Below are 52,967 nucleotides of genomic sequence, written 5' to 3' on the forward strand. Positions count from 1 at the left end.
GAGCGCGGGTCTATTCGTAGGCGACTTCCCAGCGTTTGATGCCGTTGAGCCAGCCGGATCGCAAATGCTCGGGTTCGGCGAGTTGGCGGAGGTTGGGCATGGTGTCGGCGATGGCGTTGAAGATGAGGTCGATCACCAGGCGGGCCAGGTTCGCGCCGAGGCAGTAGTGCGTGCCCGCGCCGCCGAAACCGACGTGTGGGTTGGGGTTGCGCAGGATATCGAAGGTGAAGGGGTCGGTGAAGGCGTCCTCGTCGAAATTGGCCGAGCCGTAGAACATTGCGACGCGCTGACCCTTTTTGATCAGCTGACCGCCGAGTTCGACATCCCGGGTTGTCGTGCGCTGGAAAACCGTGACCGGGGTGGCCCAGCGGACGATCTCGTCGGGTGCGGTGTTGGGGCGTTGAGCCTTGTACAACTCCCATTGCTGGGGGTGGTCGACGAAGGCCTTCATGCCGTGGGTGATGGAATTGCGGGTGGTTTCGTTGCCCGCGACCGAGAGCAGGATGACGAAGAACGCGAACTCTTCGGAGCCGAGGTGCTCGCCGTCGATATCGGCGTGCACCAGTTGGGTGACGATGTCATCGGCGGGGCAGCTACGCCGCTCCTCGGCCAATTTCCAGGCGTAGCCGCTCAACTCCAGTCGTGCGGTCACCGATTCGGCGGCGAAGTCGGGATCGTCGGAGCCGATCATCGAATTGGACCAGTGAAAGATCTTCTTGCGGTCCTGCTGCGGCACGCCGAGCAGTTCGGCGATCGCCTGCAGCGGCAGCTCCGCGGCGACCTGCTCGACGAAGTCGCCGCGTCCGGACTTCTTCGCCTCGTGCACGATTCGCTCGGCCCGCTCGGTCAGTGCGCCGCGCAGGCTTTCGATGGCGCGCGGGGTGAATCCCTTCGAGACGATGCGCCGGTTCTTCGTGTGCGCCGGCGGATCCATATTGAGCATGATGATTTTCTGCATGTCGAGCTGTTCGCGAGTGGTCTCCGCGGTGTAGCGGACGATCGCGGAGTTCTCGGCGGAGGAGAAGGTCTCCGGGTGTCGCGAGATCTCCTTGATGTCTTCGAGTTTCGTGACGGCCCAGTAGCCGCCGTCATGGAATCCGCTGCCCCGCTGTTCGCACCACCAGACCGGTGCGACGCGGCGGAGCTCCGCGAATTCCTCGGTCGGCCTGCGGTGCGCCCACAGGTCGGGATCGGTGAAATCGAACCCGGCGGGTATCGACGGTGTGGCCATGGCTATCTCCCACTGGTCGCGCTCGGCGCCGACGGCAAGGCGTGATCTGAAACACGTTCTATGGTCGATTGAAGCACCGAAGCCGCCGTCGGACACAAGGAACAGCACAGCGAGGGCGATGTCTCGGTGTGGCTAACCGGAGATGCCGGGACCGGTGCAATGCTGGCACGATGGCGATTCTGCTGGCGGTGTTGTCGATGTGCATGACGCTGGTCGGTGGCTTGGTGGCAGTGCGCATCGGGGAGCGCAAACGTCTGGTGCTCGGGCTCGCTGCCGGCGTCATGCTCGGCGTGGTGGCCTTCGACCTGATGCCGGAAGCGCTCGAACAGGAGCGGCACGAGGCGCTCGGTGTGCCGGTGCCGCTGTTGGCCGCGGTGGTCGGTTTCCTGACCGTGCACATCATGGAGCGCACAGTCGCCCTCCACACCGGGTACGAGGACGAATTCGGTTCCCACCACCACGGATTCGAATCGGTGGGCCTACTGGCCGCCTCCGGACTGGTCTTCCACAGCATGCTCGACGGACTCAGCATCGGCTTCGGCTTCCAGGCCGGTGCGGAAGTGGGTGTCGCGGTGGCCATCGCGGTCATCTGCCACGATTTCGCCGATGGTTTCAACACTTTCACCATTGCCACCCTGTACGGCAACCAGCGGCGGCGGGGCTACATCCTGCTCGGCCTCGACGCCATCGCACCCGTAGTGGGCGCGATTATCGGCACACTGGTGAAGGTGCCCGCCGAACTGGTCGGCCTCTACCTCGGCTATTTCGCGGGCTTCCTGCTCTACCTCGCGACGGCCGACATCCTGCCCGAGGCGCACGCCGGCAAACCGTCCAAGGCCCCGCTGTTCTGCACGCTCGCGGGCGTGGCCTGCATGCTCGGGGTAGCGGCACTGAGCCACTGATATCGGCTCGATCAACCGAGTCCCGCGGCCCGCTTCGCGGTGTCCTCCAACTTGTCTCGATAGCGCTGCCACCAATCCGGGTCATCGGTGGGCATCTTGTCACTGGCCGGGAGCAGGCCTGCGGCGCCGTCGATAAGTTCACGGATGATGTCGGCATGCCCGGCGTGCCGGTTGGTTTCAGCGGTCACGTGCACCAGGATCTGGTGCAGAGTGACGACTCGGCGGTCCGCCTCCCACCACGGAACTGCCCCTGCGGCACCGAGATCGAGACTGTCGATCGTGGCGTCGGAATGCGCCCAGGCCCGCCGGTAGAAGCCGATGATCTCCGCGCGCGATTCCTCGGCGGTGGCCCACATGTCGGCAGTCGGATCGGCGACGAAATCCTGTTGGTTGATGGGTTCGTCGTTGGGCCGCCCGAAGGTGTCACCGAAGTACCCGAACTCCACCGAGCCGAGATGCTTGACGAGACCGAGCAGGTTCGTACCGGTAGGTGTCATGGGCCGACGAATGTCGTACTCGGACAAGCCCTCCAGCTTCCACAACATCGCCTCCCGGGCGGACCGCAGATAGCGGTGCAGGACCGATTTCGGGTCAGAGCCAGTCATTCGAGCATTCTCGCAGTGCCCTTCGAGGTTCCCGCAGGATTTTTGGAATGGCATGATCTGCCTGCCATCGCCCGGCAGCGGTACCAGGCCTGGGGAATATTTTTCCAATACCGGGTGGGACCACTCGCTCGATAGTGGTCCCGTGACCAATACATTTGATCCCGAGAAACTACAGACCGCGCTGGACACCGTTAATCGCGCGGGCATGCCCGGTCTTTTCGCCGAGGTGCGTGACAGCGGCGAAATCTGGCGCGGCGCAGCCGGATTCGCAGATGTCGCTACCGGCCGCCCCGTAACGGCCGAGATGCGGCACCGCGTCGGCAGCGTCACCAAGACGTTCACCGCGGCCGCTGTGCTGTATCAGGTCGACGCGGGCGCGATAGACCTCGACGCACCCGTCGGCGATTATCTGCCGCAGCTGGTTCCCGGGGAACGAGGTGCGGCGATCACGGTCCGCATGCTGATCAACCACACCAGCGGCCTCGCCGACTACCTCCGGTATGCCTACCCGTCCCTGGCGGGTTTTCCGGACCCGGCGAAAATGACACCGGAGAGCCTGGAGGACAACCGGTTCACCCGTTTTCACCCGGCTCGGCTCATTGAGCTGGGGGTCGCAGCGCCCGCTGCCGGAACCCCGGGTGGATTGCCGGGTGCGTATTCGAACACCAATTACCTACTCATGTGCCAACTTCTGGAGTTGGTCAGCGGTATCTCGGCGGAGAAATGCATCACCCGCGACATCATCGAGCGGGCCGGGTTGCGCGACACCGAGCTCCCGCTCGGACCGGACCTGCACGGACCGCACTCGCTGCACTACGAGGCGTGGTTCGGCAAGCTCGACCCGCCGCGCGACTACAGCGTTTTCGACATGTCGTATGCCGGGCCGTCGGCTTCGCTGATCTCGACTGTCGCGGACCTGAACCGCTTCTTCGGCCTGCTGCTGGCCGGTGACGTCATCAGCGAATCGGCGCTGGCGCAGATGCAGCGCACCGTCCCTGTCATCGCGTTCGATGGCAAGACGCTCGACTACGGTCTCGGTCTGCAGAAGATGACGGTGCCCGGCCATGGAACCTACTGGGGCCATGAGGGTTCCGTCTGGGGCGGCGGCGCGATGTCCATGATCAGCGCCGACGGCGAGCGGCAAATGTCCATGATGGTCAACCTGCAACGGTGGAACCGGCTCGACTCCGCGGGCAAGCCGCAGCCCCATCCGATCGACGAGGCCCTGCAAGCTTTCATCCAGCTGGCGCTCGGGTAGCGGACTTCGCCCTCAGTCGGTGGGATCGGTCCAGCCGGTGATCTTCCGGACCTCGGCGATCATCCTGGCGATCAGTGGCTGGCGCGTGTGGTCGGTCCAGACGAGTGCGAGTTCGGAAGTGGGCGCGTCTTTTACAGGCCGCCACTGGATGGTCGATGCCGGGATCCAGTTGCTCAGCGGCTCGGGCGCCAGCCACACGCCCTTGCCGCGGGCGACGGCCATCAGGGCGTCCTCGACCGTGGCCAGCACCGGGCCGCGTAAGGCGGGTGTGCCGTCGGGCCGGGGATCGGCGATCCAGTGGCACAGATTCTCTTCGGACAGAAAGATATCCGGGCGAAGGACCGGCTCGCCGGCCAGATCAGCGAGGGTTACCGCCTCCTGTCCGGCCAGCCGGTGCCCCGCCGGCAGAGCCACCGCACGCCGGTCGCCGCGCACGGCGGCATGCTGGAAACGGTTGTCGCCCAATGGAAGCCACATGAAAGCGGCGTCGACCTCGCCCGACAGCAACAGCGCGCGCTCCTCGGGCGGGGTTCGCACCGTGGTCAATTCGACTTCGAGCCCGGGCACCGCGGCTTCCATCGCGTCGGCCACCTCGGTGGCGAACAGGGCAGTGGCATAGGGACAGCAGGCAATTCGCAACATGCCGAGGCGGCCGCGGTCGGCGGCCCGCACTCGTTCGGTGAGTTCGCCGATGTCGGAGACCACCGCGCTGCCGCCGCGTTCGAGTTCATCGCCGGCGGGGGTGAGCAGCACCCCGCGGGAGGTCCGGACCAGCAGCGTCACGCCCATCGCGCGTTCGAGCTGCTGGATTTGGGTGGACAGCGTCTGCTGACTGAGGTGCAGCCGGGCCGAGGCACGGGTGATGTTGAGTTCCTGGGCTACCACCAGGAACGACTGTAGCTGGCGAATATCCAGGTCGATCACGCGAACACCGTAGCCGAGGCGCGGTCGCGCACGGCAACCGAGAACGCCGGTGGCAGGTACCGGAATCTTCTGTTTCCGCTCGCGTGGCCCGCCCAGCAGGCTGGAGGCATGACTTCCACACTCTCGGCACGCGATCTGGAGGGCAAGGTCGCGTTGGTGGTCGGTGGCAGCCGCAATCAGGGCGCGGCCTGCGCCGAACTGCTGGCGGCGCGGGGCGCGACCACGGTCATCAGTTACTCCCACGGCGAGCATGCCGCGGCAGCGACCTTGGCCGCCCTGGATCGGCACGGTGTCACCGCGGAGGCCATCCGCTCCGACGCCACCCGGTCGGCCGATGTGAACACTTTGTTCGCCGGTGTCCTCGCCCGGCACGGACGGCTCGACATCGTGGTCCACACTGTGGGCGCGGCGCTGGGAAAACCGTTGGTGGACAACACCGACGCGGATTTCGACCGGCTCATCGACCGCAATACCCGCAGTGCGTTCAACACGCTGCGCGCCGCCGCTCGTCATCTGGCCGATCACGGTCACTATGTGGCGCTGACCAGTGCACTGGCCGCTGGTGCGCCCGAGGGGCTGGGGTTGTATTCGGCGGCCAAGGCCGCTGTCGAGCGGCTGGTGCTCGCCGCCGCGCACGAGCTGGCGGCGCGGGACATCACCGTCAACGCGGTCGCGCCGGGGCTGGTTACCGATTCCTTCTGTCCCGGTGTGGATTCCGCGAGCCTGATACCCCGTTCTCCGCGCGGACGCCTGGGTCAGCCGGAGTACACCGCGCGTGTGGTCATGTGGCTCACCAGCTCTGCCGCGGACTGGGTTTCCGGCCAGGTCATCCGCGTCGACGGCGGACTCAACTGATCTGCACGCTCATCTCTCATCGTCAACCAAGGAGTATTCGCATGTCTCTCGCTGTCCCCGTCACCGTCGATCCCGCTGCGGAACGAGTTCCGCTGCGGCGCTGGTTCGCCGTCGGGGCGGTCGCGCTGGGCACGTTCGCGGTGGTCACCTCCGAACAGCTGCCCGTCGGTGTGTTGCCTTCGGTCAGCGGTGCGCTGCACGTGTCCGAGGGCGTGGCTGGTCTGATGGTGACCGTGCCGGGTCTGGTCGCCTCCGCCACCGCGCCGCTGCTGCCGGTAGCGATCGGACGGCTGGATCGGCGCATCGTGCTGCTCGGCCTCATCACCCTGATGGTGGTGGCGAATCTGTTGTCCGCCTTCGCCCCCAGCTTCGCGATCCTGCTCGCCGCACGCTTCCTGGTCGGGATCGCCATCGGCGGATTCTGGGCGCTGGCCGCCGGGATCGCGGTGCGGATGGTGCCCGCGAAGTATGTGCCGCAAGCGACCGCCATCGCGTTCGGCGGCGCCACCGCCGCGAACGTGCTCGGCATCCCGGCCGGCACACTGATCGGCGAACTCGCCGATTGGCGCGTCGCTTTCGGGGTTCTCGGCGGGCTGGGCCTGCTGGTGGTTGTCGCGTTGCTGCTGTTGTTGCCGACTATGCCCGCCACCGAACCGGTCCGGCTGCGCACCCTGGGGGAGCAGTTCGGCAATCCGGTCGTCCGGGCCGGAGTCCTGGTCACGTTCCTACTGGTGAGTGGGCATTTCGCCGCGTTCACGTTCGTGAGCCCGATCCTGGTCTCCCACACCGGAATCGATAAGCAGCTGATCGGCGCGGCGCTGCTGGCATTCGGAGTCGCGGGCATCATCGGCAACTTCGTCACCGGTGCGATCGGTGGCCGCGATATCCGCGTCACCCTGATCGTCATCAGCATTCTGCTCGCGTCGGTGCTGGCGGTGGTCGCACTCGCGGGCGGCACTCCGATCACCGGTGTGGTCCTGCTGCTCGCCTGGGGTCTTGCATTCGGCGGCATTCCGGTCGGTGTGCAGACCTGGATCCTGCGCGCCGCACCGGATTCCACCGAGGCGGCCACCGCGTTGAACACCGCCATGTTCAACCTGGCGATCGCGCTGGGTGCGTTGTTCGGTGGTCTCCTCGCCGACAATGTCGCGCTCACCGCGGTGCTGTGGTTCGGTGCCGCGCTCAGTGGCCTTGCGGCCCTGGCGGTTTGGCGCACCCCCGCCCGCTCCTGACCAGCGAAACGGGCGGGCACCTACGAGGTGCCCGCCCGTTGCTTCTTCTAACTGGATACCAAGGCGACGATGTCCTCGATCCGCACGATCTCACCGCGCGCTCCCCAGTTGCCTTCCGGAATCTCGTTGATGTGCACCCAGGCGGAGCCGGCCTCGGTGAAACGCGCCGGGTCGTCGTCGGCGTCCGCGAGCACCCGGGTGACGCGGCGCACGATGTCACTGCGTTTCTCGTCGTTCATCGAGCCGGCCGGAACCCCGACTCGCACCACGTATTTCGGCTTCTCTCCGGCGGGGAGCCGGCGCCCGCCGACGAACCAGGCGTCGATCTCGTTGACCACGAGCCAGGAGATGGATCGGGCCGCCTCGGTGTCCGGCGCGCCCTCGGCGAGCATCACCTCCGACACCAGCTGTTCGCCGATCTTCTCGCGTTGTTCGGGGTCGAGGGAGTCCTTGGGAACGAACAATTCCACGAACGGCATTAGTCAGTCCTTTCATTGAACTCGGTGCAGGTCCACCGTATACCTGCTGAGTTCAATCAATCAACCCTCTATGCTGAAGGCATGCAACGGACCAGCTTCGCGGAGATGCACTGCTCGATCGGGCAGTCCCTGGAACGGGTCGGGGAATGGTGGACGCCGCTGATCGTGCGAGACATCTACCTCGGCCTGCACCGGTTCGACGACATCGCCGAGAACCTCGGCATCTCCCGCAATCTGCTCACCCGCCGGCTCGAGGCGCTGGTCACCGACGAGATCGTGGAGCGGCAGGCGTATCAGGAACGGCCGCTGCGGCACGAATACCACCTCACGGCCGCTGGACGCGAGCTCGTTCCGGTCCTGATGGCGCTGATGGCGTGGGGCGACAAGTGGGCTACGCCGGTGGGCGGGCCGCCGGTGCGGCTGGTGCACAACGACTGCGGGGAACACTTCACGCCGCAGGTCTGCTGCTCGGCGTGTGGGAAACCGGCAACCGCGGACAACGTGACAGCGCTGGCCGGCCCCGGGGCGGCATCAGGGCCCGGCACCAAGGTGCTCGCGCGCCGCGGCGACCTGCGGCCTCAGGGCAAGTCGGAAAAGCGCACGTCGTGAGCGACGGCGGTGACGTGCAGGCCGTCGTTGCCCGGCGTGATGGCGGTCAGGCGGGCGCCGAGCGGCAACTGTTCCAATGGCACGGTGAAGGCGAGGGATCGGCGCAGCAGGGCCAAAGGAATCGTCGGCCCGCCCGCCGCGGCCTGCACCGAGACCGGGGTGACCTCGAAGCCGCCCTCGGCCGGTGCGACGGTGACGACGAGCGTCGCGGGCACCGGGATCCCCTCCACCGAGAAGGTCCCGGTGACGCGCAGCCCCTCCGGGCTGTTGGAGATCGTCTCCGTGCCCGACGGCGCGAAGTCCCGCACGGTGTCGTAGGGGACCAGCGCCGTCGCTGTCGCCGTGGCCGCGACAATGTTGGAGGTGCGACCGCCGAGCAGGTCGTTGAGCTGCGCGGACACATCGGTCAGCGTGACATCGAGGTTGCGCACGGAGATCTTTTCCTGGCTCCAGTCGCCCACCTGGATATCGACGTCGTGATAGCGACCGTCGAGGGCCTGGGTCAGAAACGGGAAACCTTTGATCGCGACGCCCGGTTGCCGGGGCAGTTGGTACTCGGCGGCGATCTTGCGCCCGATCTCGTTCTGCGCCATCGCAACCGCGACCCGGTCACCCGCGACCAGCGCGACCGCCAGCAAGACGATCGTTATCAGCAACCCGCGCATGTGCTCTCCTGCTCAGCCATCCCACCATCATGCTGTGGATCGCGGCCGGCGGCCGATCGAACCGCGACTCTGGATCAGGCCAATTCGGCGATGGCGTCGGTGATGACGGCGGTCACCTCGTCGGGATGGGTCTGCATCACGAGGTGAGGTGCGTCGAGTTCGACGACCGTGCGCAGCCCCGCTCGCCGGTAACCGAACCGTTCGACCTCGGGATTGATGGTGCGGTCCGCGCTCGACACAATTCCCCAGCCCGGCTTGGTTTTCCAGGCGGCCGCGGTGGCGGGCTCACCGAACGCGAACGCCGACAGCGGCCGCTGGGACACCGCGAGCACCTGCGCTCGCGCCTGGTCGAGGCCCGCCGCGAAGACCTCGGGGAAGGCCGAGATGTCGACCGACACGTCGGTGCCCGGCTCGCCGTCGCCGTTCGGGTAGGGCGCGTAGACGAGGTTGGCGGCGAGGTCGGAGTCCGGGAACCCACCCTGCAATTGGCCGAGGCTCTCGCCGACCTCCAGGACATAGCCCGAGACGAAGACGAGACCGACAACGTTGTCGGCGACCCCGGCGACGGTGATTACGGCGCCGCCGTAGGAGTGTCCGGCCAGCAGCACCGGTCCATCGATCTGCTCGACGAAAGACCTGATGTACGCCGCGTCCTCGGACAGGCTGCGGTTGAAGACGGGCGGTGCCACCACCCTGTGGCCCTTGGCAAGCAGTCGCTCGGCTACGGGTGCCCAGCTGGCGGCATCGGCGAAGGCGCCGTGCACTAGAACAATGGTTGTCGCGGAAGACATGAGGTCCCTCTCCTGATCACTCGGATGGCGTTGCGCCGCACCCAGTTTCCGCTGAGCAACCCACCCGGCGCCCCTCCATACCGGCCGCAAATGCCCCCGATCAGGACAGGTCTCCGCCTAGTCCGCGTTCATCTCGCGCTTGAGCTTTCGCCAGCCGCCCGCGCGATTGTTCGCGATGATCTGCTTGAACATCGCGGTAAGGGCGCGGGCGTTGATCGTCTCGCCCTCGCGAAAGGCCACGGTCCGGGCGGTTTTGTTGTCGTGGCCCGCGGTGATGATCCCCTCGGGGTCGGGCACGATCGCTCCGTCGTAGAGGAACACGTTGACGTGAGTTTTCGCCGCGAGCAGCGCGCAGACATTGCCGTCGAGGACGAAATACGGCTGCCTCGTGCGTTTGATGGTCTCGACGACCTCGGGGTCGGCGGCGTGAACGAGAGCGCGGACCTCATGGCAGATGGCCTGCTGCCACTCGGGGAGTGCGTCGATGTAGGCGTCGACGCGGGGATCGGTGAGGTAGGTCATCGGCGACCATCTTATTCAGCCGCGCACTCTCGTGCTCGGTTCTTGTCGGTTCTGTCCAAGACGGCGGCGCCTGGCGTCCATAGGCTGTGACCAGCGGTGGGTCGAGGTGGTACCCGGGCGGTCTGCACCGGTACTGTCCGCATTCGGATCTGAGGAGGAAAAGTTGACACGGGAATTGGTCTACACAGGCTTCATGTCGCTGGACGGTGTGGTGGACTCGCCGGGCGGCACGGCGGAGGGGCACCGCAGCGGCGGTTGGGTCATGGAGACCGAGTTCGTGCCCGAGGCCTTCGCGCTCAAGGGCGAAGAACTGGCCGACACGACGGCGTTGATGTTCGGGCGGCGCAGCTATGAGGTGTTCGCCCCGATCTGGCGTGACTCGGCGGATCACGCCGCGTACAAAGCCCTTCCGAAGTACGTCGTTTCGACCGAGCTCGCCGAGGACGACCTGATCGAGGGCTGGGGTCCGATCGAGATCCTGCGGTCCACCGAGGACATCGCCGCGCTGAAGCAGGGCGACGGCGGCGCGATCTTCATTCACGGCAGCGCTGAGCTGGCTCGTCGGCTGGGGGAGGCCGATCTGATCGACCGGTACAACCTGCTGGTGTTCCCGGTGTTGCTGGGCGCGGGCAAGAGCCTGTTCAGCCGGGCCGATCAGGACAAGCAGCAACTGCGTCTGCGGGAGTCGGCCACCTACTCCAACGGTGTGGCCAAGCTGGTATACGACGTCGTGCGCTGAGCGGGATCGAGCGCGATCACACCGGCGTTGCTCTCGCGGAGCGGGCGCGCCCGCTCCGCCGGACAGCGCCTCGAGTGAGGCCCGTCGCGGCCCGGAAGCGCCGCTCGATCCTATGCCGCCCTGGACGTAGAGCTCAACGAAGTCGCTAGCGGCGCAAGAGGTCTACGACACCCGTGGTGGACTCGTTCGCACCGCCCTCGGCGACCCGCCGCTCCATCAGTGCCATGAACGGCGTGAGAAGTTCGGGACTGACGCCCTGCTCGGCGGCGGTGCGCAGCAGCGTCCGGTTGGTCGTGACCATCATCGCCAGGTTCGACTCGACACCCTCGGCATAATCGCCGCGCGCCAGTTGTGCGGCAGTGCCGTAGGCGTACCCGGCCATCGCCTGCTGGTAGCCGACCATGAGGGGCGCGAAATCGACCGGCGAGATGTCCTCGGCGCCGATCAACGCGAAAGCGTGTGCGGCGCCGGCGAACATGCCCCACATCGCGCTGAGCAGGGCGATGTCGTAGAGGGCCGCGAATCCGGCGTCCTTACCCACGTAGTTGACCCCGGCGGGCACGGCCAGGGCTTCGGCATTGTCCTGATGCAGGTCGGCCGAACCGCTGTAGAAGACGTACGCGCCGGAGTCGGCGACACCGATCATCGACGGGACCGCCATGATCCCGCCGTCCAGGAAACGTCCGCCGCGCAAGGCGATCCAGTCGGACAGCGCGCGGGCCTCGGCCGGGGTGCTGGTGGTCAGGTTGACGATGTCGTGGCCGGTCAGGTCGATGCCGTCCAGTGTCGCGCGCACCGACGCGTCGTCGAGCAGGCACACGACCACCAGTGGGTTCGCGGCGACGGCTTCGGCTGCGGTGGCCGCGGGGATCGCGCCCTCGGGCGCGGGGCGGGCACTGCGGTTCCAGACTGTGACGGCGTACCCGGCGGCGAGCCAGGAACGGACCAGGGCGGAGCCCATATCGCCGAGGCCGAGGACGGTGAGCGACTTCTTCGAGTGATCGGACATGAGCAATACTTTTGGCGAGGCACCCGGGTTGTTCAAGTACGCACAAGGAAGTGGGTACGTACTTCCGGGTAAGGAAACAGGCTGGTGGAAGGGTTATTTCGTGCCGATCACACGCAGGCCGGGCGCTTACACGTGCGGGCTCGACGCCACCCTGTCGGTCCTGAACGGCAAGTGGAAGATGATGATCCTGTGGCCGCTGAGCGAACGCCCGCACCGCTTCGGTGAATTGCGCCGCGAGGTGCCCGGTGTGTCCGAGAAGGTCCTCACGACGCAACTGCGGGAGCTGGAGGCCGACGGAATCGTGCGCCGCGAGGTCTTCGACGAGGTGGTCCCGCGCGTCGAGTACTCGCTGACTCCGCTGGGTGAACTGCTCAACAACGCTCTGCTCCCGCTGGAAGCCTGGGGCCGTGAACATCTCATGGATGCCTCGCCGTCCCCTCGGCCCACGCTATGAGCGTGCGGCAATCCCCTTGATGCGCTGCAACACCCGCCGGGCCCGTGCCCGGATGCTGGCGTCTTCCGTTGGCGCAGCAGCGCTTTCGGCCTCCGCCGCAGCCGTGGTCGCCTGCGCGAATCGGACGTGCAATTGCTCACGGACCTGCTCCGGGGTGTACGCCCGCCGCCTGCGCTCGGCCCGCACGACGACCACCCCGGTCGCGACCACACCGGCCGCACCCGCCAATCCCACTGCCTTCCACCACCTCATAACGCATAGGCTACTTCCATGACGGGGACGAGCATCAGTCTCGATCGAGCGCTCGAGCTCACCAGGACGGGTGACATCTGGCTGTTTCGCGGCAATTCGGCGGCCGATCGGGCGATTCGGATGACCACGAACAGTCCGGTGAACCATGTCGGCATGTCGGTCGTGCTCGACGATCTGCCGGCGCTGATCTGGCATGCGGAGCTCGGCCGATCACTGCCGGACATGTGGTCGGGGACGGCGCATCGCGGGGTGCAGTTACACAATCTGCGCGATGCCGTGCTGGTGTGGGCGCACCGCTACGGTCAGCGGGCTTGGTTGCGCCAATTGAACCGTCCGGCAAGCCAAGAGATGGAAGACGCCATGCTGCGCACCATCGCCCGGCTCGACGGCACACCCTTCCCGTCGACGGCCGGTCTCGCCGGACGGTGGTTGCGCGGCCGGGCCCGCCTGCCGCGCCGCCGACCGGACGCCCACGAGCTGGAAAGCGCGTATTGCGCGGAGATCGTGGCCGCGACCTACCAGTCGATGGGTCTGCTGCCGCAGCACCGCAGCCCGAACTGGTACGACCCCGGCCGATTCTGGAGCGGGGACGAACTCCGGCTGGGCGGTGGCTACGAACTCGGTGGCGAAATCGCCGTGCAGACACCGCCCGCGCCGCCTACGTCAGGCGATAGGTGAGCATCGCGAACTGACCGAACCGCCCGATGTCCGTGAGCCGCAGGCGCGCGGCCAGGATGCGGCGCGGCAGCAGCGGCGCGCCGCTGCCCAAGGTCACCGGCGCGACGGACGCGATGATCTCGTCCAGCAACCCGGCGTCGGCGAATTGCCCGACGAGCTCGCCCCCACCGAGCAGCCAAATGTTCTTGGCCCCAGCGGCTTCGGTCATCTCCCGGTGCACCGGCTCGACAGCGCCGGACACGAAGCGCAGATTCGCGCCGGGGATTGCGGGCAGATCGCGGTGGGTGAACACCCAGCACGGTGTATCGCCGTACCATTTCGCCCACGAGTCCGGTTCGTCGTTCGCCAGCACCCATTCATAGGTTGTCGCGCCCATGCACATGGCGCCGACGCCGTCGCGGAACGACGAGGTGATGTTCTCGGTCTGCCCGTCGTCCTCCACCTCGAAAAGCCAGTCCAGTGAGTTGTTCGAATCTGCCAGGAAGCCGTCGAGGCTGGTCGCGGTGTAGTACTGAGTCGTCATGAGCGCCATCGTGCCAGCGATAACTTGACATCTATTGTCAACGTTTCGAGTGCAATCTCGACGCGATGCGGTCCGAAGGTCCCGTCGATTCGGGACCTTCGGACCGGTGCCGCGCAGTTGCCCGGTGGGCACCCTGGAAGGGTCAATCCGACTCGAAAGGATGAGTGCTCTCCGATGTACTGCGTCTACCCAGGTTTCGAGACGATCAGAGCAGCGGTCGGACTGGCCCAGCGGGCACCCTCGGTGCACAATTCGCAGCCCTGGCGCTGGCAGCTGATGAACGACCATCTGCACCTCTATGCCGACACTTCCCGGCATCTGACCGCGACCGATCCGCAGCAGCGGGCGCTGACTCTCAGCTGCGGCGCGGTCCTGCATCACGCGCGGGTAGCGCTGTGCGCGCTCGGCTGGAGCAGCGAGGTCGAGTATGTCCCGAATCCCGATGTGCCGGAACATCTTGCCGTGCTGCACCTCGCACCGCATCGGCCCTCCGCGACCGACATCCACATGGCGGCCGCCATGGCGCACCGCCGCAGCGACCGCCGCCGATATGGGTGGGGTCAGGTGCCGGAAACCTATGTGAAGGCCGCCATGCAACACGCCACCCGCTTCGGCGCGGCAGTGACGACCGTGACGCGCGACGACCATCCCGCGTTGAGCAAACTGATGCGCCGGGCCGCGGAACACCATGAGAACGACGCGCTCTATCAGATCGAACTCGCCGCCTGGAGTGGCCGGCGTGGTACCCGCGAAGGCGTCCCCGCGCGTAACGCCACCGCGATTCACGCCGAGGACGAACTACCTGGCCGGGCGTTCATGGACCCCGTCCTGATCGACCCCAAACCCACTCCCGACGCGGCGACCTGGCTGATGATCTCCACCGATCGTGACGATCGTTTGGCGCAGCTGCGGGCGGGTGAGTCGCTCAGCGCGCTCCTGCTCGCGGCTACCGACCTGGGGTTGGCCACCTGTATCCAGACCGAACCCCTCGGCCTGCCCGAGCTGCGTGAGGACATCCGCTTCTCGCTGTGCGAGGGCGCGCATCCCCAGGTGATGGTGCGCACCGGTCTCGTCACGCACGCGGGCCCGCTGCCGGAGACTCCGCGCCGTCTGTCCGACGACGTGCTCGCGCATTCATTGGTCTAGTCCAGCGCATCCAGGGCAATCCGCGCGCCGCCGCTCCCGGAATTCGACGAACCTGCCTATTGTCCGTGGCCGACGTCGTCGTCGCAGCTCGTCGCGTTATCGGTACGTTTCGATCTTCTCGATCGAGGTATTCGCCGACCGATGCGACTCTTACGTGCGCCGGGCGTATACCGCCCGCAAACAGACACCTGGCTGCTGGCCCGGGCGGCGGCCGATGCCACCTTGCCCGCCGATCCGCGGGTCCTCGATCCGTGTACGGGGACCGGGGCGCTCGCCCTGTTCGCCGCACGCGCGGGCGCGGCGGAGGTGGTCGCCGTGGATGTCTCGCGGCGCGCGATCATGACCGCCTGGGCGAACAGTCGAATGCATGGTTTGCCGATCGAATTGATCCATGGCGACTTCACCCAGGTACTCGGTGACCGCACCTTCGACGTGGTGCTGGCCAACCCGCCCTATGTGCCGAGTCCGGAACCGGTGCCCGCCCACGGCGCGGCCCGGGCCTGGGACGCGGGCGGGGATGGGCGGGTGATCCTGGACAGGCTGTGCGCGCAGCTGCCGACGTTGTTGGCGCCCGGCGGGGTCGCGCTGATTGTGCAGTCGGAGCTGTGTGGATCCGAGCAGACGATGAAGTTGCTCCGTGACAACACGCTGAAGGCCGCGATCGTCGCCAGACAGACGATCGACTTCGGGCCGGTATTGCACAAGCGCGCACCGTGGCTGGAAGCCGCCGGACTCATACCGCCCGGTTGCCGTTACGAGGAATTGGTGGTGATCCGTGCCGACCGCATCGAACGCTGAAGCGACCGAGGATCGGCGGCGGGTAACTCTCGTCGCAGGTGGCCCCGCACTGATCGAAGGACCGGTCGAGGTGGTCACCGAGGACGGAACTGTCTTCACCTCCGATAGATTCCTCGTGGCCCTGTGTATGTGCAGGCGCAGCAAGAACTTTCCGTTCTGCGACACCAGTCACCGCAAGCGGGCCCGCCGCACAACCGGCGAATAGCCTTCAGTCGGAGGCGATCTCGCGCCGCAGTGACGTGCGTCCCTGCCGCCAATGCTGTTCCAGCACATGGTCGGCGAAGCGGTCCGCGACCCAGTTCGTCGCTTGGATCCCGAAGACCACCGATTCGGTCAGGCCCGGTTCCTCGGCCAGAAGGGTGCCGATCACGTCGCGGCGCAGCACCTGCTCGTGGACGGCATCGGCCTCCACATGTTCGCTGTAGAACCGGACGCACGCGGGATCCGCGCCGAAGCGTTCCAGCGCGTCGACCATGCGGCGGGACCCGGTCGGCGAGGTGATCTCCACTTCGGCGAATTGCCCCACCAGGGCGCCGCGCAATTCCCGGTGCAGCCCGAACAGCGACATCATGTTGACCTCGACCAGCATCGGCGCCGGTACGACGTCCAGATAATGCAGATAACCGCGATCCAGCCCCGCTCCGGCCAGCAGGTCCGCGAACAACTGCGCGTGCACCCGTTCGCCGCGGCCACCGCCGAACTCGTCGAATTCGACCGCGACCAGCGACGCCTTGGCCTGCCCACGCAATCGCGGGATCACCCACGCCTGCGGATCCGCCTCTTTGTGGTGATAGATCGAACGGTGCACGAAGTACTCACGCACCTGCCACCATTCGCCTTCATCGAGCAGATAGTGGCTGATTCCCGTCGACTCGACCGGTTCCACCAGCAGTTGGTCGAGCTCCGCGTCGATATCGCTGCCCCCCGCTACCTCGTCCCGCAGCGCGGCGAGGAACGGCTTTTCCAGAGTGGCCCGGAAGCGCAGCAGGTCGGGATTCCACTCCCATCCCGCCGCAACCGTCTCGAATCCGCGATAGTGCAGCTCATAGCAGGTGTGCAGGGCCAACTGCAGGTCTTCGCCGAACGGGTCAGCGGCCGCATCGACCGGTAGGTTCACGGGGCTGTCCTGCGGCCGGCGCAGCAGCTCCACCACCGCTTCGGACATTTCGCCGCGCGGTTCGGGGAGAAACGACAGGGCAGTATCGCGCACGCTGGTCATGATCACCGGTTACCCGTTCGCACGCCGTTAATCGGCGGTCCGGGGCCGAGTACGTCACTCCAGCGCCGACACGCTGCCAGGTTCGGGTATCAAGCCCGTGACCAGCGCTAACGTTCAGATCATGCCTTTCCTGCCGAGTCGCCGGGCAGTCCTGGCCGTGGCCGCCGCAGGAACCGTGGGCGCTGTCCTGCCAGCCCGTGCCACCGACCGGCCGACCGACGCCGTCGTCGCACAAGAACTCCGTGACGAGTTCGTACACGGCTGGGCGGGGTACAAGGCGGCCGCCTGGGGTTACGACGAGGTGCGGCCGATCAGCGCCGGGCACAACGACTTCTTTGCCAGTGGCCACACATTCGGCTTGTCCATCGTCGAGGCGCTGGACACCCTGTGGCTGATGGAACTAGACGACGAGGTCCGGGTGGCGGCGGACTGGATCGAGCAGCACTTCGACCCGGCCGTCGACGCCGATGTCCAAGTCTTCGAGGTGATCATCCGGCTGGTCGGTGGATTGCTGGCCGGTTATCTGTGTACCGGACGGCCTGTGCTGCTGACCCGCTGCCGGGAACTGGCCGACCGGGTGCTGCCGGCGTTCACCGATTCGCCGACCGGACTGCCCTACCGTTACGTCAACCTGCGCACCGGTGCGGTTTCCGGTACGCACAGCCCGCTCGCTGAGATCGGGAGCAACATCCTGGAGTTCGGACTGCTGTCGCAGCTGACCGGTGACCAGAAATATTGGGACGCGGCCAAGCGGGCATACCGCGCGGTGCTGGACCGCCGCTCCGCGCTCGGGTTGCTCGGCACCTGGCTCGATGTGGAGACGGGAAGCTGGACCGACGCCACCTCCCGGGCGCCGAATCCGCCGGTGGATTCCTTCTATGAGTACCTGTGGGCCGGTGCCGAGATGTTCGGTGATCGCGAGCTGCGGGACGGGTACAAGTTGCTGACCGGCGCCGTCCTCGAGCACCAGTGGGAGGAGTACGGCGGACGCGCGTGGTTCCGGCAGGTCGACTATGCGAACGGAAATGTGGTCGGCCGGGCGGCATCCGCGCTCGGCGCGTTCTACCCGGGATTGCTCGCCAAGAGCGGAAACTTGCTCGCCGCCAAAGACTTTCATCGAACATGGTCGCTGCTGCTGGACGAGTATCCGGTGCTGCCCGAGGTCATCGACTACAGCGGGCCGACCGTGCGCGATCCTCGCAACGATTTACGTCCGGAGTATGTCAACTCCGCCTTCGACCTATGGCGGGTCACCGGCGATGCGGCCCACCAGGATTCGGCATACCGGTACTTCCAGGGATTGCGGACGCACCTGCGGGTTCCCGGCGGTTACACGGTCGCCGAAGATGTCACGACGCGGCCGATGCGACTGGGGGACCTGACGCCCGGATACTGGTTCGCGGAGAACCTGAAATACCTGTACCTGATGTTCGCGGCGGCCCCGCGTTTCGACTACCGCTCCGGCCTGCTCTCGACCGAGGGGAAGCTGCTGCGCGGCGCCCGCCGAGTCGGAGTATGAGATTATTGCGACCCATTGGTGAAGGCCCCGTCGACCAAAACGGGTACGGCCTTGCTGGTTTCGAGTTCGATCGCGACGGCGACATCATCGCCGAAGCCGATCGCCGCTAGTTCCTGTCCGGAGGCGCAGTGCCGAATCATCGCACGAACATCGCCGATTCCGCGGTGAACCTGGTCGCCGGCAACGCTCTGCGCAGTTGCGCCATGCTGCTGTTGCCGCGGACAACCATATCCTCGCCCGTCTCCACGGACGCCCGGGAAATTCGGATGACAGTGGCCGGGGCGGGCGATAACTTCGCTGAGTGAATCGGCAATGGATCCTCGTCGAACGACCGGCTGCCCTGGTCGGGGACAGTAACTTCGAGCTCAGGCACGGCGCTGTCCCGGAGCCCGGTCCGGACGAGGCGCTGGTCAAGGTGGTGTGGCTGGCTTTCGATCCGACGCAGCGCGGCTGGCTCAACGAGGGCCCGAACTATATGGATCCGGTGCCGGTCGGTGCGGTGATGCGGGGTGGGGGCGTCGGGCAGGTGGTGGCATCGCGTAGCGCCGAATACGCGGTGGGAGACTGGGTTTGCGGGATGGTCGGGTGGCAGGACTATGCGATCGCCTCGGGTCAGGGGCTGCTGGGGTTGAATGTCGTGCCGCCGGGTGTCGACCCGAAGGCGATGCTCAGCATTTTCGGCGCGACCGGGCTGACCGCCTACTTCGGCATGATCGATATCGGGCGGCCTGCGGCCGGGGAGACCGTGCTGGTGTCGGGAGCCGCCGGTGCGACCGGCTCGATCGCGGGTCAGATCGCGAAAGCGCTGGGGTGCAGGGTGATCGGGATCGCAGGTGGTTCCGCCAAGTGCGCCTGGGTCACCGAGGTCGCCGGTCTCGACGCGTGCATCGATTACAAGTCCGACAACGTCGAGGCGGAACTGCGGGCGTTGGCTCCCGAGGGTATCGACGTGTTCTTCGACAATGTCGGTGGCGCTGTCCTGGACGCCGGGCTGGCGAATATCGCCGAGCGGGCCCGAATCGTGGTCTGCGGCGGCATTTCCTCCGGTTACGCGCCGGGCGAACCGCCCCCCGGGCCGCGCAACTACATGCAGATCGGACTCAAGCGGGCGCGGATGGAGGGGTTCATCTTTCTGGACTACCTCGACCGATTCCCGGAAGCGTTCGGCCGCCTGCACGAATGGCTGACCCAGGGCCGGATCGTGTATGCCGAAGACGTTCAGGAAGGTCTCGAACTCGCCCCGTCCATGCTGCGTGGGCTTTTCGAAGGCCGCAACCTCGGTAAACAATTGCTCCGCATCGCTTCTGATCCGATGGTGAAGGTGTAGCCCGTGCGGTCGGCGGTCGTATTGGTAACCGGCTCTTCCGGTTTGGTCGGTGCTGCGGTCGCGCAAGAGATGCGCGCGGCCGGTTGGCAGGTTCGTGGCTGGGATGTGCGGCCCGGCCCGTGGACCACGCATCTCGGCGATCTGCGTGACGGGAAACTTCGAGCGCGTGCCGTTGCCGGGTCGGACATTGTCGTGCACACGGCCGCCCTGCACGCTCCGCACGTCGGACGGATGCCCGACGACGAGTTTCGCGCCGTCAACGTGGAAGCAACCGCCGCGCTGCTCGAGCAGGCGGCCGAGAACGGTGTCCGGCGAGTGGTTTACACCAGCAGCACCTCGGTCTACGGGCACGCCCTGGTGCCCGAAGATCGCGCGGTTTGGGTCGACGAAGCACTGGAGCCACGTCCGCGTGACGTCTACGACGAAACCAAACTCGAAGCGGAAACCCTTGTCGCCGACGTGGATCCGCCGCTCGCGACGATCGTGCTGCGCATCGCTCGCTGTTTCCCCGAAGCGCCCGCCATCCAGGCCGCACACCGCCTCTATCGCGGGGTCGATGTCCGCGATGTCGCCCACGCGCACCGGCTGGCGGCGGAAAACGATCGGGTCACCGGCACATTCAACGTCGCGGGCCCAATGCTGTTCCATCCCAGCGATGTACAGCATCTATGGCGGGATGTGCCCGCGCTGCTCGAACAACGCGCACCCGAGCTCGTCGCCTTGTTCGGGCGACAAGGCTGGCCGCTGCCGCCCACTATCGACCGCGTCTACGATTCCGGCAAAGCCCGCCGGGAGCTCGGCTACCGACCCGTCTACGACGCCGCCGCGCTCAGCCACGGTCCGGCTTCTTGAACATCTCGTAGACGGAGAAGTAGTTCTCCGCGCCGTGGCCCGCGGCGATCGCGCGTTCGGCGATCTCCTGCATCAGCCGCGGCTGCGCCGAGTGAACGCCCTGCTCCTCGCTGGTGCGGGTGATGTGGTGCAGCGCATTGAGATTCATCTGCAGCGTGCCCAGGGTGCCCGGGTAGTCCGCGGCATCCAGGGACGCGGCCCGCGGCGCCAGGGCAGCGGGATCGAGCACGGCCGGCATGAACCAGCCCAGCGCCAGCTCGGCGAACTCGGCGGCCGGTATGTTCGCGGAATCGGCCAGGGCGGTGGCATGCAGCCAGCCGTTGAGGGTCGCGTACATCATTTCGAGCAGCGCGGTGTTGTAGAGCACCGCCAATCCGGCATCCGTGCCGAGATAGCGGGGGTCGCCCAGGCTCGACAAGGCCGGGCTGTGCTGGTCGAAAAGGTTGCGGTCGCCGCTGTAGAGGAAGACCGCGCCGGGTTCGCCGACCAGCGGCGGCGGCACCATGATGGCGCCGTCGAGGTAGCCGATGCCGTGCTCGCTCGCCCATTCGAGCGCGGCGCGCGCCTCGTTCGGCGTCCCGGAGTTGAGGTTGATCAGCACGCGCCCTGCCAGCGCGGTGGTGGCGGAGTCGCAGACCCGGTACATGGTGTCGTAGTCGTTGAGGCACATGATCGTGATCGGACTGGCGCTGACCGCCTCGGCCACGGTGCGAGCGCGCCGCGCGCCGAGGGCGACGAGGCCGTCGGCTTTTCCGGAGTGCGGTTCCAGACCGTGAGCGTGTGGCCTTTCCGCACCAATGCCTCGCCCAGTGCCACCCCCATGGGTCCTATCCCTACGAGGGTGATGTCGTTGTCCTGCTGGTTGATTGATTGCTGAGCTGTCATGCGACCCAAGCTAAAGTCTGACATCGATGTGAGAGTCAACTCGAAGCTCTGTGGGGAGCCGCACATGCGTATCGGAGACCTGTCCACCCGTACCGGCGTCAGCGTGCGGATGTTGCGCTACTACGAGGAGCAAGGCCTGCTCCAGCCTGCGCGTCTGCCCAGCGGCTACCGCGAGTATTGCGATGACGATGTCCACACGGTGCGCAACATTCGCACCCTCCTGGCCGCGGGCCTGAACACCCAGACCATCGCCGCGGTACTGCCCTGCATGGTCGACGCCGACGGAACGCTGGCGCCGGCCTGTCCGGATCTGCTGCCGGGCCTGCAACGCGAACGGGACCGGATCGACCAGGCGGTCGCCGATCTGCTAGCCGCCCGCGCGGCCCTGGACACCATCATGGGCGCTGCGCCGTCGCCAGGCGCGGGCGACCCCGATGCCTGCCAGGCCGCCTGAACTGTCTTGCCGGTCAGCGCAGAACAGTCTTGGTCCGCATCAGGAACTCGCCGAGATACCCGTCGTGCGGGAGGCCCGGCGCCATCCACGGCGTCGGATGGTCACCGAGGTAGACGTTGGCGATGGTCGGCTCGGCGACCAGCTGGTCGATCAGCTCGGCGTCGGTGGTGACGGCGGTGAGCACGAGAGTGTCGCGCAGCGGCGGGATTCCGGCCGCGCGGTCCCACGGCGCGACCCACGCGCAGGGGAAGCCCAGTTCGAGGCCGAGCTGTTCGGCGAAGGGACTGTCGAGCTGATGGACGGCCGGCCGGAGGACAGCGCTGCCATCGCCGAGGTCGTCGACGATTCCGTCACCGCCGAGCCATGCCTTGGTCCCCGCGGCCCGCTGCCGTAGATGCTGGTCCCAGCGCCGGGCCAGGCCGATCGGCGCTACCGGCAGGACCGCGCGTTCGTCGGCCGCGGGCAGGCTGGGCAGGGCGGCGAGACGTTCGGCGAGCGCGGCAGCGACGGGGGAGGGGTCGCCTTCGACGAGGATGCCGGTGGCGTTGACGCAGCCGACACCGCCCCCGCCGCTGACTGACTCCACGAGGGTGTCGAGGATTGGCTCCCAGGCGGTTTCGGCGGTGAGCAGGATCTTGGAGCGTCCGGGGCCCTGCGGCAGGACGCGCCGGTCGCCCGCGTATTTGCGCACGACATCGTCACCGCCGTACACCATTCCGAGGTCGGCGTGCCGGAGGATGTCGCCGGCCACCGTGTGATCGGTGGGCAGCAACAAGATTCGATCGCCGAACCCGGCCTCGCGCAGAGCGGTGATCAGCCGGTGCGGTGTGAACGGCTCACGCCGGGACGGACGCACCGCGACCCGATAGCCGAGCGCGAGGGCATCGAGCCAACCCTGATGCACCGCAGGATGATTGCCCGCGGCGTGCACGGCGAACACCTCACCGCGCCGCGTCCACACCGCCTCGCCGCCCAGAGTCAACGGATCGCGCCACGAACCGACAGCCCCGGCGGGGCGGGCCTTCCGCACGCTGTCCTGGATCCGCTCGACCGCCCGCGCGATCTCATCGGTTGCGTTGCGCACCACCGTGATCGGAATGCCGGTGACAGCGCTGACGGTGTGCTGATATTCCGCCGGAGTCAGGCCCGCGACCGGCTGGGTGGCGAAGGCCCGGCCCGCCTCCGCGAATGCCGCGATCCGCGCGTCGAGGGGCAGCTCCGGTGCCCGATGCAGTGCCTGCATCGCGCGGACCACATAGAGCGAAGGCGCGAGACTCAGAGTGGCGACCGGGTTCCCGGTGAGGTCCTGGATCGTCTCCAAGCGGCGGGAACGATAGGGGCCGCCGGGGCCCAGCACATCCAGGGACAACATCAGTACACGCCCTCGATCACCGCGGCGCCGCTGAAGGACGCCACCGGGGCGACGTCCGCGACGGAATCACCGAAACCGCCGCCTACCGGGGCGATCCGGGTCGCGAAGTCCCGCTCGATGTTGTTGACCAGCAACGCTGTTCGGCTCAGGTGGTGCACGACCACCTGTCCACGCTCGCCGTAGGGAACGACGCGGCCGGTGTCGGCGTCGATCACCCGGAACGTCGTGTACGGAGCGAACGAGTCGAACACGCACGGCTCATCGTCTCCGAGTCCGGGGCGCTCCACCGAGGTCCCCAGCATCATCGTGCTGCCGTACCCGCCGACCAGCTTGGTATTCGGAAACACCTCGTCGCGCAACAGATCTCGGGTGTCGGCGTCCAGATGGGTACCGCCCCAGATGATCGTGCGGATCTTCCGGTTCACCAGCTCGACCAGGTCGTCGTGCTGGGCCAGGCGCTCCAGCAGCGGCGGGGTGGCGAAGAGTACGCCCACATCCTGGCCGGTCAGGATATAGCCGATCTGCTCGATCAGATGGTCGGTGTAGCGGCCGGCCATGTCCATCCGGCCGTCCGCTATCAGCTTCTTCACCCAGCGCGGGTCCAGGTCGATGCCGAAATGCAGCCCGCCGCGGGCGGCAGCGGTATCGACCGCCATCGCTCCGACATTGTGCGGTCCGCTCGGAACCGCGCTGAGCCAGTCCACATTTCGCGGCACCCCATGCGCGTCCAGGCGTTCGCTGAACCAGGCGACGCTGCGCCGCTGCCACTCGGCGGTGAACATCACCCGCTTGGGTTCGCCCGTGGTGCCGCCGCTTTCGTAGACGCTGGCCCGGTGCTCCGCGCCGTAGCCCTGCGGAATCAGCTCGCGGACACCGACATCGCGCAGCTCGTCCACCACATTGGGAAACAGGGCGAGATCGTCGAAATCCCGGATATCGGTGAGCGGATCGAAGTCGAGCGTCTCGGCCCGCTTCAACCAGAACGGAGATCCGGTCTCCGGGCTGAAATGCCACCGCATCATCTCCCGCACGAATTCCGCGCCGTTGTGCTCGGTCATGAACGGTCCTCTCGAAACGCGTTGCCATTCAAAGATGTTCAAGATCAGTTCACTGACTGAAGACGAAACCGAGTATGGCCCAATGCAATACGACTGTGCCGTTATAGGTGTCTACGAAATGCCCGGCACGCCGCGGGACCGTTTTCGTGCCTTCCATCCCTGGCCGCCGGCACCCGATCGGCTGTGTACTCGCTCCGGCAGGTTGAGACGTAGCAAGGGAATTCCCTTGCTGGACAAGGAGTTCGCGTGGCGATACAGCGGAAGCACACGATGTACGACTCGACGATCATCGACGCCGATCCGGACACCGTGTGGACCGTTGTCCGCGATGCCCTGCAGGTGGTGTCGATCGTGTCCGGACCGGCGGCCGAGGACGTGCACTGGGTCGGAGACGGTTCGCCCGAACGGGTTCCGTCGCTCTACAACTTCACGCTGGCCTTCAGCGGCGGCCTGGTCCAGCAGGAGGTCTGCGGGCGCAACGAGGTCGAGCGTTCCCAGTCCTACCGTTCCATCGAGCCGACGATGGGCGTGCAGCGCTACCTCGCCACCATTCGCGTCCGGCAGATCACCAACGATCCGTACCGCTGCTTCTTCGATTGGACCCGGGAGCTGACGATCGCCGAGGACGCCGACACCGAAGTCGTCGAGACGATCATCGCCATGATGGCCAAGCAAACCGACGCCATCCGGGACTTCTTCGCACAGCAGTGGTAGCCGCAACCTCCCCTCGAACGAAGGAGACAACCTTGACCGAGACGTCGCAGAGCCGGCAACTCGAGATCGCCTGGCCCGAACTGGGTCTCACCGTGACCGCCGAACTCGACGGTCGCAACCCCGAACTGGCCGACGCGCTGTGGGAGGCGTTGCCCTACCAGAGTCTGCAGGGCCACGCGCTGGTAGCCGGACAGCATCTGTATCACGTCGCGCCGATCCCGTCGCTGCTGCATCTGCCCGCCTCCACCCGCATCCCGGATCGGCGCGAAGCCCCCGATGGCACCGTATTCTGTTCCGCTCTACAGCATCTGGGCATCAAATACGGGACGCTGACCGAACCGATGCCAGCCTCTCCGGTAGGCCGGATCCGGACCGAGGACCTACCGGCGCTGCGCGAAGCCGGGCAGGCGATCTGGGATTCGGTCTATTCGACGAAGCAGCCGATCGTGGCGGAGGTCCGCAAGTCAGGCATGGCGGGCGGCCACCGGATCCCGCATCTGATCGCCGCCGATCCGGACGCCAACCGGCTCATCCACGACGTGTACACCGCGACCGAGCGGGCCTGGCTGACCGAACCGCCGGAGCTCGCCGATCTGCACCGCGGCCTGATCCCTTCCGGTGCAGGCAGTTTCGAGACGGTGCTGCCCACGTTGTTGTTCGTCAACGGTGAAACTCGCCCGCTGGGGTACGCCACCTATGGTGGCCTGGTCCGGGCCGCCGTTCAGGACATGCCGATGGAGTCGCTGCGGCACATGGCCCGCCTGCTGGTCGGCCTACCGGCCGAGTTCCTGGGCTACTGCGGCCTGGAGCAGCTGTGGAGCTTCACCGAGCGGTTCCTGGCCTGCCTCGACCAGCTCGACCGCGACGATTTCCTGTCCGTCGCCAGCCAACTCGCGCTCTACGTCAACTGCCTGGGCGGCTGGAACCTGCACCTGTATCCGTGGGACGCCGGCGACCACCTGCGTCAGCTGCAGCCCGCGCAAGCAGGCCATCAGTCGTGAGCTCGTTGCCCGAACGCACCGACGTCCTGGTCATCGGCGGGGGAGTGATCGGCACGTCGATCGCGTGCCGGCTCGCCGAGGCCGGGGTCGGCACGGTCCTGCTGGAGCGCGGTGCGCTCGGATCGGGATCGTCCGGGACCACCGCGGGCGTCGTCCGGACCTACTTTCCCGGCAACTCCCTGATCAGCAGCCTGGCCGTCCGGAGTGCGGCGGCGTATCACGATTTCGCCGAGCGGACCGGAATCGACCTGGGCCTGCAGCGAATCGGTCTTCTGGTGTTGTTCACCGAAGAACACCAGGTGGCGGAGTTCCGGCGGACGCATGCTCAGCAGCGGGCCGCAGGAGTGCAGGTCGAACTCGTAACACCCACTGCGGCAGCACAATTCAATCCGCTGGTTGACGAGTCCGCCATCGTGGCGGCGGCCTGGTCGCCGGAGGCCTACGCCTGCGACCCCGCCGCTATCGTGCGCGGTTACGCCACCGCCGCTCAGCAGGCCGGTGCCGTCCTGCACACGGAAACGCCCGTCACCGGCATCGATCCCGACGGGCAAGTCCACACTCCCGCGGGCAGCATCCGTGCGGGCGCCATCGTCTGTGCGGCTGGCCCGTGGGCAGGGTCGGTCGCGGCCACCGCCGGTGTGCACCTTCCGGTGACCACCTACCCGGTCGAGATGCTCCTCGCGGACTCGCCCGCCGACGTCCCCACGTTGCCGATGACCCTGGACCCGTCCGGTCTGCGGATTCGCAGCTGGGGCGAGCGCATCCTGGTCGGGATGGGCCGCCCAGGTCCGGAAGAATCCCGGGAAGCGTGGCTGGAGCGGGTGTCGCACCAGCTCGGCGCCACCTACCCGGCACTCGCCGGTCGCCGCCTCGAGCACGGCTGGAGCGGCGACCTCGACGTCAGCCCGGACGGGATGGCCTTCATCGGCCGCGACCCCGCCCGCCCCTTCCTCTACGCGGCAGGATTCTCCGGCCAGGGTCTGTGTCAAGCGCCTGCCGCCGGGGAGATCGTCCGCGACCTCGTGCTCGACAAAGAAGGAAATCGTCATGATCGTCTTGGGGTGCAACGGATTCACACGCGTCTCGGAAGTCTTCGCTGAACACTTCGGCGCGGTCGGCATCGACAAGCACTACCTGCTCGGCCACGACGCGGGCGCCGCGCTGCTGGTGGACGGCGAGCTGGTCGCGGCCGTGGAAGAGGAGCGGCTCAACCGGGACAAGAAGACCACCGACTTCCCGGTCAACTCGGTGCGGTGGTGTCTCGACCAGGCGGGACTGCAATTCTCCGACATCGACCTGATCGCCATCCCTTTCGACTTCTCCGCCCAAGTGCTGGACGAGATGCTGTCGGGAATCGTGGGTGCGCCGATACCGCCCAGGCCGAAGCTGGACCTGTTGCACAACATCGGCAAGCTGTACACCGAGGTCGTCAGCCACGAAGCGATCCTCGCCGACTTCGCCGCGCGCACCGGATTCACGCCGGATCCGGCCAAGGTGGTGTTCGTGCCGCACCACTTCGCCCACGCGATGACTGGCTATTACGTGGCCGGGATGAAGGACAGCGCGTTCCTCGTCAGTGACGGTCGCGCCGAGGTGCTTGCGACGCTGATGGGTGAAATCCGGGACGGGCGGATCCGGGTCTTCGGCGAGACGGCGATCGGCGCGGAATACTCGATCGGCATCCTGTTCAGCGCGATCACGCGGTTCCTGGGATTCGTGCCCAACAACGACGAATACAAGGTGATGGGCCTCTCCGGATATGCGGCGCCGCCGGTCCCGAATCCATTCGTCGAGGACTTCGTCGAGCTACACCCCGATGGGCGATACGCCTTCCGTCAGCCCCTCCAAACGGACAATCCGCGTAGTCTCGACTCCCTCTTCGAGGAGTATTTCGGTCCGTTCCAAGCCACCCTCGAATATCAGGCCCGGGTGGCCGCGGCGGCGCAGGAAATGCTGAATGTCGTGACCCGCCACCAACTTCGCGCACTGGAAGCCAAGACGGATTTGGGTCACTTGCTGTTCGAAGGTGGCGTGGCGCTGAACTGCCTCAACAACACTCCGCTGTTCGAGGGCTCGCGGTTCGACGATATGGACGTGAGTTTCGGTGCCAGCGATACCGGTGTTGTGCTGGGCGCTGCGGTCTACGCCTGGATGAACCACCCGGACAACGACGGCCAGCAGAAATCCGTGCCACGCGTAACTCCTTATCTCGGACCGGAGTACGACGATTCGGCGATCGAACAGAGCCTGCGGGAGTTCAGCGATCGAGTGGGATGGACGCGGCTGAGCGACGACGAAATCGTCGATCAAGTCTCGAAACTGCTCACCGAGAAGGTCGTCATCGGCTGGTACGAGGGCCGGATCGAGCACGGCCCACGGGCTTTGGGGCACCGCAGCATCCTCGCCAACCCGAAGTTCCCGGATATCAAGGATGTCATCAACACCCGGGTCAAACACCGCGAGCCGTTTCGTCCGTTCGCGCCGATCGTGCTCGAAGCGGACGCGCCGCGGATCTTCGAGATGGGACGCAAAACCCGTTCGCCGTACATGACTTTCGTCTTCCCGGTGCGGCCGGAGTTCCACGACGTGATCCCGGGCGCGACCCATGTGGACGGCACCTCCAGGGTGCAGACGATCACCGAGGCGGACACCCCGCGATTGGCGGACCTGTTGCGCCGATTCACCGCGCTGACCGACGTCCCGTGCCTGATCAACACTTCGTTCAACGTGGCGGGGGAGCCGATCGTCTGCTCTCCGGCCGACGCGCTGAACTGCTTCCTGGGCACGGAAATCGATTACCTGGTGCTCGGCAATTACCTGGTTACGAAGGCCGATACCGGCGCATGATGTCCGGGTCGGAGATCCCTACGACGCTGCTACTGCTGCGGCACGGCGAGACCGCGCTGACGGCGGAGAAGCGGCTTTCGGGCAGCGGGGGCTCCGACCCGGCTCTGTCGGAAATCGGGCGGCGGCAGGCCGAAGCCGCCGCGGAGCTGCTCGCGGCGCGCGGCGCGGTGCATGCGGTCGTTTCGTCGCCGCTGCGCCGATGCCGGGAGACCGCCGCGGCGGCCGCACGCCGGCTGAGCCTCCAGCTCCGGATCGACGAGGGATTGCTCGAGGCGGATTTCGGTGTGTGGGAAGGACTTACGTTCGCCGAGGTACGCGAGCGTTACCCAGTCGAGTTCGCAGCGTGGTTGGAGTCGCCTGCGGCGGTGCCGGGTGGCACAGGCGAGTCGCTCGATTCGGTGACGCGCCGGGTTGCCTTGTCGCGGGACAAACTGCTGGCTCGGTACCAGGGACAGACGGTGCTGGTCGTCTCGCACGTCGCGCCACTGCGGACGCTGGTCCGATTGGCGCTCGGCGCACCACCCGCAGCACTGTTCCGGATGGAACTGGCCGCAGCTTCGGTCTCGGAGGTGGCCTACGACGGAAATGGGAATGCCTCGCTTCGATTGCTGAACGACACATCGCACCTGCGTTGACCTCGACGATCGCGGGTTGTCGGCGCGCCGTCGTGTTCCGCCCCGGATTTGCCCCTCCGTACGGCAGAGTTATGGCAACTTTGCAGTTACCGATGGCCGGATCGAGAAGAGGAGCAGTAATGCAGCGCTTGTTCGCAGTCCTGGCGGGAGTGGCCCTCATCGGAGGCGCCGCGGCGTGCTCGAACGATTCCGAACCGTCACCGAAGCCGAGCACCACCTTCAGGACCACGGTCCCGGTCACGACCCCCGCGTCCTCGGCCACGACGACGACAGCGCCTGCGCAGCCGACCACCAGCCCCGGCCAGACCGGCGCCGACGGCTCCACCGGAAACAATCTGAGCCCCGAGTACTGCGCGAAGAACCAGGACCCGGGCTGCCCGCGCGGCAGCTACATCGGCCCCGACGCCATCCCGAACCCCAACGGTGACGGCACCTGGGTCCCGTGCGAGGGCACGATCTGCACCAACCCCAACCACGGCGCGGGCCCCGAAACCACCACTCCCGCAGTCGAACCCACCACGACCAGCCCGCAGAACTCCGGCCCGGTCGCGGGCGCGCCGTGCGAAGGCGACGGCCAGTGGGTCCACCTCGAGGGCGGCGACGCCGCGCACTACGGCACCGAATGGCTCTGCCGCCACTGATCTCCGCGGCGCTCGGTGACCGCCGAGGGCAATGCGAAACGGGCCGTCTTCGATCCTGCCGCACGACGCAGTGCAAGGATGAAAACCGTGGGCGACGTGATGAGCAGGAACCGGGTAACAATCTCAGGACCGGCCGGTGCGCCGGTGGTGGTGCTGGCGCACGGGTTCGGTTGTGACCAGAACCTGTGGCGGCTCGTGGTGCCGATCTTGGAGCAGCGTTTCACCGTGGTGCTTTTCGATCACGTGGGTTCGGGCAAGTCGGATCTTTCGGCGTGGGATCCGGAACGGTATTCCACTCTGGCGGGTTACGCCGAGGACATCCGGGAGGTGTGCCGCGCGGTCGGGCTGGGTCCGGTGGTGCTGGTCGGGCATTCGGTGGCGGCGATGATGGGTGTGCTGGCCGTGGCGGCGGAGCCGGAGCTGTTCCGGGGTCTGGTGTTGCTGGCGCCGAGCCCGTGCTTCCTCGACGACCCCGAGACCGGGTACCGCGGTGGCTTCAGCGCCGCCGACATCGGCGAACTGCTCGAGTCGCTGGACGCCAACTATCTGGGCTGGTCCGGCGCGATGGCGCCGGTGATCATGGGTAATCCGGACCGCCCCGAGCTGGCCGAGGAGCTGGAGAGCAGCTTCTGCCGCACCGATCCCGAGATCGCGCGGGTCTTCGCGCGCGTCACCTTCCTGTCCGACAACCGCGAGGACCTGGCCGCGGTGCCGGTGCCGACGTTGGTCGCGCAATGCTCCAACGATGCGATCGCGCCGCCGGAGGTGGGCGAGTTCGTCCGTTCCCGCATCGCCGGCAGCCGCCTGGTAACCCTGACCGCGACCGGGCACTGCCCGCAACTGGCCGCCCCCGAGGAGACCGCCGCCGAAATCGCCGACTTCATCAGTAGTTTGTGATGATGATGTGCCGCGCTAACGATCCGGAGCAACATGCGGAGTTCGCGGCACTCCTGGAGGACGACGTCGAGGATCTCTACGAGAACGCACCGTGCGGGTACCTGTCGACGCTGCTGGACGGGCGCATCGCGAAGGTGAACACCACGCTGCTGGACTGGCTCGGATACCGGCGCGACGACCTGGTGGGCAAACGCTCTTTCAGCGACCTGCTGACCGTCGGCGGACGCATCTACCACGAAACGCATTTCGCGCCGCTGCTGCGGATGCAGGGTCAGATCAGTGGCATCGCGCTGGAGATGCGGACCGCCGACGGCGAGCGACTACCGGTGCTGGTGACATCGCGGGTGACCACGGGTGCCGATGGACAGCCGCTGCTGATCCGCAGCACCGTCTTCGACGCCCGTGACCGCCGGGCCTATGAAGTGGAACTGCTGCGCGCCCGCCGGGAAGCCGACCGGGAGCGCGAACGCCTACAACGTCTGAACGCGACCCTGCAACGCACCCTGCTACCCCCGGCGCTGGAACCGGTCCCGGGCATGGAGGTCGCCGCGCACTACCACGCCGCCTCCACCGAAGAGGTCGGCGGCGACTTCTACGATCTGTTCCCGATTTCCCCGGGCGTGTGGGGTTTCTTCCTCGGCGACGTGTGCGGCAAGGGCGTCGACGCCGCGATCATGACCTCGCAGGCGCGGTACACGCTGCGTGCCGCCGCGGTCCACGACCCCGAGCCCGCCGCGGTCCTGACTCATCTCAACACCGTCATGGTGCGCGACGCGCAACCGGGGACCCCGCGGTTCTGCACCGTGCTCTACGGCCAGCTCGTCCTCGATCCCGACGAGCCCCGGGCCACGGTTACGCTGGCGTCCGGTGGGCATCCTCCGGCGATCCTGTTGCGCGGCAACGGTTCCGCCGACTATCTGCCAACTCCCGGCGGGCAGTTGATCGGCGTCCTGCCCGACGCCGCCATCATCACCCGCACCTGCACGCTGGAGCCCGGCGACACACTGCTGCTCTACACCGACGGAATCACCGAGGCCCGCACCGCCGACGGATGGTACGGCGAGGCCAAGCTCCTCGACTTCGCCCGCGCGCTGGCTCCGGCTTCGGCCACCGGCACTATCGCCGCGGTATCGGATCTGCTCGATTCCCTCGGATCCGGCGTCACCGACGACACCGCGGTGCTCGCCCTGCATCTGCCGGCCGCATGACCACTCACCTCGTGCGGTAGCGCTGCAGCACCACACCCGACCGCCCGAACGGAACAGTCTCGATCAGGCGCAGATCGCGGCGCGGCCCGTCAGCGAACAGTGGCCGACCACCGCCCAGGACTACCGGAAAGACCAGCAGCCGGTATTCGTCGATCAGGTCCAACCGCATGAACTCCCGGGCGGTACCGAGTCCGGCGAACAAGATCAGCGGCTTGCCCGGCTGCGCCTTGAGGGCTCCGATCTCCCCGGCGAGATCGCCGCCGACCCGGGTCGCAGGCTGCCAAGCCAGATCGCGTTGCTGCCGGGAGACGACAAGCTTCGGCAGCCCATTCACCTTGGGCGCCAACATCTTGTCGCCCGGGGTCGCGGGATTGCGCTCGGCCTCCGGCCAGTACTCACCGAGCAGTTCATAACTCACCCGCCCGAAGATCTGGGCATCCACGCTATCCAGCAGGCCGGAAAGGTACTGATCGAGATCTGGGTCGTCGACTTCGATCCAGTCCAGATTTCCCTCGGGCCCCTCGGCCATCCCGTCCACCGACACCATCATCTGCAGAATCAATTCGCGCATATTGAGAGGACGGGATTTCTGCGCGGAAGTAATCGGTAGCGAGCTGGACGGGGTTTCCCTCTAGATCAACCGGCTATCCCAGCAAGCGGGAGATCCACGACAGGAGGTTAGGGAACATGACTATGCGAGACATCATCGCCCAGCTCCACCAGGACATCACCACCGCCGAGGACGCCGGAGACGAACAGACCGCGGCCCGGTTGCGCAACGAGCTCGAACAAGCGTTGGAACAGTCCGGCGAAACGGCACCGCCGCCGGAGCAGTAAATCGATTGGCGACCCCGGCGGCGCCAGGCAGGATGCGGCCTATGGATACGTCGCGTTCCGCCCTCCTGCGCTGGCAGTTCGACCTGGTCTGGTCGCTGTTCGAATACCACCTCGAGCGACTGGAAACAGCCGACTTCCTCTGGGAGCCAGCGGATTTGTGCTGGACCCTGCACCAGGACGACACCGGCACCTGGGTGCCGGACTGGGCCGATTCCGAACCCGACCCGATCCCGGTCCCCACCATCGGCTGGCTCAGCTGGCACATCGGATGGTGGTGGACCGTCACCATCGACCACCTGCGCCGACATCCGCCGCACGACCGTTCTGAAATCACCTGGCCAGGACCCGGACCGGCCGCGATCGACTGGCTGCGCGACCTGCGCACCCAGTGGTTGGAGATCCTCGATGAGATCAGCGAAGCCGACCTCGATGCGCCGGCGACATTTCCGTGGCAGGACCCCGACAAGTCTGTCGCCCACACGGCCGCCTGGGTGAACGCCGAGTTGATGAAGAACGCCGCCGAAATCGGCCAGCTACGCCTCCTGCGCGCTGCCCGGAACTAGTGCGCCTCTACCCGGCGTTGTCGCCCTCGGCTGAGGTGTTTCCGACCGTTGTGGCGTAGGTGGCGCCCCACTGGTTCAGCCACACCACGGCGGGTGCGAGGGAGGCTCCCAGTTCGGTGAGCGAGTACTCGACTCGGGGCGGTACCTCGGGGTAGACGGTGCGGTCGACGAGTCCGTCGGCTTCGAGTTCGCGCAGCTGGCGGGTCAGGACGCGCGGGTTGACCGGGCCGACCATGCGGCCGAGCTCGCCGAATCTGCGGCGACCGTCGAGCAGGTTCTTGACGATGGTCAGTTTCCACGCGCCACCGAGGACCGAGACGGCGACTTCGACGGGGCAGACAGCCAGCGCGGTTTCTACTTGCTTGCGCATGTCAGGGCTCCTACCTGGTCACTTACATTTTTGTCACTATGTGCTGAGAATGTCAGTACTTGGCATTATCGGGACTAGATACGAAAGTAGCCCTATGACTTCTTCCGGATCAATCCTGTGGGTCATCGCCAATCCCGATCCCGGCTCGCTCAGCCATTCGCTGTACCGGCACGGTGTAGAACATCTCCGGGACACCGGGCACTCGGTGGCCGATGTCGACCTGTACGCGACGAACTGGAACCCCGTGCTGAGCGAAGCCGACACCATCGGTTCGAGCGGGGAGACGTTCTCCGATCGCCAGCGCCACGCGACCTTGCAGGCCACGCTGCCCGCCGATGTCGCGCGGCAACAGCAGCTTGTGGCCGAATCCGACACGGTCATCATCCAATTCCCGCTCTGGTGGTACGGCATGCCGGCGATTCTGAAGGGCTGGTTCGACCGCGTTTTCACCAACGGGTTCGCGTTCGGCGTCCGTGACCAGGACGGGAAGGTCCGCAAGTACGGCGACGGTGGCCTGGCCGGTCGACGTCTGCTGCCCATCGTCACCGCCGGTGACCGTGCTGATGCGCTGGGCCCGCGCGGGATCAGCGGGGATATCGACGACATCCTCTGGCCACTGCTACACGGCACTGCCCACTACACCGGCATGCTGCCGCTGCGTCCGCATCTCATCAGCAGCGCCAATCACGTCGACGCCGCCACCTATCGCAACTGCGCCGACGCGCTGACCTCACGTCTGGACGCCGTCAGCACCGAGCCGCCCATCCGCTACCGGTCGCTGCGCGGCGGCGACTACACCGCTACCCACGACCTACGCCCCCATGTCCGTCCGGGCGAACGCGGCCTCGCCATCCATTGTCTCGACAGCCCGGCGAATCCAGCAGCGGTACAACAAGTTCGGTAGTTCGTTGGTTCAGTGTGGTTGCGAGTCAAGTGGTTACGGCGGCTGTACCCGGGGTCATTTCCGCTTCAAGCTGCCGACACTGAGCGAACCGGGCGCGATGGTCGGCAGCTTGCTTTCTTCCGCGCGGACGTAGCCTTCGGGATCCTTGTCGACCGGCTCGACCCCGGCGAAGTTGCGCGCCTCGAAGGCGGCGAAGGTGACCGCGAGTTGGTGGCGGCGCGACAGGGCGGCCAGGCGGCGGAAGTCGGTGAGGCCCTCTCGTTCTTCCTCGGCCATGTGATCGCTGTTGGCCAGGTTCGCTGCCGCGACGGCCGCGTACCACTGGTCGGTGCCCACCTGATGCCGTGCCACCTCGGCGATCGCGTCCCGGATCTCGTTGTGGTCGTGGATGGCGTCGAGAGTCTCCTCCTCCACCCCGTCCTTGCGCCGGGCCGCGATGCCCACCTGCAGCAGCGCCGGGTAGAAGATCTCCTCCTCCGCCAGCGCGTGCAATTCGAGGAAGGACGCGAGCCGGTCCCAGATCGCGGACAGCACGCCGGTTTCCGAGCGGTCGATCTGTTCCAGGATCGCGAACAACCGCCGTTGCTCCCGGTGGTCGTCGAGGATCAGGTCGGTTATGTCCACAATTCCTCCCTGGCATTCACAACAGGTCAGCGCTGGACGCTCCACTCGACGATAACGCACGACCGAGCGTCCAGGAGTTTCGCTGACACGTTCCGCGGTATTCGGAAACAGAACAGAGGAGAAACCATGGCCGAGAAGAATCACCGCTCCGCCGAGACCGGCGAATACGTCACCGAGGAGACGGCCGCCGAGAATCCGAAGACCACCCTCGGCGAGGACGAACCGCACGACGGCAGTGACCGGCGCGATCGGTCCGCGATCACGGGACACTTCGTCAAGCCCGACACCAGCCGCCGGCACCCGGACACCACCGTCACCGAAAACGAGTGACTCAGTTCGTGGCTGCGCGGTGGAGCTGCTGAACTTTCTGTTCGTGGCTGCTGGTGAAGTCCGGGTCGACGTAGATGTGGACCGCGCTGATGAGGGTGCCGCGGAAGGTGAAGACGTTGCAGAAACGGCCGGTCGAGACGCGCTGGTCCGGCCAGTGGCGCCCGTCGTCGGTGGTACCCCATTCCCGGCCTTCGACGATGATCCGGTCACCGGCGACCATGAAGTCCAGCCCGTCGATATCGTGCTCGAGGGTCGATAGGTCGGCCCAGAGCCGCCGCGCGAACTCGGCCATGTCCTGCTTACCTTGTCCGACACCGAATTTCGGAAAGAACAGCTCCACATCGTCGGTGTAGAAATCGAGCAACGCGGGATCGCCCGCATCGATGAGCTCGAAGGCGCGGCGGATGATCGCGATGCGCTGATCGGTGAGAGTGGTAGTCATCGAAACTCCTGTGCACGTGTGGAATCGGATAGCAACTACATAGTGAGCAGGGGCCGCAGCCCCAGGGCGAACACTCGCTCGAGCCGGTCGGGCGCGGCCCCCGCCTGTGCGATGACTCGAAGCCCGGAGATCGCGGTCACCACCAGCAAAGCGCCGTCGTCGGCGTGGACATCGGAGCGCAAGCTGCCATCGGCCTGGCCGGATCGAATCACCTGTGCCAGCAACGCCAATCGCCGCTCCCACTGGTCGTCCAGAGCCCGAGCTATCCGCTCGTCGCGTTCGCGGAGCCCGGGAGTCATATAGGCGCCGACGACCATGCAGCCCGCCGCATGTCCCTGCCGCGCGGCCGCCCGCTCCTCTGCCAGCACCAGCCCGGCCAGCGCCTCCAGCCGTTCCCGCCCGTCGCGGCTCTCGTCGCGGAGAACCGCCCCCTGCGCCTCGTCCACCACCGACAGATACCGCTGCAGCGCCTGCACGAACAGCTCCTCCTTCGAGGTGAACGCGTTGTACAAGCTGCTCCGCCGCACACCGGCGACTTCACACAGCCGCTCGGTCGAGCTGTCACCGAACCCGAACACCCGAAATTGGCCCGCCGCCGCATCGAGGACGGCGTTCTCGTCGAATGCCCGTGGTCTGCCCATGAATCCGACGCTAGCACGTTTTGTATTTCAGAGTCCAAAATGCTGGTCGCACTGGTCGCGACAGGTGTCGGTGGGTGTGAGTAGCGTCTGGTCTTGTGGAAACTGGGGAACACATCCAAGAGCTCGCGGACCGCATCGTGGCGCTGCGCGACGCCTACTATCAGGGCTCGCCGCTGGTCGCGGACGCCGAGTACGACGCGATCGAGGACGAGTTGCGGGGCCTGCTCGCGGCGCATCCCGACCTGACGCCGGACCCGAATCCGCTGGAGCAGGTCGGTGCGCCCGCGGTGCTGCACGCCCCGATCCGGCATGCGCGTCCGATGCTGTCGCTGGAGAAGGCGACCAAGCCGGAGCAGGTCGTGGCGTTCTTCAACCGCTTCCCCGGCCAGTCGGTCGTGGTGATGCCCAAGCTCGACGGTCTGTCCCTGTCCCTGGTCTTCGAGGACGGACGGCTGGCGCGGGCCGTGACCCGGGGCGACGGCACCACCGGCGACGACGTCACCATGCTGGTCCGCGCGCTGGTCGACGGTGTTCCGGACCGGATCGAGGTCCCGGGCCGGGTGGAGGTGCGTGGTGAGGCGGTGATGCTGCGTTCCACCTTCGTCGCCTACAACACGGCGCATCCGGACAAGCCGCTGATCAATCCGCGCAACGCGGCGGCGGGCACACTGCGCGCGAAGGATCCGGCCACGGTCGCCGAGCGGCGCTTGCAGTTCTTCGGGTTCGACTTGGACAGCTCGACCGGGGAAGCCGCCGTCGATCTGGAGGAGGGGCTGCGGGCACTCGGGATCGCGGGTGCGCAGATGCGGCACTGCGCCGACGCCGAGCAGGCGCAAGCGGCAATCACCGCGATCGAACAGGGTCGCAACGATCTGGACTACGACCTCGACGGCGCGGTCCTGCGCCTGGCCGACCGAGATGCCTACGCGGCAGCGGGAACTCGCTCGAACTCTCCGCGCGGCGCGCTCGCGTTCAAGTTCGCCGCCGAGGAGAAGACCACCTTGCTGCGCGAGGTGATCTGGGATGTGGGCAAGACCGGCAAGATCGTCCCGGTCGCCTGGCTGGAGCCGGTATTCGTCGGCGGCACCACGGTCACCAAGGCCACGCTGGCCAATCAAGAGGTGATCCGCGCCCGCGACATCAAAGTCGGTGACACGGTTCTGGTGCGCCGCGCGGGCGATGTGATCCCGTTCGTGGCGGGCGTGCTCGACGCCTCGAAACGCACGGGGGAGGAGCACGAGATCGTGCCGCCCACCGTCTGCCCCTCCTGCGAGCAGCCGGTGACCGAGCAGGGCAACAGCCGAGAGCTGTTCTGCACCAACGTCGCCTGCCCCGCGCAGACGGTGCGCAGGCTGATCCACTGGGCCTCACGAGCGGCGGCGGACATCGACGCCATCGGTGGGGTGTGGATCGAGCGGCTGGCCGAAGCGGGCATCCTGGAGCACCCGTCGGACTTCTACACCCTGACCAAGGAGCGTCTGCTCGAGTTCGACCGCATCGGCGAGGTTTCGGCCCAGCGCATGATCGACTCGATCGATAGCAGCCGTCAGGTCGGCCTGCGCCGCGCGCTGATCGGCCTGGCGATCCCGATGGCCTCCGATGGCACCGCCGCGCGGCTGGCCCGGGCGGGTTTCGGCTCGCTGGAGGAGGTCGCCGACGCGGGTGAGGAACGGCTTGTGGCGGTGGAGGATATCGGCCCGAAGGTCGCCGCCTCCCTGGTCGCGCACCTCACCCGCCTGCGCCCGGAACTGGATCGGCTGCGCGCGGTGGGTGTCTCACTGGACGTGCGCGAGGAGGATCTGCCCCCGGTCATCGCGGCCGGCGCACCCCTGGCCGGTAAGACGGTGGTGATCACCGGCGCGATCAGCGACCCGCGCTCCGGCGAGAAGGTTGCCCGCCCGACGTTCCAGCGCCTGTGCGAGCAGGCGGGCGCGACGGCGGCGTCCTCGGTCTCGGCGAGCACCGACATGCTCATCACCGGTGCTGGAGTCGGCGAGAGCAAGCTGACCAAGGCGGAGAAGCTCGGCGTCGAGGTCGTGGATCAGGGTGCGATCTGGACGCTGCTCATCGCCGCCAAGGTCGTCTAGTTCTCGGCGCCGGACAGCGCGGCCAGGACCGCCGAGGTGTCGTGATAGTAGGGCCGGAACTCGGTGATCAGACCGTCCCGGAAGCTGATCCATTGCAGCAGTGAGGTTTCCAGCATCCGGCCGGTGTGCCGGGCGCGCAGCCGGCCGCGGCTGTAAACCACCACCCGGTCCTGGTCGCTGACGAAATGCTGCTCGTCGAACCACAATCCGTCCCAGTTGTCCCCCATGGCGGCGATGAACCGCCGAAAGCCTTCGTGCCCATGCCATTCGCCGCCATAGGGGAGGCTCGACGCCTGATACATGACGACATCCGAGGCCAAGTGCCGACCCATTCCCTCGAAGGCCGCACCCTCGGTGAGATATGCGGCCTCGGCCGCGTAGAAGGCTTGCAAGGTGGTCATCACATCCGCTGTCATGCCCACGATCCTGGCCGTCGGCACCAACGCACGCTGGCCGGAATCGGACCTGGCGCTCGGACCGGGAAGCTCAGCGATAGGTAGGTTGCTCGGCGAGGCGTCGTTGCGCGCTGGCGGGCAACCGGGTCGACCAGTGCGGCGCCGCGGATCCGTGCGATAGGCCCAGCAGTGCCGTCTGTATCACCGTGAGCAGCTCGAGGGTCCGGAAAGGCTTGATCAGGAAATCGTGCGCCCCAGCGGAAATGGCGAGAGCGACGATGTCGGGATCGGGCTGGGTGGACATGACGATGAGGGGCGGGATCGGCCCGTCGCCGCGCAACCGGTCGTGCTCGGGGAGTTCGAAGATGCCGGGCACCGCGGGATCCGCCAAGACGATGTCGGGTTTCCAGTCGCCGGTCAGCGCGAGGGCATCGGCGCTGTGCGCGGCGTGCACGGGATCGTGGCCGGCGGATTCGAGCACCAGCGTGGTTATCTCGGCGACGGCGGGGTCCACCTCGAGTACCAGCACGCGCCCGTGGCGCTGCTCGGCGTCGGGCGGGATGAGCGGCCGGCGGTATCGGTCCGGGGTCGGCGGAAAGATGTTCATGACGAGCAGGTCCTTCGTTCGACAAAGTTCTGCTGGTGCCGTGACTGCTGAACGGTACTTGTTTCACTATACAAGATAGTTAACTTTCAGCAATCATATTGGGATGTGAAATTAGACGGTTCGGTTTAATTCACCCGCTGTTAACCACGCCGGAGCGTAAGAATGGCGATGTCCGGTGGAGCTCCGACCCGGACCGGCGGGCCCCACGCGCCGACACCCCGTGTGGTGTAAAGCTGCATCCCATCCACCTGATCGAGTCCGGCCACCGTCCCGTTGACCCAGCCCACGACGTAGTTCAACGGCCAGATCTGGCCGCCGTGGGTGTGCCCGGACACCTGGAGGTCGATGCCGCGTGCGGCGGCTTCGGGCGCCTGCCGTGGCTGGTGCGCGACCAGCATGATGAACCGATCGGATCGGTGACCGGCAACGGCCGCTTCGACATCGGGGCCATAGGGGTCCGGGGCGTCATAGTCGTATACGCCCGCGATCTCCAAAGTCGCACCCTTGATGTCGATTTCGGCGCGCTGGTTGCGTAACGTTTTCAGCCCCAGGGTCTCCCAGTAGTCCATCCAATCGGCTACGCCGTCGACATAGCCCTCGTGGTTGCCGGCCACCGCGAAGGTGCCGTACTTCGACGTGAGGCCCTTGATCGGTGCGATGTCCGGTCCGACGAGCTCCACCGAGCCGTCGATCAGATCCCCTGGGAGCACGATGACGTCCGGTTGCTGGCTGTTGACTAGGTCGACGACCCGCTGGGTGAAGTCCGCCCCGCGCGCCGCGCCGACGTGAATGTCGGCGACTACCGCGACCCGGATGCCATCGAGCTCGGCAGGCAGCTTCGGCGAGCGCAATTCGGCTGCCCGCACCCGCGGACTGTCTGCCTCGTAGACGCCGTATGCGACAGTCCCCACCGCCGCGACGACCAGCACTGCCGACAAAACCTGAAGCAGCCGAGTGCGATTCGCGAACTTCGCGAGCCGAGCGATCAGCAGGACCAGCCCGATCACGAGGAGCCCGAGCAGCAGATAGAACATCACAGCGGACCACGTCAGTCCGAGCCAGACGATCGGCCGGATCGGTTCGGGCGAATAGGAACTGCCGGCGCCGAGCGCGACGACCAGCGCCAGCCACAGGACGACCAGCACAATGATCCCGACCGTTTTCGCGGGCCCGCGCACTCCCGTCGCGCGAATGAAGCGCCGATAGAACAAATAATGAACCAGAGCGAGCAGTACGCCGCCGACAATAATTCGCAGCACTAGCCGCCCTTTCACGACAACTTCCGCGCGATATCCCGCGGACGAATCCCGGTTGGTAAGCGTAGTGCCCGGCGGCAGCCGGGGCGGGATCGGACGGCCGTGGCCGGATTCGCCTCGCCTGCGGGAGTGCTGGGAGTTCGGATTGGCGTGGGCTCAGCGGGATTCGAGGAGGTGCTCGACTTGCGAGAGGTAGTCGAGCAGGTCTCCGATTTCGGCCAGCGACACACCCGCCCCGGCCAGCGCCCGCACCTGTACCAGCCGCAGCAGCTCGGCCGACCGGTACCGCCGGCAACCGGAGCTGTCGCGGTCCGGTTCGCCGACCAGTCCGTGCTGGTGGTAGTGCCGAACCGTGGTCTCCGTGATGCCGGCGAATGCCGCCGCCTGGTCGATCGTGAGCCCCGGAGTGTGCTCAATTGTCATGGAACGGCCCTAGCTGCCTTTGCCGCTGCCTGCTCCGGCCGCGCGGTCGATCGCGTCGGTCAGTCTTTTCCGTTCGCGCTTCTTCCACGAGTCCTCTTGGTAGTTCCGCGCGAACGCCTCGATGAACTCCACCGGGTCTTCGCCGACGATCTCGCGGACCGGCGTTCCGTCCGCCGCGCTCTGCTCGAACAGATCGATGAGGTCCGCGAAAATCGCTGTGCTGCCACCGGGTCCGAGGATCATCAGGTAGCGCTCGAGCGCGTCGACCGCGTCGTGATAGCTCTCGGGGAGCTGCTTCTTGCGCGCTTTGTACTGCCGCCACTGCCGCTTGTCGCCCATATCGCCGATCACCTTCGCGGTGAGCTTCGAGATGTCCATGGTCATCTGTCTCCTTCTTGGAGCTGTGCGAGCCGTTCGGAGAGGAAGCTCCATGTCCTCCAGAACTCTTCGAGATAATCGCGCCCGTGTGCGTTGAGCGAGTAGACCTTTCGCGGCGGCCCTTTCTCGGACGGAACCTTCTCCACATCGACGAGGCCGCGCTGTTCGATCCGCACCAGCAGCGCGTAAATGGTGCCCTCGGCGATGTCGGAGAAGCCCTGCTCCCGCAGCCAGGCCGTGATCTCGTAGCCATAGGCGGGCCGGCGGGACAGGATCGCGAGAACGATGCCCTCGAGGGTTCCCTTGAGCATCTCCGTCACTTGCTTACTCATGGAGCACCTCCTTCTAGCTACTCGGTGTTACTGACTACTGGTAGATAGTAACGCTGACTACCAGTACATAGCAACACTTATTAGTGAAGTGCGAGTTGGGTGGGAAAGTTCGGGGATGAGCTTCAGGTTGGCGGCCTACGCCGTGTGCATCGAGAACGGGCGGGTGCTGGTCGCTCATCACGTACCGGATGAGGGGGAGCCGAATTGGACTCTTCCGGGCGGCCGGGTCGAGCATGCGGAGGATCCGTTCGACGCGGTGCTCCGGGAGCTCGCTGAGGAAACGGGTTGCCACGGAGTGGTCGAGCGCCTGCTCGGCGTGGATTCGCGGGTGATCCCCGCGGATGTCGCGCACGCCGGAGTCGAGCACCAGAACGTCGGGATCTTCTACCAGGTCCGGGTCACCGGTGGTCGACTGCGGCCGGAGCCCAATGGTGCGACTGCCGAGTCGATTTGGACGCCGATCGCCGAAGTCGCCCGTCTGCGCCGGTCATCTCTGGTCGACGTCGGGCTGGTTTGGCCGTGCAGCTCCCGGCAACCGGCCACGTCAGTGCTGTTCCGGTCGGTGGATTGCTGCAGCACTGAGGCCATGGGCGTTATGGTCGGCGGATGCGGATCGACCTGATGACGATAATCGTGGCGGAGTACGACCCGGCGATCGCGTTCTTCGTCGACGTGCTCGGGTTCGAGTTGGTCGAGGACTCACCGGCTTTGACGACCGATGGGCGGTCGAAGCGGTGGGTGGTGGTGCGGCCGCCGTTGGCGGAGACCGGCATTCTGCTGGCGCGGGCCGATGGGGGAGCGCAGGCGGAAGCGGTGGGGCGGCAAGTTGCGGGGCGGGTCGGGTTTTTTCTGCGGGTGGATGATTTCCAGGCCGCTTATGACCGGATGGCTTCCGCCGGTGTGGAATTCGTGGGCGCGCCGCGCAGTGAGGTCTACGGGCGGGTGGCGATCTTTTTGGATATCGCGGGGAATCGGTGGGACCTACTCGGTCCGTAGGCCCCACCGGCACACGACTATTGGGCTGATCCCCAATCGCTTGTCGCTCAGGCCCGTTCGAAAACGCTTGCGTCTTCCAGCATCGCGGCCCGGAGCATGCCCTCGGGCACGCCGAGTGCCTCGATCATCGTGAGCGCGTTCGGGCGCAAACGGTCGACCAGTTCGTTCATGCCGCGCCGCACCGCCTTCGCCCGCTCGACGGACATGAATCGGTGCATGATGAACCAGGCGGTGTGCTCCTCCAGCAGCGAGTACACGTAGAGGTCGCAGACGTCCTCGGCCAGCGCCCGGGCTTCCGGATCCTCGATGTCGGCGATGCCGTCGATGAACGCCTCCAGCACCAGCCGGTCGATGTGCGCCGTGCCGGCCGTGAGGATGTGGTCCTGCGCGTTGTTGAACGCCTCGAACGGCCCGGTTTCCTTGGCGCGGGCCCGAAGCCGGTGTGCCGCGGTGCGCACGAGGTAATCCTCGCGGTCGGCGAACAACTTCAGCTGCACCGAGCGCCGGGACAGGTCGGCCTCGTCGATGCTCTCCCCGTTGCGGTCGCTCAGGGTCTGGATCATCTGCCGAACCCCGGAGCGCTTGCGCACCACGTCACCGGCCATGGTGGCGGCGAACCGCACCCAGCCGAGCGCGTCGAGATCGCGGACCTCATCGGAGTAGGAGGTGAGCAGTTCCTTGGCCACCAACTGGGTCAGCACCACGTTGTCACCTTCGAAGGTGGTGAACACGTCGGTGTCGGCCTTCAAGGTCACCAGCCGGTTCTCGGTGAGATAGCCTGCGCCGCCGCAGGCTTCGCGGCATTCCTGGATGGCGCGGGTGGCGTGCCGGGTCTGGGCGACCTTGAGGCCGGCGGCGCGCTTCTCCAGGGCCCGCTGGGCGCTGGGATCGAGGTCCTGCCCGGTCTGCACCAGATGCATCCGGCGCACCAGATCGTTCTGCGCGAACGCCAACGCCCACGACTTCGCGACCAACGGCAGCAACCGGCGCTGATGACTGCGGTAGTCCATCAGCACGGTTTCTTCGCCGCTGTCGGGATCGGCGAACTGGCGGCGCTTCTCCGCGTACCGGACCGCGATGCTCAGTGCGACACGCGCCCCGGCTGCCGCGGCGCCGCCGACACTGACGCGTCCGCGCACGAGCGTGCCCAGCGTGGTGAAAAACCGGCGGCTCGGGTTCTCGATCTCGGAGGTGTATGTCCCGTCGGGGGCGACATCGGCGTACCGATTCAGCAGGTTCTCGCGCGGGATCCGGACCTGGTCGAACACGATGCGCCCGTTGTCGACGCCGGGCAGCCCGCCCTTGAGCCCGTCGTCATAGGTGGTGACACCCGGCAGATCCGCGCCGTGCTCGTCGCGGATCGGCACCAGCAGGCAGTGCACGCCCCGGTTCTCGCCATCGGTGATCAACTGCGCGAAAACCGCGGCCATCCGGGCATGTTCGGCCGCGCCGCCGATGTAGTCCTTGCGCGCCGACGGCGTCGGGGTGTGGATCACGAATTCCTGGGTGGCCGGATCGTAGGTCGCGGTGGTCTCGAGGTTGGCCACGTCGCTGCCGTGCCCGGATTCGGTCATCGCGAAGCAGCCGAGCAGATCGAGCGAGAGCAGCCGGGTGATGTGGTCACGGTGGCGTTCGGTGCCGAGGTTCTCCACCGCTCCGCCGAAAAGCCCCCACTGCACACCGGCTTTCACCCACAGCGACAGATCGGCGTAGGCCAGCATCTCCAGGCCGGTGACCGCCGCGCCGGGCTCGCTGGTGCCGCCGTTCTCCCGCCGGAAACCCCGCTCCGCCAAACCCATCCCCGCGATGACCTTCATCTGGTCGAGCACGCGGGCGCGAGCGGCCTTGTAATCGAGGTAGGGGTCGCCGGTGAACCGGTCGTCGGCGAGCTGGAGCCGGGCTTCTTCCCGCACCGCTGCCCAGGGCCCGTCCAGGGCCGCGCGTAGGTGATCTGCCGTCTTAGAGCCACCGTCAGTCATGTCTCCGACATTAGCCCCGCCCGCCGGAAGTAACCGTCATGAAACCCTTGTCACACCTTGAACGCGCGTTTAGTATATTGAACATGTGTTTAACCAACAGCCCCTTCCGCAAGGATCCACCTCGCCGGTAAAGGTCTCGGACCTGTCGACCGCGGCCCGCATCCGCGATGCCGCGATCGGGATATTCGGCGAGAACGGCTTCACCGTCGGCGTCCGCGCGATCGCCGCCGCGGCCGGTGTCTCACCCGGGTTGGTGAACCACCACTTCGGCTCCAAAGAGGGCCTGCGCGCCGCCTGCGACGAGCGGGTGCTGCAGCTGATCCGGGACAAGAAGATTCAGACGATCAAAGCCGACAACCTCGGCAAGGGCATGTTGGCCGCGCTGGCCGAGATCGAGGAATACGGCTCGCTGGTGGCGTACATGGTGCGCAGCCTGCAGGCCGGCGGCCCGCTCGCCGAATCTCTGTTCGAGCACATGGTTTCCGATGCCGAGTCCTACATCCAGGCCGGAGTCGAGGCGGGCGCCATCAAACCCAGCCGCGACCCCGCCGCCCGCGCCAGATACCTGATGCTGCTCAATGTCGGCGCCACCGTGCTCTGGATGCAGATGCGCGAGCAGCGCGACGGAAAGCTCGACTACCGCAATGCAATTCGTGATCTCACCGAAGAGCTCACGCCACCCGCCCTCGAGTTCTACACCCAGGGCCTGCTCACCGACCCCACCCTGCTGGAGACGGTGCTACCACCTGATACCGATAAATAGGAGGACCGATGTCCGAGGTCATCGAAGTCCACGATCTGGTCAAGACCTTCGGTCACGTCACCGCCCTCGACGGCCTGAATCTCGCGGTCGCCGAGGGCGAAATCCACGGCTTCCTCGGCCCCAACGGGGCGGGCAAGTCGACCACCATCCGCGTTCTGCTCGGCATTCTGCGCGCCACGTCCGGTCGCGCCGCGCTCTTCGGCCGGGATCCGTGGTCCGACGCGGTCGGGCTGCACCGCGAACTCGCTTATGTCCCAGGCGATGTCACGCTGTGGCCGTCGCTGTCGGGCGGTGAGACCATCGACCTGATGGCCCGCATGCGCGGGGGCATCAACACCGAGCGCCGGGCGGAACTGATCGAACGCTTCGATCTGGATCCGCGCAAGAAGGCGCGCACCTACTCGAAAGGCAACCGGCAGAAGGTCGCTCTCATCTCCGCGCTGGCCTCCGATGTCCGGCTGCTGCTGCTCGACGAACCCACCTCGGGCCTGGATCCGTTGATGGAGCAGGTTTTCCGGGAGTGCGTGCGCGAGGCGAACGAACGCGGTGTGACGGTGCTGCTGTCCAGCCACATCCTCTCCGAGGTCGAGGCCCTGTGTGACCGGGTGACCATCATCCGCGCCGGGCAGACCGTGGAGAGCGGCTCGCTCTCGGACATGCGGCACCTGTCGCGCACCGCCATCACCGCCGAATTGCTCGGCGACCCAGGCGATCTCAGCCGCATCGCCGGTGTCGAGGACATCGAGCGCGACGGTTCGATGTTGCGCTGCCAAGTCGACGGTGAACACCTGGGGGAGCTGATCCGGGTGCTCGGCGATACCGGCGTGCGCAGTCTCACCAGCGCGCCGCCCACGCTGGAGGAGCTGTTCATGCGGCACTATCACGTCGACGGCGAAGCCCCGGCGGCACGCGCGAAGGTGCGTGCGTCATGACCACAGCAGTCGTCGAACCCGGCTATGCGGCAACGGCTTTCGGCAAGTCCTCGGATTTCGCCGGTACCGGCCAGTTGTTGCGGCTGTTCCTGCGCCGTGACCGCATCGTCCTACCGTTGTGGGTGCTGCTGCTCGGGCTGATGCCCGCCTTGCAGGTCCTCAGCATGAAAGACCTGTACACCACGCAGGCTCAACTGGACCAGTTCGCCAAGACCACGGCGGAAAGCCCGGCGCTGATCGCTATGTACGGGCCGGTGTTCGGCACCTCGCTCGGCTCGATCGGCACCTGGAAAGCCGGGGCGATGTTCACGATGATCGCCATCGCGACCATCCTCACCGTCATCCGGCACACCCGGGTGGAGGAGGAGACCGGGCGCGCGGAACTGGTGGGCGCCACCAGCATCGGCCGCTTCGCCGGCCTCACCGCCGCCTTGATCATGACCTTCGGTGGCGCGCTCGGCGTCGGAATCATCTGCGCCGCAACGCTGTACGGCAGCGACCTGCCCGCCGCTGGTTCGCTGGCGTGGGGTGCGGCGTACGCGGTCTCCGGGATGGTCTGGGCGGCGGTGGCCGCGGTCGCGGCGCAGGTGAGCGCGGGGGCCCGGGTCGCCCGCGGCGTGGCCTTCGGCGCACTGGGCGCGGCCTTCGCGTTGCGCGCGGTCGGCGATGCCGGAAACGGTGTGCTGTCCTGGTTTTCGCCGGTCGGGTGGTGTCTGCAGATCCGCCCGTACGCGCAGGAACGGTGGTGGGTGCTGATCCCGTTGCTCGCGGTGGCGGCGCTGGGCACGATCGCCGCCTACGTGCTGCTGCGCAACCGCGACACCGGATCCGGTCTCCTCGCCGAGCGTCCCGGCCCGCCCGCCGCGGCACCGGCGCTCTCCGGTCCGGCCGGGCTGGCGTGGCGTCTGCAGCGGGGTTCGCTGGTGGCCTGGGCGGTCGGGTTCGTGCTCTACGGCATGCTCATCGGCGGCGCGATCAACAGCGTCGGCGACATGCTCAACGAGAACCAAACGATCCGCGACCTGATGGAACGCATGGGCGGCTCGGAGATCCTGGAGAACTCCTTCGTCACCTACGCCCTCACCATGCTCGCGATCGCCGCGTCCGCCTACTCCATCTCCGCGACGCTGCGCCTGCACGACGAGGAAGCCAGTGCCCGCGCCGAATCCACGCTCGCCGGCGCGGTCGGCCGCACCCGATACGCGTTGAGCCACATCGCTTTCGCGCTGCTCGGCCCGGCGGCGATCCTGCTGGCCGCAGGTGCGGCCATCGGCATCGTCTGGGGCGCCACGGCGGGGGACATGGGCAAGTTGCCCGAATCCCTCGGCGCCGCAGCGGTTCAGGTGCCCGCGGTATGGGTGGTAACCGGGATCGCGGTGGCGATCTACGGCCTCGCACCACGCTTCACTCCGGTGGCCTGGGGTGTGCTCAGCACCATGATCGCGCTGTTCATCGTCGGATCCCTGGACGGCCTCCCGCAATGGCTGGTCGACCTGGTCCCGTTCATCCACCCACCCAAGCTGCCAGGCGCGGCCGTCGAAGCCACACCACTCCTCTGGCTCCTAGGCATCGCCGCCGCACTACTCGCTCTAGGCATCACCGCCTTCCGCCGCCGCGACCTCCGCTGAGCCCCACAAGATCATCAGGCACTGGCGGCGGAAGCCACCCGGCCGACGCCGCCACAGATGCCTGGTGATCTTGAAGTTCACGAGCTACCAAGATCATCAGGCGTTGATGGCGGAGGCCACTCGACTGACGCAGCCATTAGTGCCTGGTGATCTGAAGGGCCTGAGCTGCCAAGATCATCAGGCGCTGAGGGCGGAGGCCACTCGACTGGCGCCGCCACTGATGCCTGGTGATCTTGAAGGGCCCGAGTTACCAAGATCATCAGGCGTTGATGGCGGAGGCCACTCGACTGACGCCGCCACTGATGCCTGGTGATCTTGAATGGCCGAGCTAGCAAGATCATCAGGCTCTGAGGGCGGCATCGCGCGAGAGTGGTCCGCCGTCAGGGCCTGGTGATCATGGGAGAGTCAGGGATTCAGGCCCAGTTTGCCGGCGAGTTTGGCCAGGTAGCCGCGCACCACGTCGGCGTCGCGATCGGGCATGCCGAACACCACCTCGGTTACGCCGAGGTCGGCCCATTGGGCGAGCTGTTCGGGGTTGTGTGGGCCTGCCAGCGCGATGATCTGCGGTGACCCGGTGCGGCCTTGTTCCCGCCAGATCCGATGCAGCAGTTCGATTTTGCCGCTCAGTTCGCCCTCGGTGGGGGTGGTGATCCAGCCGTCGGCGTTCTTGGCCAGCCAGGTGAACGACTTCTCGCCGCCGGCCGCGCCCAGCAGCACCGGGATGGTCTTCTGGACCGGCTTCGGCCAGGACCAGCTCGGTCCGAAGTTGACGAAATCGCCTGCGAAGCTTGCTTCTTCGGTGGTCCAGATGGCGCGCATCGCGTCCAGGTGTTCGCGCAGCACGGTGCGGCGTTTGTTGGCGGGGACGCCGTGGTGGGCGAGTTCGTCGGTGTTCCAGCCGAAGCCGACGCCCAGGTTGACCCGGCCGCCGGACAGGAAGTCCAGCGAGGCAAGGGTTTTGGCGAGGGTGATCGGGTGATGTTCGGCGGGCAGCGCCACCGCGGTGGACAGGGTGATCCGCTCGGTCACCGCGGCCGCCGTGGCCAGCGCGACCCAGGGGTCCAGGGTGCGCAGGTAGCGGTCGTCGGGGAGGGTGGCGTCGCCGGTGGTCGGGTGCGCCGCGGCACGCACCACCGGAATGTGGGTGTGTTCCGGAACATAGAACGAATCGAAACCGGCCCGCTCCGCGGTGGCCGCCGCATCCGCGGGGGTAATGCCCCGATCACTGGTGAACAACACAATTCCGTACCGCACCGCGCGCACTCCCATCTCCGAAACTGAAACAAGTTCTACCACGGTTGCCGTTTCGGGTCAGGGCCTTCGACTACCTTCGACGGTCATGGGTTTGGATATGTCCTCGGGAGGAGAGGAATCAAGAGCAGCGGTCGACCAGCGCAGCTGGCGGAGCCGACTAAGGCCGCGCCGGGCGCATATTCCGATGGTGAGCCAGGCCGTCGGCGTCCTCGTCGGCGATCGGCAGGCCACCGTCGACACCATCGTGTCGGCGCCGGCGCCGCTGCAGCCGATCGATCTCAGCGACGACGCCCGGGTGGCCGAGGTGCTGGATCTGGCGGTGCGCGTCGGTGAGGTGGTGCTGGCTTCGGGCACCGGCGTGATGGACACGACCAACCAGGTCCGGTTCATCGCCGCCACCTACGGACTGTCCCGCTGCGATGTCGATGTCACCTTCGACTCGATCCGCATCTGGGCCGACCGCGGCCCGATGCTGCCGCCGGCGAGCAGCATGCGCGTGGTGCGGCAGCGGGCGCTGGACTTCACCCGCCTGGCCGCGGTGGACCGGCTCACCCGCCGCATCCGTAATCAGGTGGTGCCGCCCGACGAAGCGCGCGCGGCCCTCGACGAAATCACCAGAGCCGCCCATCCTTACCACCGCTGGACCGCCACGCTGGGCTGGTCGCTGCTGGCCGCCTCGATCGCGGCACTGCTCGGTGGCAACCTGATCGTGGCCGCGGTGAGTTTCGCCGCCACCGCGGCGATCGACCGGACCAACCGGGTGCTCAACCGTTTCGGTCTGCCGTTCTTCTTCCAGCACATGGTGGGCGGCGCGATCGCGGCGACACCGGCGATCCTCCTGGCGACTTTCGCCGAACCACACGGTATTTCGGCGTCGCCGACCCTGGTCATCGCGGCGGGAATCACGGTGCTGCTCAGTGGTCTGCAACTGTTCGGCGCGGTCCAGGACGCGATCACCGGCGCGCCGATCACCGCCACCGCCCGCATGCTCGAGGTGATGATGATGACCGGCGGCATCGTCGCGGGCATCGCGATCGCGCTGCGGCTCGGTGAACAGATCGGGGCGACGGTGCCCGCGGTCGAGATGCTGTCCGGCCGCGATATCACCAACCTGCCGGTCAAGATCCTGGCCGGTGCGGTGGCGGCGCTGGCCTTCGCGCTCGCCTGTTATGCCGAGAAGCGTGCCCTGGCCGCGGCGGCGCTCGGCGGCGCGGCGGGCACCATCGTCTTCCTGCTGGTGCAGTACGCCGGGTTCGGTCCGGTGGTCTCCTCCGGTGTGGCCGCCACGGTCGTCGGTCTGGCCGGTGGTCTGATGGCCCGCCGCGCTTTGACGCCGCCGCTGGTCGTCGCGGTCGCGGGCATCACTCCGCTGCTCCCGGGTCTGAGTGTCTACCGCGGGTTGTATGGATTGCTCAACGACCAGTTGATCGTCGGCTTGAACCAGCTGATCAACGCATTCGGCGTCAGCTGCGCCCTGGCCGCGGGTGTCACGCTCGGTGAATGGTTCGACCGGACGCAGTTGCGCCCGCAGATCCTGAAGCGGGCCGGCGCGCTCCGCCGGCCCATCATCGTGCGCCGTCCGCGCCGGATCCGACGCGGGCATTCCGCCCATTGATCGAACGGATTCCACCGAAAGTTGGATATCGGGGAGCGCGCCGAGTCGGTATGGTCAAGTAGTTAGGGTAACCAAAGTCGGTTGCCGAGAAGCAGGTGATCGGTGAGGTGGCTCGTGGTGCAACAGGAAGTTTCCGAAGTAGTGCCGTTCTCGGCGCAGATCCGGACCGCGACCGAGGCTCAGCATGCCGAGGCTGAGAACTCCACGTTCATCAGCGACATGCTCGGCGGCGGGCTGCCGATCGATTCCTACCGCCGCTACACCGGCCAGCTGTGGTTCGTCTACCGCGCGCTGGAGGCGCGGTGGGACACCCTGGCCGACGATCCGGTCGCGGGCCCGTTCATCCGCCCGGAACTGGCCCGGACCGCCGAACTGGAACGCGATCTCCTCGCGCTGATCGGCGCGGACTGGCGCGATCAGATCCAGGCGCTGCCCGCGACCGCCGCCTACGCCGCGCGCATCGACGAGTGCGCCCGCGACTGGCCCGCCGGGTACATCGCGCACCACTACACCCGCTACCTCGGTGACCTTTCGGGCGGACAGGTCATCCGCGGCACCGCCGAGAAGCTGTGGGATCTGCCGCGCCGCGGCGACGGCGTGCGCTTCTACGTCTTCGACGGCATCAGCAATCCGGCCGCGTTCAAGCGCGAATACCGCTCGCTGCTGGACGAACTCCCGCTCGACGACCTGGAACGCCGGCGTGCCCTGGACGAAGCACAGCGCGCCTTCGCCATGAACACCGCGATGTTCGGCGAGCTCGCCGCCGAATTCCCGGTGCGCAAGCCTTCCTGACTCAGACCGGAGTACGCCACTCCCGGCGCCGCTCCCGCGGCGTCGGGAAATCCATGCCGCCCAGCAACATCGCGCCCTGGCGTCGCGGCCCGCGCTGGTTGCGCCGCTCCATGCGTTCGCGCGCCAACTTCTTCTCCGCCACCGCATGCTCGTGCCGAATCACGTACACCAGCCGCGCCACCGCGACCAGCAGCAGGACGAGGACGGCGTAGGTGAACAGATCGCGCACCGCCTGCAACAGGCTCGACGCGAGCAGCACGAACATGAACATCCCGGCCACAATGGCCCACCACGGCGTCTTCCCGGACATATCGAGCTCCCTTCCCGCATCCACCGTACGTGCGAGGAAGGCTCGGCGACAACGAAATTCAGTGGGCTACACCACCGTGGCATCTATCCAAGATCATCAGGCCCTGATGGCGACCGGTACTCGCGCGATGCCGCCCCTGAGTCCTGATGATCATGAAATGCGGGCGTGGTGTTGGGGGGAAACGCGATCAGCCAGCAGTTGCGCTGCC

The 52,967-nt window shown here is 66.8% G+C and carries 65 protein-coding genes and 1 pseudogene (1 of these 66 cut by a window edge); 35 read left to right on the plus strand and 31 right to left on the minus strand.

Features of this window, described 5'->3' with window-relative positions; translation table 11 throughout:
• Positions 1–10 precede the first annotated feature (10 nt).
• The gene (locus IBX22_RS26265) at positions 11–1,231 is read right to left on the minus strand and encodes a cytochrome P450 (protein ID WP_194818369.1); all 1,221 of its coding nucleotides are present in this window, start codon (positions 1,229–1,231) and stop codon (positions 11–13) included.
• 170 nt (positions 1,232–1,401) lie between these two features.
• On the opposite strand from IBX22_RS26265, the gene IBX22_RS26270 reads away from it, so the two are divergent.
• Positions 1,402–2,133: a ZIP family metal transporter gene (locus tag IBX22_RS26270; RefSeq protein WP_194818370.1), complete on the plus strand. Its 732-nt coding sequence runs from the start codon at positions 1,402–1,404 to the stop codon at positions 2,131–2,133.
• Between the two features lie 11 nt (positions 2,134–2,144).
• Here IBX22_RS26270 and IBX22_RS26275 read toward each other — a convergent pair whose 3' ends face one another.
• Positions 2,145–2,738: a DinB family protein gene (locus IBX22_RS26275; protein WP_194818371.1), complete on the minus strand. Its 594-nt coding sequence runs from the start codon at positions 2,736–2,738 to the stop codon at positions 2,145–2,147.
• A 142-nt stretch (positions 2,739–2,880) separates the two neighbouring features.
• Between IBX22_RS26275 and IBX22_RS26280 the strand changes: the two genes are divergently transcribed.
• Positions 2,881–3,996, plus strand: coding sequence for a serine hydrolase domain-containing protein (locus IBX22_RS26280; protein WP_309234799.1), 1,116 nt, complete (start codon positions 2,881–2,883; stop codon positions 3,994–3,996).
• A gap of 12 nt (positions 3,997–4,008) precedes the next feature.
• Here IBX22_RS26280 and IBX22_RS26285 read toward each other — a convergent pair whose 3' ends face one another.
• A complete protein-coding gene (locus IBX22_RS26285; protein ID WP_194818372.1) occupies positions 4,009–4,920 on the minus strand; it encodes a LysR family transcriptional regulator in 912 nt (303 codons plus the stop codon).
• A 108-nt stretch (positions 4,921–5,028) separates the two neighbouring features.
• Here IBX22_RS26285 and IBX22_RS26290 point away from each other — a divergent pair, with 108 nt between their 5' ends.
• Both IBX22_RS26290 and IBX22_RS26295 read left to right on the plus strand, forming a co-directional pair.
• Positions 5,029–5,775, plus strand: coding sequence for an SDR family oxidoreductase (locus IBX22_RS26290; protein WP_194818373.1), 747 nt, complete (start codon positions 5,029–5,031; stop codon positions 5,773–5,775).
• Between the two features lie 41 nt (positions 5,776–5,816).
• Entirely contained in the window at positions 5,817–7,007 is a 1,191-nt protein-coding gene (locus tag IBX22_RS26295) for an MFS transporter (RefSeq protein ID WP_194818374.1), read from the plus strand.
• A gap of 47 nt (positions 7,008–7,054) precedes the next feature.
• On the opposite strand, the gene IBX22_RS26300 is transcribed toward IBX22_RS26295, so the two are convergent.
• Entirely contained in the window at positions 7,055–7,486 is a 432-nt protein-coding gene (locus tag IBX22_RS26300; protein ID WP_194818375.1) for a tautomerase family protein, read from the minus strand.
• 81 nt (positions 7,487–7,567) lie between these two features.
• Between IBX22_RS26300 and IBX22_RS26305 the strand changes: the two genes are divergently transcribed.
• Entirely contained in the window at positions 7,568–8,095 is a 528-nt protein-coding gene (locus tag IBX22_RS26305) for a helix-turn-helix domain-containing protein (RefSeq protein ID WP_194818376.1), read from the plus strand.
• Here IBX22_RS26305 and IBX22_RS26310 read toward each other — a convergent pair.
• The 3 genes from IBX22_RS26310 to IBX22_RS26320 all read right to left on the minus strand — a co-directional run bounded on the left by IBX22_RS26310 (position 8,065) and on the right by IBX22_RS26320 (position 10,073).
• Positions 8,065–8,760, minus strand: a complete 696-nt coding sequence (locus IBX22_RS26310) for a DUF2993 domain-containing protein (RefSeq protein WP_194818377.1) — start codon at positions 8,758–8,760, stop codon at positions 8,065–8,067. The two genes, IBX22_RS26305 and IBX22_RS26310, sit on opposite strands and share 31 nt — an antisense overlap.
• A 74-nt stretch (positions 8,761–8,834) precedes the next feature.
• Entirely contained in the window at positions 8,835–9,551 is a 717-nt protein-coding gene (locus tag IBX22_RS26315; protein ID WP_194818378.1) for an alpha/beta fold hydrolase, read from the minus strand.
• 117 nt (positions 9,552–9,668) lie between these two features.
• Entirely contained in the window at positions 9,669–10,073 is a 405-nt protein-coding gene (locus tag IBX22_RS26320; RefSeq protein WP_194818379.1) for a DUF1801 domain-containing protein, read from the minus strand.
• A 163-nt stretch (positions 10,074–10,236) separates the two neighbouring features.
• Between IBX22_RS26320 and IBX22_RS26325 the strand changes: the two genes are divergently transcribed.
• The gene (locus IBX22_RS26325; protein ID WP_194818380.1) at positions 10,237–10,812 is read left to right on the plus strand and encodes a dihydrofolate reductase family protein; all 576 of its coding nucleotides are present in this window, start codon (positions 10,237–10,239) and stop codon (positions 10,810–10,812) included.
• A 145-nt stretch (positions 10,813–10,957) separates the two neighbouring features.
• Here the strand turns inward: IBX22_RS26325 and IBX22_RS26330 are convergent, their stop codons facing one another.
• On the minus strand, positions 10,958–11,821 hold the full coding sequence (locus IBX22_RS26330; protein ID WP_194818381.1) for an NAD(P)-dependent oxidoreductase: 864 nt from the start codon (positions 11,819–11,821) through the stop codon (positions 10,958–10,960).
• On the opposite strand from IBX22_RS26330, the gene IBX22_RS26335 reads away from it, so the two are divergent.
• Positions 11,820–12,275, plus strand: coding sequence for a helix-turn-helix domain-containing protein (locus IBX22_RS26335; RefSeq protein WP_309234800.1), 456 nt, complete (start codon positions 11,820–11,822; stop codon positions 12,273–12,275). The genes IBX22_RS26330 and IBX22_RS26335 overlap by 2 nt on opposite strands.
• On the opposite strand, the gene IBX22_RS26340 is transcribed toward IBX22_RS26335, so the two are convergent.
• Positions 12,270–12,527, minus strand: a complete 258-nt coding sequence (locus tag IBX22_RS26340) for a hypothetical protein (protein ID WP_194818382.1) — start codon at positions 12,525–12,527, stop codon at positions 12,270–12,272. The two genes, IBX22_RS26335 and IBX22_RS26340, sit on opposite strands and share 6 nt — an antisense overlap.
• An 18-nt stretch (positions 12,528–12,545) precedes the next feature.
• On the opposite strand from IBX22_RS26340, the gene IBX22_RS26345 reads away from it, so the two are divergent.
• A complete protein-coding gene (locus tag IBX22_RS26345; protein WP_194818383.1) occupies positions 12,546–13,205 on the plus strand; it encodes a hypothetical protein in 660 nt (219 codons plus the stop codon).
• Here the strand turns inward: IBX22_RS26345 and IBX22_RS26350 are convergent.
• Positions 13,186–13,728 (minus strand): dihydrofolate reductase family protein, encoded by a 543-nt coding sequence (locus IBX22_RS26350; RefSeq protein ID WP_194818384.1) that lies wholly within the window; start codon positions 13,726–13,728, stop codon positions 13,186–13,188. The genes IBX22_RS26345 and IBX22_RS26350 overlap by 20 nt on opposite strands.
• A 174-nt stretch (positions 13,729–13,902) precedes the next feature.
• On the opposite strand from IBX22_RS26350, the gene IBX22_RS26355 reads away from it, so the two are divergent.
• The 3 genes from IBX22_RS26355 to IBX22_RS26365 all read left to right on the plus strand — a co-directional run bounded on the left by IBX22_RS26355 (position 13,903) and on the right by IBX22_RS26365 (position 15,877).
• Positions 13,903–14,874 carry an Acg family FMN-binding oxidoreductase gene (locus IBX22_RS26355; RefSeq protein WP_194818385.1) on the plus strand — a complete coding sequence of 324 codons (972 nt, stop codon included), beginning with the start codon at positions 13,903–13,905 and terminating at the stop codon, positions 14,872–14,874.
• A 141-nt stretch (positions 14,875–15,015) separates the two neighbouring features.
• Positions 15,016–15,672, plus strand: a complete 657-nt coding sequence (locus IBX22_RS26360) for a HemK2/MTQ2 family protein methyltransferase (RefSeq protein ID WP_194818386.1) — start codon at positions 15,016–15,018, stop codon at positions 15,670–15,672.
• On the plus strand, positions 15,650–15,877 hold the full coding sequence (locus tag IBX22_RS26365) for a CDGSH iron-sulfur domain-containing protein (RefSeq protein WP_194818387.1): 228 nt from the start codon (positions 15,650–15,652) through the stop codon (positions 15,875–15,877). Before IBX22_RS26360 ends, IBX22_RS26365 begins: the two co-directional genes overlap by 23 nt.
• A gap of 3 nt (positions 15,878–15,880) precedes the next feature.
• On the opposite strand, the gene IBX22_RS26370 is transcribed toward IBX22_RS26365, so the two are convergent.
• A complete protein-coding gene (locus IBX22_RS26370) occupies positions 15,881–16,891 on the minus strand; it encodes an iron-containing redox enzyme family protein (protein ID WP_194818388.1) in 1,011 nt (336 codons plus the stop codon).
• 121 nt (positions 16,892–17,012) lie between these two features.
• Here IBX22_RS26370 and IBX22_RS26375 point away from each other — a divergent pair, with 121 nt between their 5' ends.
• Positions 17,013–18,410, plus strand: a complete 1,398-nt coding sequence (locus IBX22_RS26375) for a glycoside hydrolase family 47 protein (RefSeq protein WP_194818389.1) — start codon at positions 17,013–17,015, stop codon at positions 18,408–18,410.
• 2 nt (positions 18,411–18,412) lie between these two features.
• On the opposite strand, the gene IBX22_RS26380 is transcribed toward IBX22_RS26375, so the two are convergent.
• Positions 18,413–18,550: a hypothetical protein gene (locus tag IBX22_RS26380; protein ID WP_194818390.1), complete on the minus strand. Its 138-nt coding sequence runs from the start codon at positions 18,548–18,550 to the stop codon at positions 18,413–18,415.
• Between the two features lie 161 nt (positions 18,551–18,711).
• On the opposite strand from IBX22_RS26380, the gene IBX22_RS38380 reads away from it, so the two are divergent.
• Both IBX22_RS38380 and IBX22_RS26390 read left to right on the plus strand, forming a co-directional pair.
• Positions 18,712–19,737, plus strand: coding sequence for an NADP-dependent oxidoreductase (locus IBX22_RS38380; RefSeq protein WP_194818391.1), 1,026 nt, complete (start codon positions 18,712–18,714; stop codon positions 19,735–19,737).
• 3 nt (positions 19,738–19,740) lie between these two features.
• Entirely contained in the window at positions 19,741–20,589 is an 849-nt protein-coding gene (locus tag IBX22_RS26390; RefSeq protein WP_309234801.1) for an NAD(P)-dependent oxidoreductase, read from the plus strand.
• On the opposite strand, the gene IBX22_RS38570 is transcribed toward IBX22_RS26390, so the two are convergent.
• Positions 20,567–20,929: a hypothetical protein gene (locus IBX22_RS38570; RefSeq protein ID WP_375540287.1), complete on the minus strand. Its 363-nt coding sequence runs from the start codon at positions 20,927–20,929 to the stop codon at positions 20,567–20,569. The two genes, IBX22_RS26390 and IBX22_RS38570, sit on opposite strands and share 23 nt — an antisense overlap.
• A 120-nt stretch (positions 20,930–21,049) precedes the next feature.
• A pseudogene (locus IBX22_RS38575) lies at positions 21,050–21,540 on the minus strand (NAD(P)-binding domain-containing protein); the annotation flags it as partial.
• Between IBX22_RS38575 and IBX22_RS26400 the strand changes: the two are divergent.
• Positions 21,539–21,928 (plus strand): MerR family transcriptional regulator, encoded by a 390-nt coding sequence (locus IBX22_RS26400; protein WP_194818392.1) that lies wholly within the window; start codon positions 21,539–21,541, stop codon positions 21,926–21,928. The pseudogene IBX22_RS38575 and the gene IBX22_RS26400 overlap by 2 nt on opposite strands.
• A gap of 13 nt (positions 21,929–21,941) precedes the next feature.
• On the opposite strand, the gene IBX22_RS26405 is transcribed toward IBX22_RS26400, so the two are convergent.
• Positions 21,942–23,300 carry an aldehyde dehydrogenase family protein gene (locus tag IBX22_RS26405; RefSeq protein WP_194818393.1) on the minus strand — a complete coding sequence of 453 codons (1,359 nt, stop codon included), beginning with the start codon at positions 23,298–23,300 and terminating at the stop codon, positions 21,942–21,944.
• Positions 23,300–24,358 (minus strand): AMP-binding protein, encoded by a 1,059-nt coding sequence (locus IBX22_RS26410; protein WP_194818394.1) that lies wholly within the window; start codon positions 24,356–24,358, stop codon positions 23,300–23,302. Before IBX22_RS26410 ends, IBX22_RS26405 begins: the two co-directional genes overlap by 1 nt.
• A 246-nt stretch (positions 24,359–24,604) precedes the next feature.
• On the opposite strand from IBX22_RS26410, the gene IBX22_RS26415 reads away from it, so the two are divergent.
• The 8 genes from IBX22_RS26415 (at position 24,605) to IBX22_RS26450 (ending at position 32,301) form a co-directional block, all read left to right on the plus strand.
• Positions 24,605–25,072: an SRPBCC family protein gene (locus IBX22_RS26415; protein ID WP_194818395.1), complete on the plus strand. Its 468-nt coding sequence runs from the start codon at positions 24,605–24,607 to the stop codon at positions 25,070–25,072.
• A 32-nt stretch (positions 25,073–25,104) separates the two neighbouring features.
• The gene (locus IBX22_RS26420) at positions 25,105–26,073 is read left to right on the plus strand and encodes a hypothetical protein (protein ID WP_194818396.1); all 969 of its coding nucleotides are present in this window, start codon (positions 25,105–25,107) and stop codon (positions 26,071–26,073) included.
• Positions 26,070–27,173 carry an FAD-binding oxidoreductase gene (locus IBX22_RS26425; protein WP_194818397.1) on the plus strand — a complete coding sequence of 368 codons (1,104 nt, stop codon included), beginning with the start codon at positions 26,070–26,072 and terminating at the stop codon, positions 27,171–27,173. Before IBX22_RS26420 ends, IBX22_RS26425 begins: the two co-directional genes overlap by 4 nt.
• Entirely contained in the window at positions 27,121–28,920 is a 1,800-nt protein-coding gene (locus IBX22_RS26430; RefSeq protein ID WP_194818398.1) for a carbamoyltransferase C-terminal domain-containing protein, read from the plus strand. The genes IBX22_RS26425 and IBX22_RS26430 overlap by 53 nt, the downstream gene beginning before the upstream one ends.
• Positions 28,917–29,555, plus strand: coding sequence for a histidine phosphatase family protein (locus IBX22_RS26435; RefSeq protein ID WP_194818399.1), 639 nt, complete (start codon positions 28,917–28,919; stop codon positions 29,553–29,555). The genes IBX22_RS26430 and IBX22_RS26435 overlap by 4 nt, the downstream gene beginning before the upstream one ends.
• 119 nt (positions 29,556–29,674) lie before the next feature.
• Positions 29,675–30,196 (plus strand): hypothetical protein, encoded by a 522-nt coding sequence (locus tag IBX22_RS26440; protein WP_194818400.1) that lies wholly within the window; start codon positions 29,675–29,677, stop codon positions 30,194–30,196.
• A gap of 78 nt (positions 30,197–30,274) precedes the next feature.
• Positions 30,275–31,093, plus strand: a complete 819-nt coding sequence (locus IBX22_RS26445) for an alpha/beta fold hydrolase (protein WP_194818401.1) — start codon at positions 30,275–30,277, stop codon at positions 31,091–31,093.
• A gap of 5 nt (positions 31,094–31,098) precedes the next feature.
• Positions 31,099–32,301 (plus strand): PP2C family protein-serine/threonine phosphatase, encoded by a 1,203-nt coding sequence (locus tag IBX22_RS26450; protein ID WP_228539630.1) that lies wholly within the window; start codon positions 31,099–31,101, stop codon positions 32,299–32,301.
• A 4-nt stretch (positions 32,302–32,305) separates the two neighbouring features.
• Here IBX22_RS26450 and IBX22_RS26455 read toward each other — a convergent pair whose 3' ends face one another.
• Complete coding sequence (locus tag IBX22_RS26455) at positions 32,306–32,872, minus strand: dihydrofolate reductase family protein (protein WP_194818403.1); 567 nt, start codon at positions 32,870–32,872, stop codon at positions 32,306–32,308.
• 116 nt (positions 32,873–32,988) lie between these two features.
• On the opposite strand from IBX22_RS26455, the gene IBX22_RS26460 reads away from it, so the two are divergent.
• On the plus strand, positions 32,989–33,138 hold the full coding sequence (locus IBX22_RS26460) for a hypothetical protein (protein WP_194818404.1): 150 nt from the start codon (positions 32,989–32,991) through the stop codon (positions 33,136–33,138).
• Between the two features lie 41 nt (positions 33,139–33,179).
• Entirely contained in the window at positions 33,180–33,701 is a 522-nt protein-coding gene (locus tag IBX22_RS26465; protein WP_194818405.1) for a DinB family protein, read from the plus strand.
• A gap of 7 nt (positions 33,702–33,708) precedes the next feature.
• On the opposite strand, the gene IBX22_RS26470 is transcribed toward IBX22_RS26465, so the two are convergent.
• Positions 33,709–34,071: a helix-turn-helix domain-containing protein gene (locus IBX22_RS26470; protein WP_194818406.1), complete on the minus strand. Its 363-nt coding sequence runs from the start codon at positions 34,069–34,071 to the stop codon at positions 33,709–33,711.
• A gap of 94 nt (positions 34,072–34,165) precedes the next feature.
• Between IBX22_RS26470 and IBX22_RS26475 the strand changes: the two genes are divergently transcribed.
• A complete protein-coding gene (locus tag IBX22_RS26475) occupies positions 34,166–34,975 on the plus strand; it encodes an NAD(P)H-dependent oxidoreductase (RefSeq protein ID WP_194818407.1) in 810 nt (269 codons plus the stop codon).
• A 54-nt stretch (positions 34,976–35,029) separates the two neighbouring features.
• Here the strand turns inward: IBX22_RS26475 and IBX22_RS26480 are convergent, their stop codons facing one another.
• Positions 35,030–35,599, minus strand: a complete 570-nt coding sequence (locus IBX22_RS26480) for a hemerythrin domain-containing protein (RefSeq protein WP_194818408.1) — start codon at positions 35,597–35,599, stop codon at positions 35,030–35,032.
• A 126-nt stretch (positions 35,600–35,725) separates the two neighbouring features.
• Between IBX22_RS26480 and IBX22_RS26485 the strand changes: the two genes are divergently transcribed.
• Entirely contained in the window at positions 35,726–35,929 is a 204-nt protein-coding gene (locus tag IBX22_RS26485; RefSeq protein WP_194818409.1) for a hypothetical protein, read from the plus strand.
• 1 nt (position 35,930) lies between these two features.
• On the opposite strand, the gene IBX22_RS26490 is transcribed toward IBX22_RS26485, so the two are convergent.
• Together IBX22_RS26490 and IBX22_RS26495 are read right to left on the minus strand one after the other, a co-directional pair.
• Positions 35,931–36,371 carry a nuclear transport factor 2 family protein gene (locus IBX22_RS26490; protein ID WP_194818410.1) on the minus strand — a complete coding sequence of 147 codons (441 nt, stop codon included), beginning with the start codon at positions 36,369–36,371 and terminating at the stop codon, positions 35,931–35,933.
• Positions 36,372–36,406: 35 nt separating this feature from the next.
• On the minus strand, positions 36,407–37,012 hold the full coding sequence (locus tag IBX22_RS26495) for a TetR/AcrR family transcriptional regulator (RefSeq protein ID WP_194818411.1): 606 nt from the start codon (positions 37,010–37,012) through the stop codon (positions 36,407–36,409).
• 95 nt (positions 37,013–37,107) lie between these two features.
• On the opposite strand from IBX22_RS26495, the gene ligA reads away from it, so the two are divergent.
• Complete coding sequence (gene ligA, locus IBX22_RS26500) at positions 37,108–39,099, plus strand: NAD-dependent DNA ligase LigA (protein ID WP_194818412.1); 1,992 nt, start codon at positions 37,108–37,110, stop codon at positions 39,097–39,099.
• Here the strand turns inward: ligA and IBX22_RS26505 are convergent.
• The 6 genes from IBX22_RS26505 to IBX22_RS26530 all read right to left on the minus strand — a co-directional run bounded on the left by IBX22_RS26505 (position 39,096) and on the right by IBX22_RS26530 (position 42,490).
• The gene (locus tag IBX22_RS26505; protein WP_228539447.1) at positions 39,096–39,515 is read right to left on the minus strand and encodes a nuclear transport factor 2 family protein; all 420 of its coding nucleotides are present in this window, start codon (positions 39,513–39,515) and stop codon (positions 39,096–39,098) included. The genes ligA and IBX22_RS26505 overlap by 4 nt on opposite strands.
• A gap of 70 nt (positions 39,516–39,585) precedes the next feature.
• On the minus strand, positions 39,586–40,101 hold the full coding sequence (locus tag IBX22_RS26510; protein WP_194818413.1) for a response regulator: 516 nt from the start codon (positions 40,099–40,101) through the stop codon (positions 39,586–39,588).
• Between the two features lie 140 nt (positions 40,102–40,241).
• A complete protein-coding gene (locus IBX22_RS26515; protein ID WP_194818414.1) occupies positions 40,242–41,360 on the minus strand; it encodes a metallophosphoesterase in 1,119 nt (372 codons plus the stop codon).
• Positions 41,361–41,513: 153 nt separating this feature from the next.
• Positions 41,514–41,780 carry a MerR family transcriptional regulator gene (locus IBX22_RS26520; RefSeq protein WP_194818415.1) on the minus strand — a complete coding sequence of 89 codons (267 nt, stop codon included), beginning with the start codon at positions 41,778–41,780 and terminating at the stop codon, positions 41,514–41,516.
• Positions 41,781–41,789: 9 nt separating this feature from the next.
• Positions 41,790–42,164, minus strand: coding sequence for a DUF1048 domain-containing protein (locus IBX22_RS26525; protein WP_194818416.1), 375 nt, complete (start codon positions 42,162–42,164; stop codon positions 41,790–41,792).
• Complete coding sequence (locus tag IBX22_RS26530) at positions 42,161–42,490, minus strand: PadR family transcriptional regulator (RefSeq protein ID WP_194818417.1); 330 nt, start codon at positions 42,488–42,490, stop codon at positions 42,161–42,163. The genes IBX22_RS26525 and IBX22_RS26530 overlap by 4 nt, the downstream gene beginning before the upstream one ends.
• Positions 42,491–42,605: 115 nt before the next feature.
• On the opposite strand from IBX22_RS26530, the gene IBX22_RS26535 reads away from it, so the two are divergent.
• A complete protein-coding gene (locus IBX22_RS26535; protein ID WP_228539449.1) occupies positions 42,606–43,112 on the plus strand; it encodes an NUDIX hydrolase in 507 nt (168 codons plus the stop codon).
• The gene (locus tag IBX22_RS26540; protein WP_194818418.1) at positions 43,097–43,486 is read left to right on the plus strand and encodes a VOC family protein; all 390 of its coding nucleotides are present in this window, start codon (positions 43,097–43,099) and stop codon (positions 43,484–43,486) included. Before IBX22_RS26535 ends, IBX22_RS26540 begins: the two co-directional genes overlap by 16 nt.
• Positions 43,487–43,533: 47 nt before the next feature.
• Here IBX22_RS26540 and IBX22_RS26545 read toward each other — a convergent pair whose 3' ends face one another.
• Positions 43,534–45,465, minus strand: a complete 1,932-nt coding sequence (locus IBX22_RS26545; RefSeq protein WP_194818419.1) for an acyl-CoA dehydrogenase — start codon at positions 45,463–45,465, stop codon at positions 43,534–43,536.
• Between the two features lie 85 nt (positions 45,466–45,550).
• On the opposite strand from IBX22_RS26545, the gene IBX22_RS26550 reads away from it, so the two are divergent.
• The 3 genes from IBX22_RS26550 to IBX22_RS26560 are packed head-to-tail and all read left to right on the plus strand — an operon-like array spanning position 45,551 to position 48,788.
• Positions 45,551–46,228 (plus strand): TetR family transcriptional regulator, encoded by a 678-nt coding sequence (locus IBX22_RS26550; RefSeq protein WP_194818420.1) that lies wholly within the window; start codon positions 45,551–45,553, stop codon positions 46,226–46,228.
• An 8-nt stretch (positions 46,229–46,236) separates the two neighbouring features.
• Positions 46,237–47,160, plus strand: coding sequence for an ABC transporter ATP-binding protein (locus tag IBX22_RS26555; RefSeq protein ID WP_194818421.1), 924 nt, complete (start codon positions 46,237–46,239; stop codon positions 47,158–47,160).
• Positions 47,157–48,788, plus strand: a complete 1,632-nt coding sequence (locus tag IBX22_RS26560; protein ID WP_194818422.1) for an ABC transporter permease — start codon at positions 47,157–47,159, stop codon at positions 48,786–48,788. The genes IBX22_RS26555 and IBX22_RS26560 overlap by 4 nt, the downstream gene beginning before the upstream one ends.
• Before the next feature lie 405 nt (positions 48,789–49,193).
• Here the strand turns inward: IBX22_RS26560 and IBX22_RS26565 are convergent, their stop codons facing one another.
• A complete protein-coding gene (locus IBX22_RS26565) occupies positions 49,194–50,042 on the minus strand; it encodes a TIGR03619 family F420-dependent LLM class oxidoreductase (RefSeq protein ID WP_194818423.1) in 849 nt (282 codons plus the stop codon).
• 178 nt (positions 50,043–50,220) lie between these two features.
• On the opposite strand from IBX22_RS26565, the gene IBX22_RS26570 reads away from it, so the two are divergent.
• Both IBX22_RS26570 and IBX22_RS26575 read left to right on the plus strand, forming a co-directional pair.
• Positions 50,221–51,657: a threonine/serine exporter ThrE family protein gene (locus IBX22_RS26570; RefSeq protein WP_375540288.1), complete on the plus strand. Its 1,437-nt coding sequence runs from the start codon at positions 50,221–50,223 to the stop codon at positions 51,655–51,657.
• Between the two features lie 117 nt (positions 51,658–51,774).
• Complete coding sequence (locus IBX22_RS26575; protein ID WP_194818425.1) at positions 51,775–52,449, plus strand: heme oxygenase (biliverdin-producing); 675 nt, start codon at positions 51,775–51,777, stop codon at positions 52,447–52,449.
• A 1-nt stretch (position 52,450) separates the two neighbouring features.
• On the opposite strand, the gene IBX22_RS26580 is transcribed toward IBX22_RS26575, so the two are convergent.
• Together IBX22_RS26580 and IBX22_RS26585 are read right to left on the minus strand one after the other, a co-directional pair.
• On the minus strand, positions 52,451–52,759 hold the full coding sequence (locus IBX22_RS26580) for a hypothetical protein (RefSeq protein WP_194818426.1): 309 nt from the start codon (positions 52,757–52,759) through the stop codon (positions 52,451–52,453).
• A gap of 150 nt (positions 52,760–52,909) precedes the next feature.
• Positions 52,910–52,967: the final stretch of a phosphatase PAP2 family protein gene (locus tag IBX22_RS26585; RefSeq protein ID WP_194818427.1), read on the minus strand. The gene runs 575 nt beyond the window's last position; 58 of the gene's 633 nt are visible here — the last part of the coding sequence; its start codon lies beyond the right edge, outside the window; its stop codon occupies positions 52,910–52,912.

The sequence above is a fragment of the Nocardia sp. XZ_19_385 genome (assembly GCF_015355755.1).
GTDB lineage: Bacteria > Actinomycetota > Actinomycetes > Mycobacteriales > Mycobacteriaceae > Nocardia.

What these genes read in the sequence shown, in the direction of transcription:
- IBX22_RS26265 (WP_194818369.1), bottom strand. Translation starts at nt 1,231, where the DNA reads ATGGCCACACCGTCGATACCCGCCGGGTTCGATTTCACCGATCCCGAC.
- IBX22_RS26270 (WP_194818370.1), top strand. Translation starts at nt 1,402, where the DNA reads ATGGCGATTCTGCTGGCGGTGTTGTCGATGTGCATGACGCTGGTCGGT.
- IBX22_RS26275 (WP_194818371.1), bottom strand. Translation starts at nt 2,738, where the DNA reads ATGACTGGCTCTGACCCGAAATCGGTCCTGCACCGCTATCTGCGGTCC.
- IBX22_RS26290 (WP_194818373.1), top strand. Translation starts at nt 5,029, where the DNA reads ATGACTTCCACACTCTCGGCACGCGATCTGGAGGGCAAGGTCGCGTTG.
- IBX22_RS26295 (WP_194818374.1), top strand. Translation starts at nt 5,817, where the DNA reads ATGTCTCTCGCTGTCCCCGTCACCGTCGATCCCGCTGCGGAACGAGTT.
- IBX22_RS26300 (WP_194818375.1), bottom strand. Translation starts at nt 7,486, where the DNA reads ATGCCGTTCGTGGAATTGTTCGTTCCCAAGGACTCCCTCGACCCCGAA.
- IBX22_RS26305 (WP_194818376.1), top strand. Translation starts at nt 7,568, where the DNA reads ATGCAACGGACCAGCTTCGCGGAGATGCACTGCTCGATCGGGCAGTCC.
- IBX22_RS26310 (WP_194818377.1), bottom strand. Translation starts at nt 8,760, where the DNA reads ATGCGCGGGTTGCTGATAACGATCGTCTTGCTGGCGGTCGCGCTGGTC.
- IBX22_RS26315 (WP_194818378.1), bottom strand. Translation starts at nt 9,551, where the DNA reads ATGTCTTCCGCGACAACCATTGTTCTAGTGCACGGCGCCTTCGCCGAT.
- IBX22_RS26320 (WP_194818379.1), bottom strand. Translation starts at nt 10,073, where the DNA reads ATGACCTACCTCACCGATCCCCGCGTCGACGCCTACATCGACGCACTC.
- IBX22_RS26335 (WP_309234800.1), top strand. Translation starts at nt 11,820, where the DNA reads ATGAGCAATACTTTTGGCGAGGCACCCGGGTTGTTCAAGTACGCACAA.
- IBX22_RS26330 (WP_194818381.1), bottom strand. Translation starts at nt 11,821, where the DNA reads ATGTCCGATCACTCGAAGAAGTCGCTCACCGTCCTCGGCCTCGGCGAT.
- IBX22_RS26340 (WP_194818382.1), bottom strand. Translation starts at nt 12,527, where the DNA reads ATGAGGTGGTGGAAGGCAGTGGGATTGGCGGGTGCGGCCGGTGTGGTC.
- IBX22_RS26345 (WP_194818383.1), top strand. Translation starts at nt 12,546, where the DNA reads ATGACGGGGACGAGCATCAGTCTCGATCGAGCGCTCGAGCTCACCAGG.
- IBX22_RS26350 (WP_194818384.1), bottom strand. Translation starts at nt 13,728, where the DNA reads ATGACGACTCAGTACTACACCGCGACCAGCCTCGACGGCTTCCTGGCA.
- IBX22_RS26355 (WP_194818385.1), top strand. Translation starts at nt 13,903, where the DNA reads ATGTACTGCGTCTACCCAGGTTTCGAGACGATCAGAGCAGCGGTCGGA.
- IBX22_RS26360 (WP_194818386.1), top strand. Translation starts at nt 15,016, where the DNA reads ATGCGACTCTTACGTGCGCCGGGCGTATACCGCCCGCAAACAGACACC.
- IBX22_RS26370 (WP_194818388.1), bottom strand. Translation starts at nt 16,891, where the DNA reads ATGACCAGCGTGCGCGATACTGCCCTGTCGTTTCTCCCCGAACCGCGC.
- IBX22_RS26375 (WP_194818389.1), top strand. Translation starts at nt 17,013, where the DNA reads ATGCCTTTCCTGCCGAGTCGCCGGGCAGTCCTGGCCGTGGCCGCCGCA.
- IBX22_RS26380 (WP_194818390.1), bottom strand. Translation starts at nt 18,550, where the DNA reads ATGATTCGGCACTGCGCCTCCGGACAGGAACTAGCGGCGATCGGCTTC.
- IBX22_RS38570 (WP_375540287.1), bottom strand. Translation starts at nt 20,929, where the DNA reads ATGATGTACGCGACCCTCAACGGCTGGCTGCATGCCACCGCCCTGGCC.
- IBX22_RS26400 (WP_194818392.1), top strand. Translation starts at nt 21,539, where the DNA reads ATGCGTATCGGAGACCTGTCCACCCGTACCGGCGTCAGCGTGCGGATG.
- IBX22_RS26405 (WP_194818393.1), bottom strand. Translation starts at nt 23,300, where the DNA reads ATGTTGTCCCTGGATGTGCTGGGCCCCGGCGGCCCCTATCGTTCCCGC.
- IBX22_RS26410 (WP_194818394.1), bottom strand. Translation starts at nt 24,358, where the DNA reads ATGACCGAGCACAACGGCGCGGAATTCGTGCGGGAGATGATGCGGTGG.
- IBX22_RS26430 (WP_194818398.1), top strand. Translation starts at nt 27,121, where the DNA reads ATGATCGTCTTGGGGTGCAACGGATTCACACGCGTCTCGGAAGTCTTC.
- IBX22_RS26435 (WP_194818399.1), top strand. Translation starts at nt 28,917, where the DNA reads ATGATGTCCGGGTCGGAGATCCCTACGACGCTGCTACTGCTGCGGCAC.
- IBX22_RS26440 (WP_194818400.1), top strand. Translation starts at nt 29,675, where the DNA reads ATGCAGCGCTTGTTCGCAGTCCTGGCGGGAGTGGCCCTCATCGGAGGC.
- IBX22_RS26445 (WP_194818401.1), top strand. Translation starts at nt 30,275, where the DNA reads ATGAAAACCGTGGGCGACGTGATGAGCAGGAACCGGGTAACAATCTCA.
- IBX22_RS26450 (WP_228539630.1), top strand. Translation starts at nt 31,099, where the DNA reads ATGTGCCGCGCTAACGATCCGGAGCAACATGCGGAGTTCGCGGCACTC.
- IBX22_RS26455 (WP_194818403.1), bottom strand. Translation starts at nt 32,872, where the DNA reads ATGCGCGAATTGATTCTGCAGATGATGGTGTCGGTGGACGGGATGGCC.
- IBX22_RS26460 (WP_194818404.1), top strand. Translation starts at nt 32,989, where the DNA reads ATGACTATGCGAGACATCATCGCCCAGCTCCACCAGGACATCACCACC.
- IBX22_RS26465 (WP_194818405.1), top strand. Translation starts at nt 33,180, where the DNA reads ATGGATACGTCGCGTTCCGCCCTCCTGCGCTGGCAGTTCGACCTGGTC.
- IBX22_RS26470 (WP_194818406.1), bottom strand. Translation starts at nt 34,071, where the DNA reads ATGCGCAAGCAAGTAGAAACCGCGCTGGCTGTCTGCCCCGTCGAAGTC.
- IBX22_RS26475 (WP_194818407.1), top strand. Translation starts at nt 34,166, where the DNA reads ATGACTTCTTCCGGATCAATCCTGTGGGTCATCGCCAATCCCGATCCC.
- IBX22_RS26485 (WP_194818409.1), top strand. Translation starts at nt 35,726, where the DNA reads ATGGCCGAGAAGAATCACCGCTCCGCCGAGACCGGCGAATACGTCACC.
- IBX22_RS26490 (WP_194818410.1), bottom strand. Translation starts at nt 36,371, where the DNA reads ATGACTACCACTCTCACCGATCAGCGCATCGCGATCATCCGCCGCGCC.
- IBX22_RS26495 (WP_194818411.1), bottom strand. Translation starts at nt 37,012, where the DNA reads ATGGGCAGACCACGGGCATTCGACGAGAACGCCGTCCTCGATGCGGCG.
- IBX22_RS26505 (WP_228539447.1), bottom strand. Translation starts at nt 39,515, where the DNA reads ATGACAGCGGATGTGATGACCACCTTGCAAGCCTTCTACGCGGCCGAG.
- IBX22_RS26510 (WP_194818413.1), bottom strand. Translation starts at nt 40,101, where the DNA reads ATGAACATCTTTCCGCCGACCCCGGACCGATACCGCCGGCCGCTCATC.
- IBX22_RS26520 (WP_194818415.1), bottom strand. Translation starts at nt 41,780, where the DNA reads ATGACAATTGAGCACACTCCGGGGCTCACGATCGACCAGGCGGCGGCA.
- IBX22_RS26525 (WP_194818416.1), bottom strand. Translation starts at nt 42,164, where the DNA reads ATGACCATGGACATCTCGAAGCTCACCGCGAAGGTGATCGGCGATATG.
- IBX22_RS26530 (WP_194818417.1), bottom strand. Translation starts at nt 42,490, where the DNA reads ATGAGTAAGCAAGTGACGGAGATGCTCAAGGGAACCCTCGAGGGCATC.
- IBX22_RS26535 (WP_228539449.1), top strand. Translation starts at nt 42,606, where the DNA reads ATGAGCTTCAGGTTGGCGGCCTACGCCGTGTGCATCGAGAACGGGCGG.
- IBX22_RS26540 (WP_194818418.1), top strand. Translation starts at nt 43,097, where the DNA reads ATGCGGATCGACCTGATGACGATAATCGTGGCGGAGTACGACCCGGCG.
- IBX22_RS26545 (WP_194818419.1), bottom strand. Translation starts at nt 45,465, where the DNA reads ATGACTGACGGTGGCTCTAAGACGGCAGATCACCTACGCGCGGCCCTG.
- IBX22_RS26555 (WP_194818421.1), top strand. Translation starts at nt 46,237, where the DNA reads ATGTCCGAGGTCATCGAAGTCCACGATCTGGTCAAGACCTTCGGTCAC.
- IBX22_RS26560 (WP_194818422.1), top strand. Translation starts at nt 47,157, where the DNA reads ATGACCACAGCAGTCGTCGAACCCGGCTATGCGGCAACGGCTTTCGGC.
- IBX22_RS26580 (WP_194818426.1), bottom strand. Translation starts at nt 52,759, where the DNA reads ATGTCCGGGAAGACGCCGTGGTGGGCCATTGTGGCCGGGATGTTCATG.